At 53.6% G+C, this 48,746-nt stretch carries 36 protein-coding genes; 16 read left to right on the forward strand and 20 right to left on the reverse strand.

Annotation, left to right across the window (positions count from 1 at the left end; translation table 11 throughout):
- Positions 1 to 37 precede the first annotated feature (37 nt).
- From J0A68_RS17665 to J0A68_RS17695, 7 genes are all read right to left on the reverse strand, one after another.
- Positions 38 to 742 (reverse strand): gluconate 2-dehydrogenase subunit 3 family protein, encoded by a 705-nt coding sequence (locus J0A68_RS17665; protein WP_206579554.1) that lies wholly within the window; start codon positions 740 to 742, stop codon positions 38 to 40.
- Positions 743 to 753: 11 nt separating this feature from the next.
- Positions 754 to 2,496, reverse strand: a complete 1,743-nt coding sequence (locus J0A68_RS17670) for a GMC family oxidoreductase (protein ID WP_206579555.1) — start codon at positions 2,494 to 2,496, stop codon at positions 754 to 756.
- A 188-nt stretch (positions 2,497 to 2,684) separates the two neighbouring features.
- Entirely contained in the window at positions 2,685 to 4,046 is a 1,362-nt protein-coding gene (locus J0A68_RS17675) for a Gfo/Idh/MocA family protein (protein ID WP_236025654.1), read from the reverse strand.
- A gap of 107 nt (positions 4,047 to 4,153) precedes the next feature.
- Positions 4,154 to 5,656, reverse strand: coding sequence for a RagB/SusD family nutrient uptake outer membrane protein (locus J0A68_RS17680; protein ID WP_236025658.1), 1,503 nt, complete (start codon positions 5,654 to 5,656; stop codon positions 4,154 to 4,156).
- 81 nt (positions 5,657 to 5,737) lie between these two features.
- A complete protein-coding gene (locus J0A68_RS17685; protein ID WP_236025655.1) occupies positions 5,738 to 9,169 on the reverse strand; it encodes a SusC/RagA family TonB-linked outer membrane protein in 3,432 nt (1,143 codons plus the stop codon).
- A 236-nt stretch (positions 9,170 to 9,405) separates the two neighbouring features.
- The gene (locus J0A68_RS17690; RefSeq protein WP_206579557.1) at positions 9,406 to 10,434 is read right to left on the reverse strand and encodes a FecR family protein; all 1,029 of its coding nucleotides are present in this window, start codon (positions 10,432 to 10,434) and stop codon (positions 9,406 to 9,408) included.
- A 343-nt stretch (positions 10,435 to 10,777) separates the two neighbouring features.
- The gene (locus J0A68_RS17695) at positions 10,778 to 11,383 is read right to left on the reverse strand and encodes an RNA polymerase sigma factor (protein WP_206579558.1); all 606 of its coding nucleotides are present in this window, start codon (positions 11,381 to 11,383) and stop codon (positions 10,778 to 10,780) included.
- Positions 11,384 to 12,335: 952 nt separating this feature from the next.
- Between J0A68_RS17695 and J0A68_RS17700 the strand changes: the two genes are divergently transcribed.
- The 5 genes from J0A68_RS17700 (at position 12,336) to J0A68_RS17720 (ending at position 19,030) form a co-directional block, all read left to right on the forward strand.
- The gene (locus tag J0A68_RS17700) at positions 12,336 to 14,156 is read left to right on the forward strand and encodes an ABC transporter ATP-binding protein (RefSeq protein WP_206579559.1); all 1,821 of its coding nucleotides are present in this window, start codon (positions 12,336 to 12,338) and stop codon (positions 14,154 to 14,156) included.
- Complete coding sequence (locus J0A68_RS17705) at positions 14,153 to 15,100, forward strand: glycosyltransferase family 2 protein (RefSeq protein WP_206579560.1); 948 nt, start codon at positions 14,153 to 14,155, stop codon at positions 15,098 to 15,100. Before J0A68_RS17700 ends, J0A68_RS17705 begins: the two co-directional genes overlap by 4 nt.
- 43 nt (positions 15,101 to 15,143) lie before the next feature.
- Entirely contained in the window at positions 15,144 to 16,133 is a 990-nt protein-coding gene (locus tag J0A68_RS17710) for a glycosyltransferase family 2 protein (RefSeq protein WP_206579561.1), read from the forward strand.
- On the forward strand, positions 16,087 to 16,821 hold the full coding sequence (locus J0A68_RS17715; protein ID WP_206579562.1) for a glycosyltransferase family 2 protein: 735 nt from the start codon (positions 16,087 to 16,089) through the stop codon (positions 16,819 to 16,821). Before J0A68_RS17710 ends, J0A68_RS17715 begins: the two co-directional genes overlap by 47 nt.
- Positions 16,822 to 17,884: 1,063 nt before the next feature.
- Positions 17,885 to 19,030: a lactonase family protein gene (locus J0A68_RS17720; RefSeq protein WP_206579563.1), complete on the forward strand. Its 1,146-nt coding sequence runs from the start codon at positions 17,885 to 17,887 to the stop codon at positions 19,028 to 19,030.
- Between the two features lie 394 nt (positions 19,031 to 19,424).
- On the opposite strand, the gene J0A68_RS17725 is transcribed toward J0A68_RS17720, so the two are convergent.
- Positions 19,425 to 20,507 carry an o-succinylbenzoate synthase gene (locus J0A68_RS17725; RefSeq protein ID WP_206579564.1) on the reverse strand — a complete coding sequence of 361 codons (1,083 nt, stop codon included), beginning with the start codon at positions 20,505 to 20,507 and terminating at the stop codon, positions 19,425 to 19,427.
- Between the two features lie 64 nt (positions 20,508 to 20,571).
- On the opposite strand from J0A68_RS17725, the gene J0A68_RS17730 reads away from it, so the two are divergent.
- The 4 genes from J0A68_RS17730 to J0A68_RS17745 all read left to right on the forward strand — a co-directional run bounded on the left by J0A68_RS17730 (position 20,572) and on the right by J0A68_RS17745 (position 24,392).
- Positions 20,572 to 21,780: an S-adenosylmethionine:tRNA ribosyltransferase-isomerase gene (locus tag J0A68_RS17730; protein WP_206579565.1), complete on the forward strand. Its 1,209-nt coding sequence runs from the start codon at positions 20,572 to 20,574 to the stop codon at positions 21,778 to 21,780.
- Positions 21,781 to 22,203: 423 nt separating this feature from the next.
- Positions 22,204 to 22,497, forward strand: coding sequence for a nucleotidyltransferase family protein (locus J0A68_RS17735; RefSeq protein ID WP_206579566.1), 294 nt, complete (start codon positions 22,204 to 22,206; stop codon positions 22,495 to 22,497).
- Positions 22,487 to 22,831, forward strand: coding sequence for a HepT-like ribonuclease domain-containing protein (locus tag J0A68_RS17740; RefSeq protein ID WP_206579567.1), 345 nt, complete (start codon positions 22,487 to 22,489; stop codon positions 22,829 to 22,831). Before J0A68_RS17735 ends, J0A68_RS17740 begins: the two co-directional genes overlap by 11 nt.
- Positions 22,832 to 22,856: 25 nt before the next feature.
- Positions 22,857 to 24,392, forward strand: a complete 1,536-nt coding sequence (locus J0A68_RS17745) for a hypothetical protein (protein ID WP_206579568.1) — start codon at positions 22,857 to 22,859, stop codon at positions 24,390 to 24,392.
- Here the strand turns inward: J0A68_RS17745 and pgi are convergent.
- The 4 genes from pgi to J0A68_RS17765 form a co-directional block, all read right to left on the reverse strand.
- The gene (gene pgi, locus J0A68_RS17750) at positions 24,389 to 26,038 is read right to left on the reverse strand and encodes a glucose-6-phosphate isomerase (protein WP_206579569.1); all 1,650 of its coding nucleotides are present in this window, start codon (positions 26,036 to 26,038) and stop codon (positions 24,389 to 24,391) included. The two genes, J0A68_RS17745 and pgi, sit on opposite strands and share 4 nt — an antisense overlap.
- Before the next feature lie 200 nt (positions 26,039 to 26,238).
- A complete protein-coding gene (locus J0A68_RS17755) occupies positions 26,239 to 26,475 on the reverse strand; it encodes a hypothetical protein (RefSeq protein WP_206579570.1) in 237 nt (78 codons plus the stop codon).
- A gap of 402 nt (positions 26,476 to 26,877) precedes the next feature.
- Positions 26,878 to 28,143 carry an alpha/beta hydrolase-fold protein gene (locus J0A68_RS17760; protein ID WP_206579571.1) on the reverse strand — a complete coding sequence of 422 codons (1,266 nt, stop codon included), beginning with the start codon at positions 28,141 to 28,143 and terminating at the stop codon, positions 26,878 to 26,880.
- A gap of 228 nt (positions 28,144 to 28,371) precedes the next feature.
- Complete coding sequence (locus J0A68_RS17765) at positions 28,372 to 29,571, reverse strand: HNH endonuclease (RefSeq protein ID WP_206579572.1); 1,200 nt, start codon at positions 29,569 to 29,571, stop codon at positions 28,372 to 28,374.
- A gap of 288 nt (positions 29,572 to 29,859) precedes the next feature.
- Between J0A68_RS17765 and J0A68_RS17770 the strand changes: the two genes are divergently transcribed.
- Positions 29,860 to 30,327, forward strand: a complete 468-nt coding sequence (locus tag J0A68_RS17770) for a hypothetical protein (protein WP_206579573.1) — start codon at positions 29,860 to 29,862, stop codon at positions 30,325 to 30,327.
- A 32-nt stretch (positions 30,328 to 30,359) separates the two neighbouring features.
- Here J0A68_RS17770 and J0A68_RS17775 read toward each other — a convergent pair whose 3' ends face one another.
- A complete protein-coding gene (locus J0A68_RS17775; RefSeq protein WP_206579574.1) occupies positions 30,360 to 32,051 on the reverse strand; it encodes a GMC oxidoreductase in 1,692 nt (563 codons plus the stop codon).
- Between the two features lie 164 nt (positions 32,052 to 32,215).
- On the opposite strand from J0A68_RS17775, the gene J0A68_RS17780 reads away from it, so the two are divergent.
- The 4 genes from J0A68_RS17780 (at position 32,216) to J0A68_RS17795 (ending at position 35,873) form a co-directional block, all read left to right on the forward strand.
- Complete coding sequence (locus J0A68_RS17780; RefSeq protein ID WP_206579575.1) at positions 32,216 to 33,004, forward strand: hypothetical protein; 789 nt, start codon at positions 32,216 to 32,218, stop codon at positions 33,002 to 33,004.
- Positions 33,005 to 33,090: 86 nt separating this feature from the next.
- Complete coding sequence (locus J0A68_RS17785; protein WP_206579576.1) at positions 33,091 to 33,885, forward strand: hypothetical protein; 795 nt, start codon at positions 33,091 to 33,093, stop codon at positions 33,883 to 33,885.
- 52 nt (positions 33,886 to 33,937) lie between these two features.
- Positions 33,938 to 34,735: a hypothetical protein gene (locus J0A68_RS17790; protein WP_206579577.1), complete on the forward strand. Its 798-nt coding sequence runs from the start codon at positions 33,938 to 33,940 to the stop codon at positions 34,733 to 34,735.
- An 85-nt stretch (positions 34,736 to 34,820) separates the two neighbouring features.
- Positions 34,821 to 35,873, forward strand: coding sequence for an endonuclease/exonuclease/phosphatase family protein (locus J0A68_RS17795; protein WP_206579578.1), 1,053 nt, complete (start codon positions 34,821 to 34,823; stop codon positions 35,871 to 35,873).
- A gap of 139 nt (positions 35,874 to 36,012) precedes the next feature.
- Here the strand turns inward: J0A68_RS17795 and J0A68_RS17800 are convergent, their stop codons facing one another.
- The 4 genes from J0A68_RS17800 to J0A68_RS17815 all read right to left on the reverse strand — a co-directional run bounded on the left by J0A68_RS17800 (position 36,013) and on the right by J0A68_RS17815 (position 39,183).
- Positions 36,013 to 36,993: an MlaD family protein gene (locus J0A68_RS17800; RefSeq protein ID WP_206579579.1), complete on the reverse strand. Its 981-nt coding sequence runs from the start codon at positions 36,991 to 36,993 to the stop codon at positions 36,013 to 36,015.
- Complete coding sequence (locus tag J0A68_RS17805) at positions 36,990 to 37,748, reverse strand: ABC transporter ATP-binding protein (RefSeq protein WP_206579580.1); 759 nt, start codon at positions 37,746 to 37,748, stop codon at positions 36,990 to 36,992. Before J0A68_RS17805 ends, J0A68_RS17800 begins: the two co-directional genes overlap by 4 nt.
- A 3-nt stretch (positions 37,749 to 37,751) precedes the next feature.
- Complete coding sequence (locus J0A68_RS17810; protein WP_206579581.1) at positions 37,752 to 38,549, reverse strand: MlaE family ABC transporter permease; 798 nt, start codon at positions 38,547 to 38,549, stop codon at positions 37,752 to 37,754.
- A 274-nt stretch (positions 38,550 to 38,823) separates the two neighbouring features.
- Positions 38,824 to 39,183, reverse strand: coding sequence for a response regulator (locus J0A68_RS17815; protein WP_206579582.1), 360 nt, complete (start codon positions 39,181 to 39,183; stop codon positions 38,824 to 38,826).
- A gap of 376 nt (positions 39,184 to 39,559) precedes the next feature.
- On the opposite strand from J0A68_RS17815, the gene J0A68_RS17820 reads away from it, so the two are divergent.
- Together J0A68_RS17820 and J0A68_RS17825 are read left to right on the forward strand one after the other, a co-directional pair.
- Complete coding sequence (locus J0A68_RS17820; RefSeq protein ID WP_206579583.1) at positions 39,560 to 40,939, forward strand: TIGR00341 family protein; 1,380 nt, start codon at positions 39,560 to 39,562, stop codon at positions 40,937 to 40,939.
- Positions 40,940 to 40,956: 17 nt separating this feature from the next.
- The gene (locus tag J0A68_RS17825; protein ID WP_206579584.1) at positions 40,957 to 41,409 is read left to right on the forward strand and encodes a YciI family protein; all 453 of its coding nucleotides are present in this window, start codon (positions 40,957 to 40,959) and stop codon (positions 41,407 to 41,409) included.
- Positions 41,410 to 41,483: 74 nt separating this feature from the next.
- Here J0A68_RS17825 and J0A68_RS17830 read toward each other — a convergent pair whose 3' ends face one another.
- The 3 genes from J0A68_RS17830 to J0A68_RS17840 all read right to left on the reverse strand — a co-directional run bounded on the left by J0A68_RS17830 (position 41,484) and on the right by J0A68_RS17840 (position 48,111).
- Positions 41,484 to 41,855 (reverse strand): four helix bundle protein, encoded by a 372-nt coding sequence (locus J0A68_RS17830; protein WP_206579585.1) that lies wholly within the window; start codon positions 41,853 to 41,855, stop codon positions 41,484 to 41,486.
- A 161-nt stretch (positions 41,856 to 42,016) separates the two neighbouring features.
- On the reverse strand, positions 42,017 to 44,854 hold the full coding sequence (locus tag J0A68_RS17835) for a PD-(D/E)XK nuclease family protein (protein ID WP_206579586.1): 2,838 nt from the start codon (positions 44,852 to 44,854) through the stop codon (positions 42,017 to 42,019).
- Positions 44,851 to 48,111, reverse strand: a complete 3,261-nt coding sequence (locus tag J0A68_RS17840; protein ID WP_206579587.1) for a UvrD-helicase domain-containing protein — start codon at positions 48,109 to 48,111, stop codon at positions 44,851 to 44,853. The genes J0A68_RS17835 and J0A68_RS17840 overlap by 4 nt, the downstream gene beginning before the upstream one ends.
- Between the last annotated feature and the right edge of the window lie 635 nt (positions 48,112 to 48,746).

The raw sequence follows: 48,746 nt of genomic DNA on the forward strand, positions 1-48,746 counted from the left end.
AGGGCTTTGGACCAAAATCAGGAATATCTGAATCCAATCAGGAAATCAGGTTCCCCTGGTCATCCCAGGTAGCCATGCTGCCTCGGCCCTCGGGGGTCAGGTACACGGACTGGTATTTTTCCTCCAGCGACAGCCCATACTGATCCATCACCTCCTGCGACACCCCATCCCACACGTTTGGGGTATTGCCGACGTAGCCTATGTCTTTGAAGCCCATCTCGGTGGTATAAAATCCCGACACGGTCATGTTTCTGAGCAGGTTGAAAAACTTCACCCCCGGCTCCATCCCCGCGGCGGCCTTGTCCGGCCAGGCGATGTCTTCGATGATCTCCATGCGCTGGCTTTCGCTGAGCTCCGTAAAAGGCTTGGAAAAGCGCTCGTTGGCCTGGAGGTTGACCCACATCAGTCCCCCTCTGAAAGCCGTCTGGTTGCCCGGCTGATCCTTCATCATAAACTCGATGTAGTCTGGGACTTTTGCCTCCGAAGCGCTCCCAGACACCGCGTCCTTGGGAAGCACGATGTCCACCAGGATGGTCACCAAGGCCATCTCCTGCTCGGTGAAAAAGCGGTCAGCCAGCAGGGCATTGTCCCGCTCGATCTCCTCGGGCACACGGCCTCCGGGCGTTCCCCCGATCTTGGGGGAAAGGTCGGCTGCCTTTTCCTCCGGGCTGCAGGCGGTGAGCATCAGGCCGGTTCCCAGTGAGCCTGTGAATAAAAGCTTGAGATTTTCTCTTCTGTTCATGGTCTTGGGGCTTAGAGGTTTTTGCTTTTCATTTCGTTGATGATGAAGTCGGAGGTTCTCCAGGAAAGCGCCAGGATGGTCCAAGTCGGGTTTTTGTCGGCTTGGGAGACAAATGGCCCCGCATCCACCACAAAGAGGTTTTTGCAGTCGTGGGCTTGGCAGTTGGAGTTGAGCACGGAAGTGCCTGGGTCGCTCCCCATGCGGGTGGTACCCACCTCGTGGATGATGCGTCCTGGCGCCAAAAGCCCGTATTGGGTCTCCGGCCCGGGTTTGTTCCCCAGCAGCTTTGCCCCCGAGGCCAAAAGCAGCTCCTCAAAGGTATCCTGCATGTGCTTGGCTTGCTTGATCTCGTTGTCGGTCCACTTGTAGTGGAAGCGCAGGACCGGGATGCCGTACTTGTCCACCACGGTCGGGTCGATTTCGCAATAGTTGTCGTACTGGGGGACACTTTCGCCCCGTCCTGACATGCCCACGGTGGCTCCGTAGAGCGTGCGGATGTCTTTTTTCAGGCCTTCCCCATAGCCGCCGTTTGGACTTGGGCTGCCAAATTCATCGACGATGTGCTTTCTCACCACGTCCATGTTGGAGCCAAACCCATAGGACGGCATGCCCAGTCCCCCACCGAACTCGATGTGGTATCCCCGGGCAAAGTCCAGCTTCTTGTTGTCCAGCCACCAAGGGGTGTACACGTGCATCCCGCCGACACCGTCTTCGTTGTATCGCTTGCGGTCCATCAGCTCCGGAATGATGCCTGATCGGGAGGCTCCCGTGGAGTCGTGCAGATACCTGCCGAGCGTGCCGCTGGAATTTCCGATCCCATCCGGATGGATTTTGGACTTGGAGTTCATCATGATCCGCGCCGACTCGCAGGCCGAAGCCCCCAGGACAACCACCCGTGCTTTCAGCTTGTATTCCTGCATGTCGCGCTTGTCCACATAGGATACGCCGGTGGCTTTGCCGGTGTCATCCGAAGTCACCTTTCTCACCATGCAGTTGGTGTAGAGGTCCACCTGTCCCGACTTCATCGCCGGCTTGACGAGCACGGTACTGGCAGAGAAGTCCGCATAGGCCTGACAGCCCCTGTTACACTGTCGGCAAAAGAAGCATACGCCTCGGTCTTTGTTGATGGGTTTCGTGAGGATAGAAAGTCTCGACGGGATGATGGGGATATTGACTTTTTTGGCCCCCCGAATCAGAAACATCTCATGGAGTCTCGGCTTGGGGGGAGGGAGAAAGTTTCCATCCGGCTCGTTTCTCATGCCTTCCTTCGAACCAAAAACGCCGATGAGCTTGTCCACTTTGTCGTAGTAGGGCCTCACGTCGTCATAGCCTATGGGCCAGTTGTCGCCCAGTCCATCGATGTCTTTCCGCTTGAAGTCATCCGGGCCAAAACGGAGAGAAATCCTCCCCCAGTGGTTGGTCCTTCCTCCCAGCATGCGGGACCGAAACCAGTCAAACTGGGTTCCGTCCTTGTGGGTGTAGGGCTCGCCGTCCATGTCCCAGCCGCCTATGGCCGCGTCAAAGTCGCCAAAGGGCCGGATCTGCGTAGATGCGCCGCGTCGGGGCGACTCCCAGGGGAATCGCAGCTGGGTACGATCTTCCTCCTTTGCAGGATCCCAGTCCCCGCCAGCTTCGACTACGGCTACGGATAGCCCTGCCTCAGCGAGGATCTTGGTGGCCATACCTCCTCCCGCTCCGGAGCCGACGATGATCACGTCGTAGGAGTCCTTGCTTGGTTTTATCTGAAAACTCATGTTGTATGTTTTAAGGTTTGCTATGTGGTTTTCCTGTCTTTGAGCCATTCCTCTTAGAGCAATGGGCTTTCTTCACCTGAGCGAGAGCGATTTCTGTTCAAGCCCTCGCATGGGAAGCGGGATAGTTTTCGGAGGATCTTCCAGTGAAGAATACCCGCCAAAACCCGAAACAGGCTAATTAGAATTACTTAAACTTTCCAGCCTTTGCGGTACTTGCGGCTGAGGTATCGCTCCGCTTCGGGATGGTTTGGTATTTTCATCTTTTTCGAATCCCACTCCAGGGTCTTTCGCGGTTCCCTGATCGCAACCGTGCCCAAGATGATCGCTTCGGTCATGGGGCCGGTTTGCGCAAAATGGCTTTCGGTTTCGGTCTTGCCCAAGCAGGCATCCACAAAATGATGGTAGTGGTCTCTCTCCTCCATCTCGGGATAGGCCACGCCGCTAAACTGGCTCTGGGGAAGCAGCACCGGCATCTTGGTGTGTGGAATAAGCAGTGCGCCGGCTGTCCCCACCAACATGGCGGATTCAGCAGGGTACTCCCCGTCCTGATACATTGCGCGAATCTCCTCCGGGGGATAAAACTCCCCATCAAACCACTCCACGCTCAACTGGTCCGCCTCGGTCATTTCGTTGCCTGGGAAAACCCAGGTGATGTGGTTGCTTTGCGGCCAGGTGTCGGCACGCCGCTCGGGAGAATTCTCCCAAGACTCCTGCACCCTGGCATGGACGGAGATCGGTGCGCTCAGCCCCAGTCCCTTCCATACCGCGTCAAAAATGTGGCAGCCTATATCGCCAGACCAACCGGTACCGAAGTCTTGCCAAGCCCGCCACTTGGAGGGATGGTAGATCGCGGGATGATAAGGCCGGAGCGGCGCGGTGCCGGTCCACAGCTCCCAGTCCAGACTGGCCGGCGGGCTTTCCCCTCCTTCCGGTCGGGGACCGGGAAAGCGGTAGGCTTCCGTCGCGCCGGGCCTGTTGGAGCAGAGGTAGACGTTTTTGATCTTGCCGACTCGGGCTTCCCTGATCCATTGGACGGCGGTGCGGTCACCTTTGCCGGAAGCATGCTGGGTGCCCAGCTGGCTCACTATTCCAGCCTTCACGGCAGCTTCGGTCAGCTTTCTGATTTCCTCCACGTCGTGGCACATGGGTTTTTGGCAATAGACATGCTTGCCCATTTTGATCGCGCTGTATGCTACCGCAAAGTGGTTGTGGTCGGGCACGCTGACGTTAAGGGAGTCAAAGTTTTTGGCTTCTTTTTTCAAAAGCTCGCGCCAATCTTGATAGCGACGGGCATTGGGAACCAGTTCGGCGGCTTTTTCTAGCCTTTCCCCATCCACGTCACAGATTGCCACGATCTCGACATCCGGATGGGCGATGAAGCGCTGCAAATCATGGCCGCCCATTCCTCCTACTCCTATACAGACATGCCTGAGCTTCGTAGCCGCAGGTGCGGCAAAAGCGGGAATATCCAGCAATAGGGGCGCAGCCATCAGGGATGCGGCAGTCGCCAGAAATTTCCTTCTGGAGCTACCCTGAGAGTTGTTTTCCAAATCAAAAGAGTTAGTGGGTTTATTGAAAACAAAACCCCGGTCCCCGGTCGAATACTCCAACCGGGGATAGGGTCTTGGTCTAGATGATGCCCGAAGGCAGTTCCAACTTAATAGCCGGGGTTTTGTGGCTGTAGGTTGGGGTTGTTTTGCATCTCAGGAAGTGGATACGGCATCAGCAAGTGCTTGGACTGCAGGGGCTCGTTGGAGCTGAGGTTGACGTGGCCGACAAACTCGTCAAAGCCGTTGGTCAGCTCATTGTACACTTTGCGCAGGCGCAGCATGTCAAACCAGGTGATCTGCTCGTAGCAGAGCTCATGCCAACGCTCTCTCCATACCGCCTCACGGAAGGTATCCTTGGTGTAGGTTCCCATGGCGGGGGTGTTGAGTTTGGCTCTGTCACGGATGCGCTTCAGACCATCGTAGGCCAGTGCATTCGGCCCGCCGACCTCATTTTGCGCTTCCGCATAGATCAGCAGCACCTCCGCAAAGCGGATCAAAGGCACGTTCAGGTTGTTGTTTCTCGAACCCGGCACTCCCTCCTTGCCCAACGCGGTCTGGTTGAAGTGCTTGAAAATGTAGGGGGCTCCCAGATCAAAAGGCGCGCCGCTGCCATTGGTGTAGTAGCTGGTGTAGAAGAAACCCTCCTGGTTTTTCGCCCTCAAATCACCCGGCTCATAGGACTCGTAAAACTCCGTCGTAGGCACTGTGCTTCCCGTCCCGGACGGACCGGCAAAAGTCACCGGCTTGAAGTTCGGGAACATGTTGTTCATCGGGTTACCGGCTACCACCACATTGTACTGTACCATGAAGATGTGCTCCAGTCGGTTGTCAAACTTCTCGTCGTGCAGGCTCAGGTAGTCAGGAAACAGGTTTAGTGTCAGCGGATTGGCCAGAGAGTAGTTGATCACCTCCTGGGATTTCTCCGCAGCCAACTGATAGTGGGAAGCCCCCTTGCTGAGCGGGAAGCCTGCCATGGTCAGGTAGACTTGGGCCATGAGTGACTTGGTGGCGGCAAGGCTGGCTCGGCCGCTCACGTCCGTCCAAGGCAAGCCGGCAGCTTCCGCGGTCTTCAGGTCCTCGAGGATCAGCTCATAGACGGTTTCCTTGGAGCTGGGAGCGGGTCTGAAGTCTTCCGAAGCCGCTGTCTGCGGCATGGTGATCAGGGGCACATCCCCCCAGAGTCTTACCAAGTAGAAGTAGGCCCATGCCCGCAGAAACTTCGCTTCGCCGAGCACTTTTTTCTTTTGTCCCTCATCCATGGGAGTGATCGCAGGCACCTTGTCCAGCACCAGGTTGGCATTGGCAATCACGCGATACAGGCCGTTCCAGTAGTTGATCAGGTGCTGGGTTCTTCCGTCGTACACCAAGCCGTAGAGGTTGTTGAGGTCGGAGTTTTGAGCAGTCTCGGTCGTGGAAGTACCGGTAGGAGCTTCCAGCAGCTGCCAGGTGGAGGAGAAAATCCCCCCGTCGTTGCCGATGAATCGGGTATCCGCATAGACCGCGGCCAAGGCAGCCTCGGCGTGGTCAGGGATGGTATAGTAGCTATCCGGGGTCAAGTTGGACGGATCCTGCTCATCGAGAAAATCCGAACAACCCGTGATTCCGGCCATGAGGGTTCCCGCGAGGAGCAGACTGAGTGCTTTATTAAATCTGGTATATTTCATTTTTAGATCTCTTTAAGTAAAACAGGATTACAGGGTTACTTGAAGGCCAAGCAGGAAGGTGGTCGGCTTGGGATATCCATGCCAGATCATCCCTTGGGAAAACACGTTGTTTCCATCACCACCTCGGATAGGTGTCTGCTCGGGGTCTCCGTTTACATCATCCCCTACCAACAGGAAGAAATTCTGAACGGTAGAGTATGCCCTTAATCTGGAAAGCTTGATCTTATTGGCCACCTCGCTTGGGAAAGTGTAGCCCAAGAGCAGGTTTCGGCCTCTGAGGAAGGATCCGTCTTTTACCCAGTGGGAGTCCACGTTGGTCACGTAGCCCGCTCTGGTGTCGCGGATCTCAGCTATCGGGGAGTTTTGGTTGTCAGGCGTCCAGGCAGTCAGCACAGACTTGTAGCTGTTTGCCAAAGCCTGGCGGTCTTCGCTTGGGTGCAGGGTCATGTCCAGGATGTCGTTGCCCACAGAGTAGGCCAAATCCACGGTCAAGTCCCAGTTTTTGAAGCGGAAGTTGTTGATGAACGAACCCCAATAGTCGGGAGAACCATTGCCGATGATCATCCGGTCGGAGTCGTTGATCGCTTTGTCACCGTTAACGTCCAGGTATTTGATATCACCCGGCAGCATGGTCAGACCGTTTCTGTAGCTGACAAACTCCGCGGCTTCGGCTCTTTCGGCCTCGCTCCAAGTGCCCTCACGCACCAGACCCCAGAAGGACCCCACCGGCTCACCCACGCGGATAATGTTGGTCTGGTTGGTGAAGTTTGGCCCACCCACACCGAAGATATCCGCCGGAGTAGCCAGAGACAGCACCTTGTTTCTGTTGGCTGAGAGCATCAGGGTGGTATTCCACAGGAAGTGTTCCTTCTCCACGTTGACCGTGTTTAGGCTGAATTCAATCCCCTTGTTTTCCATAGAACCAACGTTGCTTCGGATCACGGAGTAGCCGCTGGAGCGTGGCACTGGCGCATCGAGGAGCATATCGGTGGTCTTTCTGTAATATACGTCCAGCTCCAGTGCGATGCGGTTTTGGAACAATCCCAGTTCGATACCCATGTCAGACTGGGCTGTTTTCTCCCATCTCAGATCCGGGTTGGCGAGTCTGTTGAGACCGGTACCACCTACGCGGGTTTCGTTGTAGATCGCGGCGTAGTTGGAGCTCAGCAGGGACAGGGAGGAATAGGGCGGGATTTCGGAGTTACCGGTGAGGCCGTAGCTCGCTCTCAGCTTCAGATTGGAGATCGTGGAGTTGGAGCTCATGAAGTTTTCCTCGGAAATCTTCCAAGCCACCGCAGCGGATGGGAAGAAGGCGTACTTGTTGTTTTCACCAAACTTGGACGAACCGTCCGCTCTGCCGGTGAAGGTGAAGAGGTACTTGTCATCCAGGATGTAGTTGACGCGCGCGAAGTAGGAGCTCATCGCAAAGCTGGATGCGCTGGATCCCACGGAAGGCAGCTGGCTACCGGCGCCAAGGTTGTTGAAGGTGAAGTAGTCCGTGGAGAAGTTTTGGACGCTGGCCACCATGGAGGTGAAGTCCGTCTCCTGCCAGGAAATACCCAGCATCGCGGTCAGGCCATGGCGCTCGGCAAAGGTCTTGCTGTAGGTCAGGTAGTTTTCCAAAGACCAGAAGGTCTCTTTTCTCATTGCCTTGGAAGCGGTACCGTTTTGGGAAATCGCCAGCGTTCTGGTCTGAGACTGGTTTCTCTCTTGGGTCATCACGTTGACACCCAGGATGGTTTTCATTTCCAGGCCTTCGGCAAACTTGATGTTGGTGTACACGCTACCGATGGTAGTCTGCGTATTGAGGATGTACTTGGTGCCGTAGAGACGGTGCATGGAGCTCATGGTACCCTCAGCATAAGGGTAGTCTCTGTTGTTGGCAAAAGTACCGTCTTCATATCTCACAGGGAGGAAAGGGAAGTCTTCCACGATCTGTCTTGCTACCGCGTCGCCTGTGTCCACCAGGTTTTCGGACTGGTTGTTGTAGTTCAGGGTACCGCCTACCTTGAGCCATTTCTTCACTTGATCATCGATGGTGAATCTGCCGGAATAGCGCTTCATGTAGGAGGTCTTGATCAGGCCCTGATCGTCTCGAAATCCCATGGAGAGGGAGTAGGTCGTGCGTTCGTTACCGCCTTGGAAGCCCAGTTGGTGGTTTTGGGAAAGGCTGTTTTGGGTGGTCTCCTTCAGCCAGTCCGTATCGTATAGCGGCTGCTGGTTGGCATCGAAGATTCTCGGATCAGTCCTTCTCAGGGCTGGGTTAAGGTAGGCCCACTTGCCGGCTGCCCATCCCACTGGATCGTATTTCTCCATGTTGGCCCAGGCCAGGTCTTCCACTGCCAGGTACTCTTTTGCGTTGAGCACCTCGGGTCTGTTTGGCCCGATCACGGGTACGCTCACGTCCACGTTGTAGGTCACGGTACCTTCACCCGACTTGCCTTTTTTGGTGGTCACGAGGATCACACCGTTTGCGCCTCTGGAACCGTAGATCGCGGTAGACGACGCGTCTTTCAGCACCTCCACAGATACGATGTCATTGGGGTTGATGTAGTCGATCGCATTGCTGGCCTGCTCCTGGTTACCCATGGGAAGCATGACCCCATCCACCACGTAGAGTGGATTGTTTGAGGAGTTAATGGAAGAGAAACCCCTGATTCTCACGGTAGTTCTTCCTCCTGGACGGCCTGAATTGGTGTTCACCTGCACACCGGACACACGGCCGGAAAGAGCTTGGTTCAGCGATGGGGAGGGGCGCTCCTGCAGGGATTCTGCACCGACCTGGCCCACCGAGCCGGTCAAGTCCGATTTTTTGACGGTACCGTAGCCGATGACCAGGATCTCCTCCAGCGAGGTGGAGTCCACGTCCAGGCTTACGTTGATCACAGACTGTTGGCCTACCGGTACCCGCTTGGCGGTGTAGCCGATGTAGGAAAAGAGCAGGGTCGCATCATCCGGCACAGTCAGGGAGAAATTGCCCTCGATGTCGGTCACAGTACCCAGTGTGGTACCTTCCACCAAAACGGTGGCACCCGGCAGGGGCTGGTTGTTTTCGTCCAGCACTTTACCGGTCACAGTCCTATCCGCCACTTCGGATACGGTCACACGCTCGGCACCGCTTTTGGCGCTGTCGGACTTCTTGACGTTGATGTTTTGGTTGACTTGCTTAAACTCCAGCTGAGTCTGCTTGGAGATCGTCACCAGGACATCGTACAGACTCTGCTCCTCACCGCTCAGGGTGACTTTGCCCAAATTCTGCACTTCCTTGTTGGTGTAGACAAATTTGAAGTCTGTTGCCTTCTCTATCTCCGAAAAGACATTCAACAAGGACGTCTCTTTGGAATTCAATTTAACACTTACTTCTTCTATAGTCTTGATCTGCGATACACCGTCTCTGGAATAGAGTACAGTCATCGTTAGAAACTGGATCAAAAACGCATAGGTAAAAAGCTTCGTCATTCTAATTACAAATAACAATAAACGGTTTTTCATATCTTTGCATGGTTTACTTTGGCTATTGCACAATGGTTCAATTAAACTTCCCGGACAGGCTTGATTGACGGTCAGCCTATCCGATAATCCCTGAACCGGGGGTGTTGGCGCATCTCCGGTTCTGCTTTTTTGTTGTTTACGCTGTCTTGTGTGGGGTCTATTTTATCATAGGCAATTCTATTTTAGGTTAGCTTTTTATAGGGTTATTTAAAAGTCAGTTCTACTTCATCCTGTCGGATTTTATATTCAAATCTTGCCGAGTAGCTAAGTCCCTCCAGTACATTTTCGAGGATCTCATCCTCATATTCTCCGTAGATCAAAAGGCCCGGTGCGGGTTTGTTTCTCAACTTAAACTTCACCCCGTACCAGTTCTCCAGTACGCGTATCGCTTCCTCCATCTTCACCCGGCGGAAGACGATCCGCTTGTTGGTCCAGGCCAGCACCAGCTCCGGGTCAAAGTGTCCTTTTCTGCTCACTCCGGTAGCCAAGTTGACCTTCAGCTCCTCTCCCATCTCGAGGATTTCGGAAGTATTTTCATCCTGCTCACCTGCTACGGCGACCTTGCCCTCCACCAGGGAGACGCTGAGGTCCTCGGCATCGTAGGCCGAAACGTTGAACACCGTGCCCAGCGCAGTAGTCTTCACCCCTTCAGAGACGACCGTGAAAGGTCTCAGGCTATCCTTTGCTACTTCAAAATAGGCCTCGCCGCTCAGGTAGAGTACCCTTTTGTCGGATTCGAAATTTTTCACATACCGCAGCGAACTCCCCGAGTTCAGCAAAACCTTGGATCCATCGTTAAGGGTCAGACTGGACTTCACACCCGGAGGCGTGACGTGCTCCTCGTACACCAACTCAGCCACCGGCGGAGCGGGCTTTTCCTCCTGATAGACCCAGGCTGCCCCGACGCTCAGCAGCACCGCGAAAACGAGGATTGCAGCAACGCCCAGCCACTGGGAATACCTAAAAAACGGCTTTTTACTCATCTCAAGGCCATCCAAAATGGCCGTTGGCCCCAGAGGGACCACCTCGCACTCACCCGTTTCCGACTCCAGATCCTCCACTTCGGATTCGATCAGCTCCCACAGCCGGGAGACCTCCGTGCCGGACAGGCTTTGCTTCCTGTAGTTTAGGTTTAGCACGATGTCCCTGGCAAGCTTTGCCTTGGAGAGCTGGCCCGGGTTTTCCTTCAGCAGCCTTTCCCACCGGATATTTGTATTTTTCTCCGGAGACAAAACCCAAATTCTAAACTCACGATTCAATACAAAATCTTCTACTGAAAATCCGGAAATATCCACGCTATTATCTTTACAGATGAAAGACAGCAAAGAGGCTTTTCTATCCTCCTGTTTTTAACAATTTTTAAAACTTTCCAGATTCCTCAATTTCAAAGGCAATAGATTGCGGATTAGCCAATAAAACCAGATGATTATTTTGGAATAGACAGAAAAAATAGAAAGAACTTTCAGAAAAAAACCGAATACCAAAACCCTGACCCGAGCGAAGCGGTCAAAAAATACAACCCTGCTCGGGGCCAATTTCGTTATTGGCTCCTTTCCCATCCGAAAGCCCTCTTGCCTAGAGCAAAGGCAGCAAGGCCATCATCACCAAAAGGCTCTTTTTCATCCTGCTGATCGCCTTCCATGCGAGGGTATAGCAAGAATCCACGTTGATACCCAGCACCTCCGAGACCGCTTCATAGCTGAGTTTTTCGAAAAAAAGGAGCTGTATCACTTGCCGCTGCCGCAGGGGAAGCTCCTCCAGCGCATTGGAAAGCCTCTTTTGGAGGGATTCGCTGACTTGGCGGCCTATGAGCTTGTCCTCCTCGGACTCCTCCAGCCCTACGGTCTCAAACTCGGACAGCTCGTAGTCCATAAAAAATCGCTTGTCCCGGGTCACTTCCTTGAGAATCTTGTTGGAAAGGGAGCGTAGAAGATAGTTTTTGACGTTGTCGGTCTGCTTCAGGCCTTCGCGGTACTTCCAAAGGTCAACGAAAAGCTCCTGGATGCAGTCTTTGATAAAACTCCGATTGGGCTTGATCGCCATGCCGTATCTGAACAGCTCTTGGGAGTAAAGAAGATACAGCTGCTCCAAGCCCTGCTTGTCACCGGTCCTCAATTGACTCCAAAGCAAATCCTCGTCAAACAGACAGGGGCTAAGGGTTGTAGTATTTTGGGTTTGCATGTAGAGATCAATGAATAAAAAACCAAACCTTGCCCAATCCACTCAGCGAATCCCCATCAAAAAGGCAATCTCCAGTCCTCAAATTCTCAGTCGGCACCGGGTAGTCCAAATGCCGTATCCAATCTATAAAATTTGCGATAAAGAAAATTTCCTCAAGAAAATTATTGACGAAAGACCAGGCAAAAACTGAAATTCCCGATTACTGACCTAACTTATCCTTTATTTTTTGGACAAGTATCTGTATTTAAAGAAAATAATATTTTCTTAAAGCTGCTAATCGAAAGCTAACGGAGAGTTTCCATTACAGCAACTTCGCCCCTGATTCCTCCCGTTTTCCGCGACTTTTTCCTCCTGCTCGGCCCCTCCTCTTAGGTTACTTTCCTTTTTTGCAAAAAGGCTAGTCTCCAGCCCTCAGAACTAGTTTTTGAAGTTTTCCGGCCAGGTTCGACTTTCCAATTCCTAGGCAAAATGGCGGGCAAAAAAACCAATTTCAAAGCCTATTAATTGATTTACAGGTCATTACAGACTATTTTGAAGAAATAAACCCTCGCTACTGTAGCACATAGCCTAGTTCGAATCGTTTTTTCCAAAAACTAAACCACTACTATTTTGAACTTAGCCTTGACCCAGGCTCTTCCCATTTTTTATGGAAGAGCCCATCCAGTCGCGTTTTTACGCCCCACTTTTCAGCCCTTCGCCCTCCTTCAAAACTCCGTCTGTCCTGGCCATCGGCCTATGTCCCAGACGACTGAGCTGGAGGATCTCGCAAGAAAGACAACCAAAAGTCCTGCAAGACCTGGCCGCCCAAAGGCGCCTGTCCCTCCCCTGACGCAGAGCGCGCCAGGGAGCTATCACTTTTCCGCCCGGTATGACGCCGCATCCCTGGCTCCGGGCGCTCCACCGCTTCTTTCCAACCCCTTCCAGTCTAGCTGGAATTCTTAAACGCCACCGTATGAACACCTATTTTAGACTTTTGGGCTTCGCCAAGCCCATAGAAAAATACGCCGTTCCGTATTTTCTGCTCACCGTATTGGCCACGCTATTCAACACGATGAACCTGGCCCTGCTGGCCCCGCTCTTGGCGGCACTGTTTAAGGATGCGGAGGGCGTCCAGAAAACCGCCCCCGAGTCCGCTACCGACTTCATGGCTTGGATGGAATATTCGACCTACCGGGTTCAGACGGAATTTGGGCAAATGCAGGCCCTCCAGTGGATCTGCGCGGCCATCCTCGTTTCCGTCCTGCTGAGCAACCTGTTCAAATACCTCTCATTCAGGACAATGGAAAGCTTCCGCATCCATACTTTGCTCAACCTCCGCAACGCCCTTTTCGACCATGTCATGGACATGGACTTGGCTTATTTCACCGCCCAGCGCAAAGGCAACATCATGTCCAAGATCACCTCCGACGTGCAGGTAGTCCAGTACTCCGTGACCAGCACGCTGCAGGTACTTTTCAAAGAACCCCTGCAGCTCCTTGCCTACCTCGTGGTATTGTTTACGATCTCGGTCAAGCTGACGCTGTTTGCCGTGCTGGTGATCCCAGCCTCCGCCTGGATCATCGCCAGAATCGTCCGAAAACTGCGCGCGCAGGCCAAAGAAGCCCAAGAGCGCTTTGGGATGATGATCAGCTACCTCGACGAGTCCCTGTCCGGCATCCGGGTGATCAAGGCCTTCAATGCCTCAGACAGGATCAAGGAAAAATTCTCCGGGGAAAACCACGCCTTTTCCGAACTGGGCCGCAAGATGGCCTATCGCCAGCAGCTGGCCTCGCCCACGAGCGAGTTTCTGGGTGTGCTGATGGTCACCATCCTCGTCCTGTATGGGGGGAACTTGGTCTTGCTTGGTGACTCCGGGCTTTCGGCGGCATCCTTCATCACCTACATCGCGATCTTTTCCCAGATCATGAGACCGGCCAAGGCGATGACAGAATCCTTCAGCACCCTCAATTCCGGCCTGGCTGCGGGCGAGCGGGTACTGGAGGTCTTGGACGAAAAGGCAGACCTGGCGGAGAACGCAGACCTGCACGCTATCCGGGACTTCAAAAAAGAGATCCGTTTTCACGAAGTCACCTTTGCCTACGATGCCAAGCCCATCCTAAACCAGGTCAGCTTTGTAATCCCAAAAGGAAAGACCATCGCGCTGGTGGGGCCATCGGGTGGTGGAAAATCCACTTTGATGGACTTCATCCCCATGTTTCACCGGCCGACTTGGGGCAAGGTAAGCATCGACGGACATGACCTGCGGGACGTCTCCGCCAGCTCGGTCCGATCCCTCATCGGCATGGTCAACCAGGAAAGCATCCTCTTCCACGACAGCATCCGAAACAACATCGCCTTCAGCAAACCCGATGCGACGGACGCAGAGATCGAGGCCGCAGCCCGCATCGCCAATGCGCATGACTTCATCCTCGAAACCGAAAATGGCTACGACACGCAGATCGGCGACCGGGGTGCCCGCCTGTCCGGAGGCCAGCGCCAGCGGATCTGCATCGCCAGGGCGGTGCTCCAGAATCCGCCCATCCTCCTCCTGGACGAAGCCACTTCGGCCCTGGACACGGAGTCGGAGTATTTGGTACAGGATGCTTTGCAAAAACTCATGGTCAACCGCACCACACTGGTGATTGCCCACCGGCTCAGCACCATCCAAAAGGCCGACCAAATCCTCGTGATTGAGGACGGAAAAATCATCGAGCAAGGCAACCACTTTGAGCTGCTTTTCCAAGATGGCTTCTACAGCAAGCTGATCGAAAAACAAAGCCTCGAGAAAGCATGAAAGCGCTACCACTTCTATCCATAGGCCTCTGTACCTACAACGGCGGAAAATACCTCCGCCAGCAGCTGGAGTCCCTGGTGAGCCAGACTTACCGACCACTGGAGATCCGCATCCGGGACGACCAGTCCACGGACGACACCTTTGACATCATCCGGGAGTTTCAGGCCGCGCATCCCTTCATCCATGCCATCCAAAACGAAGAAAGGCTTGGGCTTCAGAAGAACTTCGAGGCGGTCTTCCAGGACTGCACCGGCGAGCTGATCGCCCCCTGCGACCAGGACGACATCTGGGCTCCCAACAAGCTCGAAAACCTCCAAAAATCCATGGGCTCGCATGTCATGGTGTACCACGACTCCGAGCTCATCGACGAAGCCGGCGGCCCCATGGGCTATCGGATCTCGGATAGGTTTAGACTGGGAAACTTCACCCTGCAGACCCCCTTCCTGCTGTTCAACTGCGTGTCGGGACACGGCATGCTATTCCAAAGGAAAATCCTGGAGCTGGCCATACCGATTCCCCCGGTGGGCTTCTATGACCATTGGCTCGCCTTGGTCGCCCTGGAGTTTGGCACCATCGGCTACTCTCCCGATGTGCTGGTGAAATACCGGCAACACAGCGACAACCAGACCGACATCCTTGGAAACAAGAAAAAGCTGACGGGGATGGACCGGGTACGAAGCCGGATCTCCAGGGAAAACACCTGGCTGGAAGTCTGCAGCAAATTCCTGGAAACGCGAAATCCCAGCCATCCGGCCATTCAGCTCAACCAGCTGGCAAAAAAGCGGGAAAGCTCCTACTTCACCTTTGGTCTGGGCTGGGAGATCTGGCAGCGCCGCAGGGAAATCCTCGACATCGTGCCCTATTCCACCTTTGCCAAACTGGCCTTTTCCTTCCGCTACAGTCTGGGACTGAAGACCAAGCAGCTCTTCTATGCAATCCGATGAAGGCCAAAGTCCGCATGGTCTTGAACGCCGAAAACGCCAACGCATGAAAGTCTCCATCATCATCCCCTGCTACAACTACGGACGCTACCTGGACGAGTGCTTCTCCAACCTCCAGGGACAAAGCCACCCGGACTGGGAGGCCATCGTGGTGGACGATGGCTCCACGGACCAGACTGCGGAAATCGTGGACGCGTGGCGGTCCAAGGAGCAGCGCATCCGCTACTTCCGCCAAGAGAACTCCGGAGTGTCCGCAGCCAGAAACCTGGGGCTAAAAAAGGCCAGCGGCGAGCTGATCCAATTCCTGGATGCGGATGACCTGCTGAGTCCGGACAAGATCCGGCTTCAGGCCGATTACTTCCTCCGGCATCCGGAAGTCGATCTTTGCTACACCGAAAACCACTACTTCGCAGACGGCGCCCCCGACCTGCGTTTCCCGGACCAGGAATGCCTGGGAAGGGAGTGGATGATCCGGTTTTCCGGCAGGGGTGCTTTTGCGATCGAGCAGCTGATCCGAAACAACCTGGCGGTCGTCAGCAGCCCCATGTTGCGGAAAAGCCTGGTGGACTATGCGGGATTTTTCCCGGAAAAACTCCGGCACAACGAGGACTGGCAGTACTGGCTGCAGTGCGCCCTGGCAGGGGCCAACATCCACTTCCTGCCTGAGCCGGAGGCCTACACCCTGATCCGGGTGCATTCGGGGAGTGTCAGCCAGCAAGTGCAGACGATGCGCTACGGTGAGCTGACGCTCCGCAGCTGGATTCGGGAACAGCTGTCGGAGGCCGCCTCACTGCAAGAGCCCGAAAAAGCCGCGCTCCACAGGCTAAACGAGGAAAGGAAACGCCAGATCTTCAAGCAGATCATGTACCATGGGCCGCTGGCCAACCTTGCCCACCTCAGCCGCCTGGCCACGGTGTACGATTGGCCCACCGTGCTCGCTTTTTACCTCAAAGCACTCAATTTCAGAAGAAAATCAAACCCCAGCCCCCATGCAGGAAATCGACATCATCATCCTGTCCAGCGCCAAGACGCCTGAGCTCCGCAGCATGACCTGCCAGGCGATCGAGACCCTCCTAGCCTCGGAGGACTCCAGCCGGATCCGCTTTTTGGTACAGATCTTCGAGTCCGCCAAGACGGCGCCCTACGAATACCCCAACTGCACCACGGTCTTTCCCAGCATCCCCTTCAACTACAACTGCTACATGAACCTGGGGATCAAACGGGGCCGAGCGCCTTGGGTCTGCCTCTGCAACAACGACCTGCTGTTTCATCCCGGCTGGGCGACCGCGCTGCTGTCGGCCATGCGCAAGTACCCCGACCTCGAAAGCGCCTCCCCACTCTGTGAGATCAACCATCGCGAACGCGGGATTTTCCCCGACACGGGAACCTACATGGGCTACGAGGTGAGAAAGCATGTAGCGGGCTGGTGCCTGTTTTTCAAGCGGAGCATGCTGAAGAAAACCGGCCTGCTGGATGAGCGCTTCAAGTTTTGGTATGCGGACAATGACTACGCGAAGACGCTGGAAAAGCTCAAAGTCCTGCATGCGCTCGTGTCGGACGCCAAGGTAGACCATCTGGAAAGCCAAACCCTCCAGACCAGAACCGCCAAGGAGCAACTCATGCTGACGACCGATGAGCGCTTCCTCTACGAATGCAAATGGGGAGGCAGGAGCTATTTCTCCTACCTCAACTACAGACGAAAGCAGCTTTTCAGAAAGAAATGAAATACTATTTCGACCATCGACGTCACGCCACCGCTAACCATTTACTAGTCACAGCTGGTCTCTAATAGCTTGCGCCATATTCACAAACGAAGCCCACCGAATCCTCCGTGGTAAAAAACCATCCGTGCATCTCTGGCTATTTATTCTACCGCCAAGAGCCCAAAGAAACACGAAGAAAGAAAACCGTAACCTAAGGTCAAAACCCTGGGCTAGCGAGCTGTCGCCCCGATGGGGCTAGCTTTCGCGCCAACCCCTGGCTCATACTCTCTTTTCTCCCTCCCAGCCCTCCGTGGCAAAAAACCATCCGTGCATCTGTGGCTATTTATTCTACCGCCAAGAGCCCAAAGAAACACGAAGAAAAACCGTAACCTAAGGTCAAAACCCTAGGCTACCGAGCTGTCGCCCCGATGGGGCTAGCTTTCGCGCCAAACACTGGCCCCTCCCCTTTCCCCCTCCTAGCCCTCCGTGGTAAAAAAACCATCCGTGCATCTCTGGCTATTTATTCAACCGCCAAGAGCCCAAAGAAACACGAAGAAAAAAACCGTAATCTAGGGCCAAAACCCTGGGCTACCGAGCTGTCGCCCGATGGGGCTAGCTTTCGCGCCAAACACTGGCCCGTCCCCCTTCCCCCTCCTAGCCCTCCGTGGTAAAAAAAACATCCGTGCATCTCTGGCTATTTATTCAACCGCCAAGAGCCCAAAGAAACACGAAGAAAAAAACCGTAACCTAGGGTCAAAACCCTAGGCTACCGAGCTGTCGTCCGATGGGGCTAGCTTTCGCGCCAAACACTGGCCCCTCCCTTCTCTCTCTCTCCTAGCTCTGTGGTGAAAAAACCATCCGTGCATCTCTGGCTATTTTTTCAACCGCCAAGAGCCCAAAGAAACACGAAGAAAAAAAACCGTAACCTAGGGTTGAAACCCTAGGCTACCGAGCTGTCGCCCGATGGGGCTAGCTTTCGCGCCAACCCCTTGACGCCTCCCTTTCTCTCTCTCCTCGCTCTGTGGTAAAAAAACCATCCGTGCTTCTGTGGCAAAAAACCCAGTTTCTCCCTTAATTTAAGGCTATGAAATTCTTTTCCATTCTCGGCGCCGCAGCCCTCCTAGCCGCCTGCAACGCACCCAAACAAGAAGCCCAAGTGAACCCGATCCCCGAAGCCCCTTCCTACGATTTCCTGGTCGGCACCTATACTGACTCCCTAAACCACGGCATCAACTTCCTCTCCTTTTCCCCTGCGGAAAACCTCATGACCGTGGAGACCATCGCAGCCGGTATCGCCAACCCCTCCTTCGTAGTGGCAACCCGGGACGGGAAGACGGTCTATTCCCTGGAAGAAGAGGCTGGCAAAAACGGAGGCAAAGTGCTGACTTTTTCGAGAAACCCCTCCGACAATTCCCTGACGCTTACCGATCAGGATGACTCCATGGGAGACCACCCCTGCCATATTTCCATTTCGCCAGATGAGGATTTCCTGCTTTTGGGTAACTATTCCGGCGGCAGTCTGTCCGTGTTTAAGGTGAGTTCCGAGCAAAAGCTGGATTTTGTCCAGCTCATCCAGCACACTGGGAAAAGCGTGAATCCCGAGCGGCAGGAGAAGCCCCACGTCCACTCCACGACCTTCGACCCGGAGGGAAAGCGCGTGCTGGTCGCCGACCTGGGCACGGACAAAGTTTATGTCTATGATTTTGACGCCAGCAAAGCCGAGCCGCTGGCGCTTTCGGGCGAGTTTCCCATGACTCCCGGAGATGGGCCGCGGCACCTCGCTTTCTCGGCGGATGGCAAGGAAGTCCTGGTTGTAGAGGAGATGACCGCCATGCTGGATGTATTCTCCTACGAAAACGGCAAGCTTGCCCCCAAACAGCGCCTTTCGCTGTTGGATGAGGGCTTTAGCGGTGGTGTGGGAGCGGCGGAGATTCGCCTGTCCCCCGATGGAAAAAATGTGTACGTCTCCAACCGGGGCGATGCCAATACCATCTCGGTCTTTGCTAAAAATGCCGCTGGCGAGTACGAACGCATCCAGAACATCCCCTCCGGTGGCCTCATGCCCCGCAACTTCAACCTCACCGCAGATGGCAAATACCTGCTCTCTGCCCACCAAGCCAGCCACGACATCGTGATCTTCGAAAGAGATCCTGCCACTGGCAAACTCGCCCAAACCCCGTGGAAAGCCGACATCCACAAGCCCGTGTACTTGCATCGATTGGGAAACTAGCGGCAGCTGTGTTTGATTTTCACCACAGAGAGCTCGGAGAAAAATGAGGCAAAAAGTCCCTAATAGCGCTGCACCCCTGCGGCATTTCGAGCGCTGACATTTTCTCGCAAAAGCGGAAAGTCACAAAGACCCAACTTTGAAACCTTGAGAAACACCCGTGAAAACAGGAGCAATTGCCCTCTAAAAAAATCTCCCATTTCTCTGTGGTAAAAAAATCTTATGATTATCCGCTTTTATGCCAGTAGGCAGCAGTGACAATTCGAAAGATCGCTAAAATTCGGGCTTTGCCCTACTTCGGTCTTCGGTCATCGGTCTTCCGACCTGCCTGAGCAGACAGGCCCGATTGAAGAAGCAAATTCGCTTACTGGTAAGATTGCGGATAATCATGAAAAATCTACACCGGTTCCTCCCAGCCAATCTCTGGATTGTAAAAAATCTTCCCGGCCTTGATCTCTAGCGGGGAAGCGAGGTTGTTGTGATAAAGCTTGCCCGTACCGAGTCCCTGTGGAATGCGCGTGTCCAGCGCCGAGGCCAGCTGGGAGATGGCATTGAGGCCGATGTTGCTCTCCAGCGCAGAGGTCATCCACCAACCGATCCCGCGCTCCTCGGCCAGCCTCACCCATTCTTGGGTTTCCAGGATTCCACCCAGCAAGGTCGGCTTGAGAATGATGTGTTGGGGCCGGATGCTGTCCAGTAGCGCCTTCTTTTCCTCCACCCCGATCAGCTCCTCATCCAGGGCGATGGGCAAAGGGGTGGATTTGCAGAGGATATTCATCTCCTTCCACTGTCCAGCCCGGATGGGTTGCTCGATGCTGTGGATATCCAAGGCAGCAAGCCGCTCCAGCTTACCCCTCGCTTCTTGGGGGGTGAAAGCCCCATTGGCATCGACGCGCAGGACGATCTGCTCTTTGGAAAAGCGGCTACGGATGTATTGCAAAAGTGCAATCTCCTGCTGAAAATCAATGGCCCCGATTTTCATCTTGATGCAGTCAAAGCCCTCGGCGAGCTTTTGCTCGATCTGCTCCAGCATAAACTCCCGGTCACCCATCCAGATCAGCCCATTGATGGAAATACCCGCCTGACGGTCAAAAAACGGGTTGGGAAAAAGTCGCTTCTTACCGCCACCTGCCAAGTCGAGCAGCGCCGTCTCCAGCCCAAATCGGATCGAAGGCAGCTCCGGGGGAACCAGCATTTTCACCTCCTCCAAGATCTCCGGCTCCTCCAACACAAAGGACATCCCGCTGAGTGCGTCCAGGATCTTCACCAGCAGCTCCTCAAAATCCTCCCGATGGTCGATGCTGAGCTTGACCAGCGGAGCAGCCTCCCCCCAACCCATCACGGATGGATTTTGGGGATCAAAAGCCTTGATCCAATACACGTCCCGCGTCTTCAGCACCCCGCGTGAGGTGCCCGCGTCAAAGCGGAAGTCGAGGGTTCGGCGGATATGGGAAAAGCGGAGCGTGGCAGAAGCAGGCATGGGAGTTTGGGGAATTTCGGGTAAAAAATGGATGCCTATATTTGCATCCAAATCAGCCCATCCGATGGATAGCCCTCAGATCGACCTTAGAGACTACGAATATACACTCCCCGAGTCACGCATCGCGAAGTTTCCCCTGGAAAAGCGGGACAGTTCCCAAGTCCTGCACTACCGAGACGGGGAGATCCGCCATTTCCACTTTTTTGATATCCCCGAGCTGCTGCCCGCGGACACGCTGCTGGTGTACAACGACACCAAAGTCATCCCTGCCCGGCTGATCTTCCAGCGGGAGACCGGGGCGCGTATCGAGATTTTCCTCCTCGCTCCCACCGCTCCCACCACCGTCATCCCCGAGATCATGCTGGCCAAGCATCCCGTGACCTGGGAGACCATGATCGGCAATGCTAAAAAATGGAAAGACGGGGAGATCCTCCAGGGCAAAGTGCAGGTGGGCGGAACTGAGGTCATTCTCAGCGCCCGACTCGTGGATCGCGACAGCAAGCAGGTGGAATTCAGCTGGAGCGATGGGAAGGTGGCTTTTGTGGACCTGGTGGAAGCCAGCGGGGAAATCCCCCTTCCGCCCTACCTCAATCGCAAGCCCGAGGCCGAGGACCGCGACCGTTACCAAACGGTTTACTCCAAAAAAGAGGGAGCCGTAGCCGCCCCCACCGCGGGACTGCACTTCACCGAGGAGGTCTTTGCGCAGCTCCGCAACAAAGGAATCCGCGAAGCCCAAGTAACCCTCCACGTGAGCGCGGGCACCTTCCAGCCCATCAAAGTGGACAACGTCCTGGAGCATCCCATGCACAGCGAGCAGATCCAGATCAGCCGGGAGACCATCCTCGCGCTTTTGCAAAATCCAGGGAAAACCGTCGCCGTAGGCACCACTTCGGTGCGCACGCTGGAGAGCCTGTACTGGTACGGGGTAAAACTGATCGAGGGAAAGGGCAGTGACTTCTCGATCTCGAAGCTTTTTGCCTATGAAAAGCGGGAGAAAAGCCCTAGCAAAACCGAATCCCTCCAAGCCATTCTCGCCTTCATGGAACTGGAAAAACTGGACTCCATCCTAGGCCAAACGGAGATCTTCATCTTCCCTGGCTACGAGTTTAAGATGATCGAGGGCCTGATCACCAACTTCCACCAGCCGGGCTCCACGCTGATGCTGCTGATCGCGACGATCCTGGGAGAAGATTGGAAAAAAGTTTATCAAGAAGCTTTGGACAGGGACTACCGATTCCTGAGCTATGGGGACAGTAGCTTGCTGTGGCTGTGACTGGAGTAGCAAGTAGCAAGTATCAAGACGATAGACGCTAGACATTAGACACTAGCGCTATAATGACCTTTCGGCTTCGCTCAAGGTGACACCGGATTGTCAGGTCGAGCACTGGAGCTACGAGAGTAGCACATATCGAGACCTTCTTCATACGACAAATAACACTAGATCCAAGAATCAAGATTCAAGAAGGGTAGATTCCCATCGAGGCGATAGCTTGGTAGCCCGGTAGGAAGCGTAGCGGAATGCCCGGCATGACGAAATCGCAAAAGTGTGTGTCGTGGCCGCATAGCCATAAATGCAAGACAGGACAATCCGCCAAAACCTTTGTCGTTAGTTTTTGTAAACAAATAATCGGCATCGATAGAACCAAGATCAGTGGAAGGGGAATTAAAATGCCGCTGAAAACCTTATTTTTACACGATGATCTTGGACAAATCAAAATTGGAAGCTGTCAAAAGATACTTTAAGGCCAAGCCGGTTCTTAGAGCATATCTTTTTGGCTCTCACGCAAGGAATGAAGCGAAGAAGGACAGCGATATTGATATACTCGTCGACTTGGACTATTCGCAGCGGATAGGACTGGGATTTGTCCAGATGCAGATTGATCTCGAAAACATCCTCAATGCGAAAGTGGATCTAGTTTCATCCAATGGACTATCAAAACATATCCAGCCTCAAATAGACCAAGATAAGCAACTCATCTATGCAAGGTAGATTGGGAGACCGTGCCAGATTGGGCCACATGCTTGATGCCATTGCCGAAATCGAATCCTATCTGGCCAACGCAGATCTTGACATTTTTCTATCCAATTCCATGATGCGATTTGCAAGCATCAAACAGCTAGAGATCATCGGAGAGGCCAGTGACCACATCGCACCTGAAACAAAACTCCAATTTTCAGAAATCGAATGGAATCAGGTCAAGGGAATGAGAAACATCCTGGCACACGAATACTTTGGAGTGGATTCCATCTTGGTTTGGGAGATCATTCAAATAGACTTGCCAGACTTGAAGAGAAACCTACAAGCTATCCTTGACTCAATCTAGTTCGATTTTCACTATTAACTCATCCATGCGACAATTTCTTTCCCTCATTTTTCTCTTTTCTATACTCCTTTTTTCCTGCAAAGAAGACGAAAATCCCGACGGACGCATCCCCGTGAGCATCGAGGGTTTTACCCTGAGCTCCTCCTACGATCCTGCCGGCCGCTTGGCAGCCGATAGTGAATGGCAACATACCTTCGGGGATACCGCGCGGGTAGTCTTTTACTCTCAGACCACAGGGGGCGGAATTGCCCTCAACTTCAAGCCAGACTTCAGCGGAGAGCTACCTCAAGTGCTCTTGGCCCCGGACACTTACCACTATCAGGGCCACAACGGGTATTTACATGTGTCCCCCTTTTTGCCGGTCAACATAGAAGGCTACCTGGAAGTGAGCGCTGCGGGCAGCGTGCGACTCCAAGCCAAGACCTCTCACCAACTCCTGAGTTTTCACAAAGACAACCTAAGCGACGAAAGCAGCATCATCCAGCCAGAAAAGACTGCCTTTTTCACCCAAGGAGATTACTATTACGCCTATGTGAGCCCCGACCGCTTATTCAAGGCTGAGCTGAAACTGAAAAACGGAAAGACGCTGAACTGGGGGCTGGATACGCGTGATTTCAGGCATTCCTCCTACTACTTCAAGGCCGCAGGCAGTGGCGCGCAAGTGCCTCCGCTCTTTGACCCCAAGCTAGACCTCCAAAGAACAACCGTCAACCTGGACGCAGAATCCATCCCGGACCAACTGCCACTTTACGCCCAAACCAACCTGGACATCCTGCTGCCAGAGGCCTCCGGGTTGCAGTACGTCGGGCAGAACCTATATGCCATCAACGACGGGGAAAATACCGCCCAGATTTTCGGAGTGAGTACCGGCCATGGAGGGATGATCAGAAGAATAACTGTCTCCAACGCCCAAAACACCGAATGGGAAGACCTCGCCAGCGACGGACAATACCTCTATATCGGTGACTTTGGCAACAACCGAGGCACCAGAACCGACCTCCGCATCCTCAGAATCCCCCTGCTCGAGCTGGAGACAAAAAACACCTTGGAAGCCGAAGTGATCCACTTCAGCTATGACCGACAGACTGGACCTAGCGGCGCAGACCACCGCTTTGACTGCGAGGCCATGGTCGCCCGCAATGGCCAACTCATCCTCTTCACCAAGCCTACCAATGCGCAGGGCAGCGACATCTACACCCTGAGCGCCACACCGGGCACCCAGGTGGCGCGATACGCGGGCAGCATCGAGACCAAGGGGTGGATCACCGGAGCGGACATTACCCAGGACGGGAAGCATCTCCTGCTGCTCGGCTATGAAAACAAGGGCGTCACCTCCCAGGCATTCGTAGGCTTGGTCAAAAACGCCCAGCTTCCCACCTTGGCGGGAAGCCCAGTGAAGACCATCTATCTGGGGTCGCTGGCCACCACCAGCCAGGCTGAAGGCATCAGCATCGACCGCAACGGCATCGTAAAAATAGCTGGGGAACAGATCAACCAAAGCGGCCTCACCATTCCCCAGCGTATGTCAGAGTTGGATCTGACGGGATTACTCCAAGATTAGCCCTTGCGCATCGCCTTGTAGGCGTTAATCAGGCCGTTGGTGGAGCTGTCGTGGGAAGTCACTTCTTCCTCGCCGGCCAGCTCGGGCAGGATGCCGTTGGCGAGCACCTTGCCCAGCTCCACACCCCACTGGTCGAAGCTGAAGATATTCCAGACCACGCCCTGCACAAAGATCTTGTGCTCGTACATCGCGATCAGCTGGCCCAGCGTGTAGGGATTGATCTCTTTCACCAGGATGGAGTTGGTGGGGCGATTACCTTCAAACACGCGATGCGGGGCGATTTTTTCGATTTCCTCCGCTGATTTTCCGGCTTTTTCCATCTCCGCTTTCACCGCTTCCAAAGACTTGCCGTTCATCAGCGCCTCAGTCTGGGCAAAGAAGTTGGACAGCAGCTTCTGGTGATGGTCTCCTATGGGATTGTGGGAGATCGCAGGAGCGATAAAATCGCAAGGAATCAGGTGCGTGCCCTGGTGGATCAGCTGGTAAAAGGCATGCTGCCCGTTGGTGCCGGGCTCGCCCCAGATGATCGGACCGGTGGTATAGTCCACCTTGCCGCCGGAGCGGGTCACGTACTTGCCGTTGCTCTCCATATTTCCCTGCTGGAAATAGGCCGCAAAACGATGCATGTATTGGTCGTAAGGCAAAATGGCCTCGGAGGCGGCGCCCAGGAAGTTGGTATTCCAGATGCCGATCATCGCCAGCACCATCGGGATATTGCGCTCAAAGGCGGTATGCCGGAAGTGCTCATCCATGGAGTGGGCACCGGAAAGGAGTTTTTCGAAATTGTCAAAGCCGACCACGCAGGCGATGGGCAGGCCGATGGCAGACCAGAGGGAATACCTTCCCCCTACCCAATCCCAAAATGCAAACATGTTGGCCGTGTCGATCCCGAAGGCCGAGACTGCCTTGGCGTTGGTGGAGAGGGCCACAAAGTGCTTGGCCACCGCGGCCTCGTCTTTTGCCGTCGCCAAAAACCAGTCCCTAGCCGTATGGGCATTGGTCATGGTCTCCTGGGTGGTAAAGGTCTTGGAAGCGATGAAGAAAAGGGTGGTCTCGGGATCGACTTTCTTCAAGGTCTCCGCGATATGGGTACCGTCCACGTTGGACACGAAAAAGATCTCCAGGTCGGGGCTTTGGTAGGGCTTCAGTGCCTCGGTCACCATCACCGGACCCAGATCGGAACCGCCGATACCGATGTTGACCAGGGACTTGATGGGCTTGCCGGTATAGCCCAGCCACTTGCCTCCGTGGATCTGATCGGCAAAGCCTTTCATCTGTGCCAACACGGCATTGACCTCGGGCATCACGTCCTTGCCGTCCACATAGACGGGATGCCCCTTTCTGTTTCTCAGGGCGGTATGGAGTACGGCACGGTTTTCGGTCTGGTTGATCGCCGCTCCGGCAAACATCTCCTCGATGGCCTCATGCACGCCGGTCTCCCGGGCGAGGTCCATCAGCGCGGCCAGAATGCCGTCGGAAATGCGGTTTTTGGAGAAGTCCACCAGGATATCCTCAAACTTGACGCTGAACTCGTCGAAGCGTCCGGGATACTGGAAATGGGAGGCGATGGAGTGGTCTTTGTGCTTCTGCACCAGCTCCAAAAGTCGTGACCAGGCCGGTGTAGTGGTGGGGTTGATTGCGTTCATAGCTACAGATAGGTAAAATGGGGTAAAAGACAAAAATAAGAGTATTCCCAAGGGAATGAAGGAAAAATGAGGGGGAATGTGAAGCTGCCGAGGGAGAAGGCATCGAGCCGAAAAAAGACATTTATCTTCCTACTGTTGTTGAGTGATCGATTGTGACTTCCGAAGATCCCCAACCGATCTTTTTTGCGGAGGCGACCAAACTACTTTCCTTTTAGCCATTCCTCCATCTCGTCGTTTACCTGCTCGTCGGTAAAAAACTGGCCGTTCCTGACTTGCTCGCGCGCTTCTGTGACGGCTTTCTTCTGTGATTGGCTTAGCTTGAACACTCCCGCTTCGTTGTCTTGGTTCAGCAACCGGTACATCTCCTCCAGCAATTCCTTGTTGCTGGAAAGGTTGATTTCTGCGACGAGTTTCTTTTTCAGTTCAACAGTTCCCATGGGCTCCTCGATTTATCTTCCAAAATACGGGATTTCAAGAATGTCGGTCGTCCACGGATATTCGAGGAGTAGACCAGGTTCAAAAATCCAGCACAGCTCCGCCCTCCTATCCTTACCAATTTTTAATTGGCCTTCTATCCCACTGTTTGGTACACTCAGCTAATTACAATTTTTTTAGAATAGAGAAGGTGTAGTTACTCCCGATGGATACCGCGGACTACACCTAGTCCTACCAATATTTCGATTACGCTCAGTGGGGAACAAGATGCAAAATCCCAAAAAATCCAATCAAAAAAACGGACGCTGTTGCTTTAGAGGTAGATTTCGACGAATTGGAAATTCGAATGGAAAGAAGCCGATTTCCGAATCATCCAGTAAACGTCAAACTATGCTCAGAGGCGTCTAGTTGACAGCCTCGGTTGCCATTTTTTCCAGTTCCTCCATCCTTTTTCTGTAAAACTCGCCTCCATCTATCCCATAGGCCTTCGTCACACATTCGATTGCGCTTGTGAAGTCGCCCTGTGCTTCATAGTAATCGGCCATAGAGTCATAGGCGTTTGCGCTTTCGGGATAATACTCGATGGCGAGTTCAAAGTACATTTTCGCCTTTTCAGGCTGCTCCGTATCCATGTTCATATAGCCGGACACATTCAGAAGCTCCTCCGGGTAAGGCGGCTCCGGATAGCCAAAATGCTCCTTGAGTTTCTGCTCCCTGTGCTTGATTATGCCCAGAAGCTCCTCTTTTGGCGTGTCAAATGAATTGATCTTATCGGTATTCTCCATTTGATACCATTCAAAAAGTGAAATCAAGCCATCCATGAGGGATGGAAACGGAACGGTTCCATGTATATCCCCCGGGTAAAACTTCCAATCAAAAGCCAATCCGCTTCCAGCATGCTGCTTCACCATGTCTGAAAAAGCGATATTCGAACGGGCAAACAGCGTAAAGTCAGTCGTATCCTGCATGACGTTGTCCAGGGTGACTTTCGAATCCTGCATGTGCAGCTGCCCACTCAAGGAAACAAAAAGAGCCTTGTTTCTATAATCCTGATTGGCGATCGCTTCACGGAATTCATCGGACAATTTTTGACCATCCCAATCCAAACTTGGATCGATGGCCAGATAGTTAGCAAACAAATCGGGCTGCTCGACCAGTGCAGAAATGGTGAACAAACCTCCATAGGAGTGTCCAATCAGTGTCCTGTATTGGGTGACGGGGTACTTGCTTTCCACAAAGGGAATGAGCTCTGTCTCGATAAACCTCAGAAAATCAGTCGCTCCTCCACTTTCGCCATTAAATGGCATTCCGTATTTGGAGGAAATGGAAGAAATGGTCAGGTCCCGAACTCTGTGTTTATCATTTGAAATCCCGACCAGCACCATTTCGGGCGTAAAACCCCCACTGTAGTAATTCTGCACCTCACTTACGGTCGGAAGAAACACTTCCCCATCCAATACATAGGCTACGGGGTATTTTTGCTTCTTGCCGGGATCAAAGCTGGCCGGCAACTGCACGTAGATCTTCCTAGACTCTTGTAACACGCTGGAATAGAGACTATCCAAGACCCCTACCTTCTGTAGAAAAACCCGTCCTCCTTGGGCTACTGCATGGTGTTGAAGCAAAACCATAAACCCCACTATCCACACCGTCTTCAATGCTTTGAGCATTTCCTTGTCTTTTACCGTTGTTCTCCTGCACCATTAACCCACACGGCAAACTAACCAGAAACAATGAAGGACTCAAAGATTCTCGCCAAATCCCGACTCAATCCCCATAAGAATCCCCGTACCGATAGCCATCGGCATTGTGCAACCTGGTTTTCATTGTTCGTGCTTCGCACGCAACGAAAACCTAGTTGTTAGCAGTAGGTGCTTTTCTTTCCTGTCGTCCGATATTCATTTTTTTATAATCTCTTTTAGTTCGTCAATTGTCAACGGTGGATTTTGTTTATGTAACATAGAATGGCAGTTTGGGCAAACAGGTCGTAAGTCCTGAATTGGGTCAACTTTATATTCTTGTTTTCTTGTTGCCACTTGTGTCAAATGATGAACGTGAATGAATTTGTAACCTAAACTACCATAAATTTTTTCAAAGTTGAAGGCACAAACTGAACACGAATAGCCATAATGTTTTAAGCATTCGTTTCTTGCAAAAACGTTTCTCTCATATCGTGTCTGTGTTACTTGTGTTGCTGCACCTTCAATGAATGTTTGCTTGGTGTCGGTAATTTCGGAAAACGGATTGTATCTAATTTTTTGTGTTCTTAAAAACTCAAACCATTCTTCTTCAAGTTCGTCAAGTGCTTCGTGTCTTATTGAGATTCCTGAAGATTGCGGTGTCCATTGCTGTTTGGCTAAATTTCCTTTGTCAAGATTGTCAATGGTTAATATTGGGTCCTTCTCTGGGTTAAGTAAAACGTCAAATTCAATTAAAACTTTTGGAACGTCTTTGTCTGCACCACTCCAATGTTGTGACAAAAACGGCTCGGAAACTACTTTGCCTGAACCAAAAATACCCCTTGGTGTCGAACCGACCTTTGCTAAAAATGCTCTGTCGCCTGGCCTGATGATTTTGTGACTTCTACAACTCCACATTAAAGTTATTTTGCCGGTATTTTTTAATTCTTCAATATTTTTTTCAATGTATGGTTCGTTGTTCGGGTCAGTCCATTGGCTCCACTTGTTCGGCTTCCAAACAAATAAGTATGCGTTTTGAAGTGAAATTGGTTTGATGTTTTCAGTCAGCCCGCATTCTTCTAATGCTTCTTTTAATTCAGGTTTGAGTTGATAAATGAAAAATGTCCCTTTATAATAGCCCGAAAAAAAGAAATCCCAAAGAGCTTTTGTTCCATCTACTCTTTCTCTTTGTTTGATGTCATACTTCTTTAAAATCCGTTTTCCAAGTCCAACTATTTTTCCAACAACACCGTTTTTGTCCGACCAACCAATAATTCTTGCAAGGTCTGTCGCTGATGCTTCTTGTTTGTCAAGTGAATAAATGGTCTGAAAAATGAGCAAGTCGTCAGGTTGCACCAAGTCCTTGTCTTGCAGAATTTCTACAAAAGTGTCTTTAGTTATATGTGGTACTGTCGTCATTTACACTTGCCGCTAACTCATGTATCTATGCACCTCCAACACACCAATCCCTCCGCTTTTGGGTCGATACGTGCACCTTGGGTAGCGGTTATTAGCTTCACGGCGTCCAAAAACGCTCCCAGCCAAAGCAAAAAGCTGTCCCCCTACCGCCTAGCCAAAATATCGAAAATCACAAACTAAAAAAATAACGGAAAGCTGATTTCGGAATATTTCCAGAAAATCTCCTTGCGGTAGAAGCAGACGGGGATTTCTTCCCGTCAGGATAGAGACATTCCCTATCTTGCCGCCATGACTTTACGCCTGGTTTTTCGCCTTTTCTTTTTCCTGCTTTTTGCATCGGCTCTTTTTTCCTGTACTACCTGCGGCAATGCGGACATCCCTATATCCAAGTTTGATTTTGAGTTTGCCGTGGTGGATGCCGAGACGGGCGAGAATCTGATCTCAGGGGATTCGCCCCAGCTCGATCCCCAGGGCTTTGCGCTCTACAGCATGCGGGGGACGGAGCGGATACCCCACGAGCTGTATGTGTACCCACCGGAGTCTTTCTCGGGAGACCAAGTCATCCGGGCGGATATCCGCGGCGTCCACGTGGACCTCTACCTGGCCTATCCCGATGGCAAAGTGGATACCTTGCAGGCATTTTTCTCCGCTCACGAAACCGAATGCTGGGGCAGGGTGGACACCCTGCTGGAGCTCGTCCGCAACGGGTCGGAGTCCTTTACAGATATGTATTCCGTGCTGCGGTTTCGCTACTAGCCTATCCGAAGGCGCCCCGCTTCCCCCCTCGATCAGCTGATATTCCCCTTCTTCAGTTCTTTTACCGCATAGTCCACCGCCCGCGCGGTTAGGGCCATGTAGGTGATGGAGGGGTTTTGCGTGCCGGTGGAGGTCATGGCCGCCCCGTCGGTCACAAATACGTTGGGTGCATAGTGCATCTGGTTGTAGCCGTTGAGCAGAGAGGTTTGGGGATCCCGCCCCATGCGCACGCCGCCCATCTCGTGGATGTCCAGACCGGGGGCCTGGCCACTGTCCGACTTGCGGATACGAGTGCAGCCAGCCTTGGTGAGCATCTCCTCCCCTTGCTGGAGAAAGTCCTGGAGCAGCTTTTCGTCGTTGTCATCGTAGCCTACCTGGATATCGAGCAGGGGCACGCCCCACTCGTCCTTGCGGTCTGGGCTTAGGGAAACCCGGTTGGACTCCTTGGGGATGGTCTCCCCCTGCATCATCATGTACACCGACCAAGGGCCAAGCTCGCTGTTGGCTTCCTTGAAGTCCGCACCCAAGGGCATGTCCCGCTGGCTTCCCCAGCCTGCCCTTCCCGCGGTGTAAAAGGACATGTATCCCCGGAGAAAATCCGTCTCCTGCCGCTTCACGTTGCGGAAGTTGGGAAGCATGACCGCCGTGGGGCGGCGTCCAAAATAGGTCTTGTCTTCGAAGCCCTCGAATCCCGCACTGAGCGAACCCCGATAGTTGTGAAAGGCGATGTACTTGCCCAAAATGCCATGCTCGTTTCCCATGCCCTCCGGAAATCGCCTGGAGGTGGAGTTGAGCAGGATGAGGTTGGTATTGAGGCAGGCTGCGTTGAGGAAGATCAGCGGGGCAAAGTACTCCTTGGCCTCTTTGGTCAGTCTATCCACCACGCGGACACCGGTGGCTTTCCCCTTCTCCTCGTCCCAAATCAGGGAATGGACCACCGAGTCGGGACGGAGCGTGAGATTGCCGGTGAGGGCGGCGGTAGGCAGCGTGGACGAGTTGGAGCTGAAGTATCCCCCAAACGGGCAGCCGCGATAGCACTGGTTTCGCGCCATGCACTTCCCCCGGCCCTGCGCCAGATGCTGGGCTTGGGGCTCGGTGAGGTGGGCGCAGCGCCCGATGATAAAGCGCCGATCCCCATAGGCATCGAGGATGCGTTTTTGGATTTCCTTTTCCACACAGTTCATCTCCCAAGCCGGCAAAAACTCCCCATCGGGCAGGGTATCCAGGCCCTCATAGCTTCCGGAGATCCCGACGAAGCGCTCCACATGGCTGTACCAAGGGGCGATATCCTCGTATCGGATCGGCCAGTCCACCGCAAAACCGTCCCTTGCAGGCCCCTCGAAATCATACCTGGACCAGCGCTGCGTCTGCCGCGCCCAGATCAGGGACTTGCCCCCGACCTGATAGCCCCGGATCCAGTCAAAAGGCTTGGACTGGATGTAGGGATGCTCCGAATCCTTGACAAAAAAATGTGCGGTATCCTCCTGGTAGGCGTAACAGCGGTTGGCGATGGGATTGGCCTGGCGGTCCGCCAGCGTGCGCTGGTTTCGGTGGGGCATCTCCCAAGCCGGGCTGGTCATGGTCGGATAGTCTTTCAGGTGCTCCACCTGCCTGCCCCGCTCTAGCACAAGGGTTTTGAGGCCTTTTTCACAGAGCTCCTTGGCGGCCCAACCTCCCGAGATACCCGATCCCACCACGATGGCGTCAAACTGGTTTGATTTCATGGGAGGAAAATAGAAAGTGAAAACCGGACTTCCACGGCTTTTGGCCGATTGAGCTGACAATTTCTATCAGCGGCTTTTTTGAACCAAGACCTATTTCTCGGAAACCAGCTTGGAGAAAAGCCCGAATCAAAACTATCTTATCCCAAATCCGATTAAATTTCTAGATGCGCTGGATTCTGATCGTAATACTCACTTTTTTACTAGGCCAAAGCTTCGCCCAGGAAGCACCCGAAACGCTTGTCCGCCTCAACCGACACTATTTCGAGATCGCTCCCGAGGACACCATCAATCATGTCTATAATAAACTGGTGTCGCCGCTGGGCAATTCGGCGAGGCTGGAGCGGATCTACACCCTCGACCAGCGCCTCCGCCGAGTCATCCTGACCAAGCATACGAGATATGAAGACCTAGACCGCGTGACCGAGCAATTTGACGACTACGGCAACTTGGAATGGAGAAGGGCCGAAAGCCTCCTCGTTCCAAAATTCTCCACTCAATACTTCTTCGATGGGCAAGTAGTTGCACAGGTGCTTTCTGACAACAGACATCTCTTTCATATCACCAGAAACGGGGAGAATAAAGCCACTGCGAAGCCTGTCAACGACTTTGACCCGCAATTCAACGGCCTTAAAAAAGACTGGTATGAGTTTGTATCCAAAAACATCAAGCTTAGCACAAAGCTCTATCCAGAAAAGGCTGAGGACTATTGGATTGCGGTATTGGTCAGTGAACATGGCCTCGTAGAAAAGATCGAGTGGGCCAATCCAATGGACGGAAATCCCAAGGTCGCCAAGCAATATCTCCGGGTCGTTGAACTATGGGGCAACAACTTTTCCCCTGCCCTAGACCACTACGGCCGTCCCCTCACCAAGTGGCTGTTGATCCCCTTTACCGTAAAGGGAAGAACCAGATACCCGGTCCAGGTTTTTGACCCGGAATTCTACTACCCTTAGGCCCATGAAGCTAGTTTTTCCGAGTACCGGATTTGAGTTTCCGAAAGCCCATCCTATATTTTGACAAATTAGTTTGACTAGTCCCTATGCGTCTTTTTTTGTTTTTGCTTTGCTGTCCTGTCGCTATCCCCATTTTTGCGCAACAACCCTCCGAGTCCGAAACGCGGATACGTCTGAACCGTCACTTTTTCGAGATCGCGGCCGAAGACACGGCCAGCCATGTGTATGACAAGCTGGTTTCCTTTTCGGCGGACTCGACCAAGCTGGAGCGGATATTCACCCGGGAGGGACAAGTTCAGCGTGTCGTGATGACCCAGCCGCCCAGGGAAGAATACTACGAACGGGTCACCGACCAATACAATGAATACCATGAGCTGGAATGGAGAAAAACCGAAAACCTCCACAACGGAAAGTTCCTGACCGTGTACTATTTTGACGGCAAGGTCGTCGGCCAAGTACTGTCGGATTCCACTACGCTGTATCACGTCGCCAGAAACGGGGAATCCGAGCCCACACAGCAAAACTTCAACGATTTTGAGCCGCAGATCGCAGTCCCTACGGCCGAGTGGCATGAGTTTCTCTTTGACAACCTCCGACTTAGCACCGGCATCCGCACGGACCAGCCGCAGATCTTTTGGATCGCCATCCTGGTCGATGAGCATGGAATGGCGGAACAGATCGAGTGGGCCAACCCGCTGGGTGGAAACCCCAAGGTCGCCAAGCAATATCTCCGGGTGGTCAGGCTCTGGGGCAACAACTACACGCCGGCGCTGGATTCATTTGGAAATCCCGTCGCCAAGTGGCTGATGATTCCCTTTCGGGTGGAAAGGGCCATGAGAGGTACCACCAAACCCATTATGATCTACAGCGATTTTAACTGATGGGCAAACGCAGACTATCAGCAAACCCGGACATTCCCATCGACTTCCAACTATGAATTGGCCTTTCTTTTTTCTCCTTTTTACCCTAGCTATCCCTAGCGCCTTTTCCCAAGAAACCCCAGCCAGGGAAGTCCCGATCCCCCTCAACCGCCATTACTTCAAGGTTGCCCCCGGGGACTCCGCCCAGCATGTGTACGACCTACTGGTGTCCTATGCCGCGGACTCGGCCAAGCTGGAGCGGATCTTGACGCGGGATGGGCGAGTGCACCGCGTCGTGATGACCCAGCCGCCCAGGGAAGAATACCACGAACGGGTCACCGACCAATACAACGAATACCAGGAGCTGGAATGGAGAAAAACCGAAAACCTGCACAACGGGAAGTTTTTGACCCTCTATTATTTTGACAACGAGGCGGTCGGGCAGGTGCTGGCAGACTCCGACAGCAGCTTCCAGATCGCCAGAAATGGCACAAAAGATCCCATCGCGCAAGGCTTCAACGACTTCGAGCCCCGAATCGTGGGCGACACGGAGCAATGGCAGCAGTTTGCCTTCAAAAACTTCCGCCTGAGCGCCAAGCTCTATCCCAAAGAACCCGTCCTATTCTGGGTGGCCGTCTTGGTCAACTCCCATGGGATGGTGGAAAAGGTCGAATGGGCCAATCCCAGCGAGGAAAACCGCAAAGCGGCGGCGCAGTTTGTGCGGGTGGTGCAGCTCTGGGGCAACAACTTCCACCCGGCCTTGGACTCCTTTGGACAGCCTGTTTCAAAATGGCTGATGATCCCCTTCGTGTTCGGTGGAGGTGTAGAGCTGATGATCAAAGCCGAAGCCATTGGTTTCTTCCGGCTTTGAAAAAAAATGGAGACTAGGGGTAAAAAAACAGCACAATCCTTGATCGAAATGGTTTAATTTCCAACACCATCCAACTTCAAGAACCTTGCTGACCGGTCTGAGTGCCTTCTTTTTTCTCTCCTCCTACATCCCCCTGATCAAGCTGGACTACTGGTGGATCAGGATTTTTGACTATCCCCGCTTCCAAAAGCTGATCATCCATCTCTTGCTGATCGCTGCCTGGTGGCTCTTTGGCGAGGACCGCACGGAAAACCTCCTCTGGACGGGACTGCTGGGGCTGGGCGCGCTGTACCTGTTTTTCCAGGTGGTGCCCTATACTTTCCTGGGGAAAAAGATGATCACCCGCGTGCCCTACGATCCCCAAAGAGGCATTCACCTGATGATAGGCAATGTGTACCAGTACAACCGGCACTTCGAAAAAGCGCTGAGCCTCATCCGCCAGCGAGATCCGGACCTGGTCTTTCTGGTCGAGACAGACCAAGCCTGGGCCGATGCCCTGGTCCCACTGCACGAGGTCTACCCCAACCGGATCTTGGCACCGCTGGAAAACACCTACGGCCTGGTGCTCTACTCCAAGCTGCCCATCGTGAAGCACAGCATCAACCATCTCGTGGACGAGGATATCCCCTCCGTGGAGCTGGATCTGAAGCTTAGAAACGGACAGATCATCACCGTCTACGCCATCCATCCCACGCCGCCGGTCCCTGGCGAGAATCCGACCAGCACCGACCGCGACGCGGAGATCCTGATCGTGGGCAAAAAGTCCAAGGAAAACCCCAAGCCCTCTCTGGTCATAGGCGACCTCAACGACGTGGCTTGGAGCTATACCACCTCCCTGTTCCTCAAAATATCGGAAACCGCCGATCCCCGCCGAGGAAGGGGCTTCTTCAGCACCTTTCATGCGAAGGTGCCGCTTTTCCGCTGGCCTCTGGACCATGTCTTTCTTAGCAAGCACTTTGGCCTCTCCTCCATCAAAGTTCTCCGGGGCATAGGCTCCGACCACTTTCCCATCGAGCTCAGAGCCACGCTGACCGCCGAAGACACGGCAGATACAGAGGATGCCAGCCCAGAGGAAGAGGTGGAGGCCAGGGCCAAGATCATCAAAGGCCACGAAAACCAAAGAGCCGATCAGGATTGATCGGCTCTTTGGTTTTTCCGGCGATTCCTCCAGCAAAGCATGGCGAAAAGCCCGGGATTGATGATTGGGTAGGCAGCGCCAGCTTTCATGCTTCAGCTTTCATACTCCAGCTTTCTCACTTCTTACTTCAGCTTTCCCTTTAGTTTCCCGCGGCTTTCTCTTCCGCTTTGGCTTTGCGCTTGAAGCCCTTCTTGAATGGCCAGGTGTACTCCAGCGCTTCCATGCCTTTGTTGAGGTTGTAGGTCGCGGAGTCGGTGTTTTCCAGCGTGCTCTTCAGCGTCTCCGCAAACTCGGGATCGTTGAGCAGCATACCCACCGAATTGTCGGTAGAATTCAGCTTATCCGCCACGCCTTGAAGCTGTATGGTCAGTTGCTCGGCATTGGCAGAGGTGGCGCTGAGGCTGGCCATGCTGGCCTTGAGCTCCTTCACGATCGTGGTATCGGTCACGAGGTCGTTGAAGAGGTAGCCTTTTTGGTTGAGCTTGGTGGTAAACTTACCCAGGTCGGCGACGACTTTGTTGGAGTTGGCAGCCGCACGGTCGAGGTTGGCCATGATGGCTTTGAAATTTTCCGCCAGCAGGGAGTCGGTCATTGCAGCTCCTACGATGCCCTTGCCTTCGGCTATCTTGCCGGTGAGCACCTTGAGGTTTTCGGTGATTTCCACCAGGTTTTCATTGTTGACCTGCAGGGTCTCCATCATCTGGTCAGTATCCAGCGGCATCACGCCTTCCAGCCTATCCCCGTCTTCCACTTGGGGCACTTCGGTGCTGCCTCCGTAGATGACGATGATCTTGTTTCCGATGAGTCCGTCGGAGCTGATGGTGGCCTTGGAGTCTTTGCGGATAAATTCGACCACGGCCTCTTCCACGTTCATCTCCACCTCGACTTGGGCGTCGCCGTAGAAGTTGATCTTTTTCACCGTTCCGATTTTCACACCCGAAAACCAGATGTTGTTGCCGATCTGCAGACCTCCGATGTCATCGAATACAGTTTTGAGCTGGATAGCCTTGACGAATTTCTTCTGCTGGCCACCCAGGGTCAGCACGCCGGTCACGAGGATCGCGATGCCGACAAACACAAAGATGCCAACTATGACAGATCTCTTATTTTCCCCTCTCATGAGTTTATAAAATTATAGTCGTAGAATGATTTGATTCGCTCGTCTGTAGCCTCCGGAAACACCTCCTCGAAGGTTCCCACAGCCTTGAACTGGCCATCAAGCAATACGGCCATCCGGTCCCCGGTCTGCTTGGCGCAGGCCAGGTCGTGGGTGATGACAATGGAGGAAGTCTTGTACCGCTCCCTCACTTCCAGAATGAGGCTGTTGATATCCCGGCAGGTGATGGGATCCAGACCCGCCGTGGGCTCGTCATAGAGCATGATTTCGGGTTTGAGGATGAGGGTTCGCGCGACGCCGATCCGCTTCTTTTGCCCGCCGGAAAGCTCGGAAGGCATCTGATTGATCGTCTGGGGCAGGCCCACGCTGTCCAGCAGCTCCTCGATCCGCATATTGATTTCCTTGCGGGAAAGGTTTTTTTCGTTTCTTACCAGGGGAAACTCCATATTCTCCTTCACCGTCATACTGTCGTAGAGGGCGGAGTTTTGGAAGGAAAAGCCAATCTTCAACCGCAGCTCATTGAGCTCCTTTTTGCCAAGCTTGGCCACTTCCTGCCCAAAGACCTTCATGCTGCCGGAATCCTGCTTGAGCAGGCCCACCATGATCTTGATCAAAACCGATTTGCCCGAACCCGACTTGCCCAGTACCACGAGGTTTTCCTCGCGAAACAAGTCCAAGTCCACGCCCTTCAACACATCGAGGTCTCCAAAGGACTTTTCCAGGTTGCGAATCTCAACTACTTTTTCTCTTGATTCCATAGCTTATATTCCCCGGATTGCGTTGACGATTTGCAGGACGAGCAGCTCCTCGATAAAAATCAGGAACATGGCCATGACGACCGCGGCATTGGCGGCACGGCCCACGCCTTCGGTTCCCTTGGAGGAATTGTATCCCTTGTAGCAGCCGACTACCCCGATGGTGAAGCCAAAGAGCACCGACTTGAGCACTGAGGAGATGATATCCAAAAAGGTGATGGCCTCAAAGACCTGCACAAAGAAGGTGGTCATGCTGACTTTCTCATTGGCATTGACGCTGAGAAAGGAGCCCATGAGCGCCACAAAGTCCGTGTACATCACCAGCAGCGGGATCATCAGCGTGGTGGCCAATACCCGGGAAACGACGAGAAACTTAAACGGATTGGTCGCGGAGACCTCCATCGCATCGATCTGCTCGGTCACCTTCATAGATCCGATCTCGGCACCGATGCTGGAGCCCACCTTTCCGGCGGCGATCAGCGCAGTGACCAGCGGCCCCATAGCCCGTACCACGGCGATGGAGATCAGCGACGGCAACCAAGACGCCGCTCCAAACTCGCTCAGCGAAGGACGGGATTGGTTGGTAAACACGATCCCCACGATAAACCCCGTGAGCGATATCAAGGGCAGCGACTCCACCCCTATCCGATAGCATTGGTGGATGACTTCCTTAAACTCGTATGGCGGCATAAACACTTCCTGAAAGAAGCGTCGGACAAAATTCCAGGCGTCCGCCAAACCCGTAAAAAACTTATCTATTTTTTTTGAAAGCAAGGGCTTTCTATCTCCCGATCCTTCGGCCATAATTCTTTCAATCTATTCGATCAGCATGTTGTACTCGGCAAGTGCTACAAAGAAAACAAAATTAAAACCAACCCTTTCCTTCGCTGGTTTATTTTTTAGAAGCGGGAAAAACCCTCCTTAAGGCGTCCTCCTCACCCTGTCAAGGGTCGGAAAGCTAACAGGCCGGCAAGTCCGGAAGTTCGCAGCTGTGGCAATTTGCCCCATCGGGAAAAAACAACGAGGCCAAAAAGCCCCACAAAGAAAGTCACTGCGGATGCAGGGAAGGCCCGCCCGACTAGCCGATCAGCGCCTCCAGCATCTTCCAGTTTTCCTCCGAGATGGGCTTCTCGATGACCGCTTTTACCTGGTCGAAATTGGCTGCTTTGCGGCGGTCTTCCGGCGAGCAGCTGGCAGTGACAAAGACGATGGGTGAGGACGATTTCGCCGCGAAACTTTCCACCCAATCCCATCCCGAGGAAGTCTCAAAATTGAGGTCCGAAAGGATCAGGTCGGGCTGGTGGTCCGCCAGCCAAGCGTCCAGAGCCTCGGGCTCACTGAAGACTTCGACAGAGCAGCCGGGGAGATAAATCTTGATCAACTTCTTCATCAGCAAATGCTGAATCCGATCATCGTCCAGGTACACGAGTTGGGCCATTGGGTTGAATCAGGTTTGTCCGGACTTTTCCTCTGCAAAAAATGGGAATCGCCCTGAATGAATGTTAAAACTATCGCTATTTCCCCAAAAACGGGATCAAATTTTAAACCAGTGAACATTTAGATGGATCTAAATTTTTTAGCCCCGTTAAATTATGGTTCTGCTAAATCAGCTTTAATACAATAAAGATCAGTACATTAAAACCGACACTTTCAAGCCAAAGATCAAATAGAATACGCGCTTTATTTTTTCGAAAGTTCTCTTGGCTTGGCTTTGAAAGTCCGTCCGGACTGTCCGCTTCGTTTCCCGTTTTTTCCGGCTGTGCCCATAGATTTTGGCTATAATCCGTATTTTCACAGTCATTTTTACCCCAGATATGGCAATAGCTCCCCCCTCCCCCACACCCAAAAGACGAAGCAAACTGCTCCGCTTTTTTGTCTATATGGCCAACAGGTTTGACCTGGAGGAAGGCAAGGAAGATGAGCTGGAGACCATCGAGTACATCTCCAAAAACGTAGAATTTAAGGGAGCCAATCTCTGGATCCTGATCTTTGCGATATTCGTCGCCTCGGTGGGGCTCAATGTCAACTCCACCGCGGTCATCATCGGCGCCATGCTGATCTCTCCCCTGATGGGTCCGATCATGGGTATCGGGATGGCCGCAGGCATCAATGATTTCGACCTGCTGAAGCGCTCCTTCCGCAACCTTGGCGTGGCGGTGTTCATCGCGATTTTGACCTCCACGATCTACTTTGCCGTGACCCCTATCAGCAGCGCGCAGTCCGAGCTTTTGGCCCGCACGGAGCCGACCGTCTGGGACGTGCTGATCGCCCTCTTTGGTGGCCTGGCCGGGATCATCGCCGGCTCGCGAAAAGAGAAAAGCAACGCCATCCCCGGGGTGGCCATCGCCACGGCCCTGATGCCCCCGCTCTGCACCGCGGGCTACGGACTGGCCACCGGCAACTTCCTCTACTTCGTCGGAGCTTTCTACCTTTTCTTCATCAATTCGGTTTTCATCAGCCTGTCGACCTACCTCATCGTGCGCTTTATGAGGTATCCCAAAAAACACTTTCTCGATCCCAAGCGCGAAAACCAGGTCCGCACCTACATCACCGTCATCACCCTGATGACCATCATACCCAGTGTGTATCTGGCCTATGGCATCGTCAAAAAATCCCTATGGAACGAGCAGGCGCGGCGCTTCGTGGAGCTGGAGATCCAATACCCGAATACCCAGGTGCTCAACTCGGAATACCACTACCTCCAGCCCCGTCGGACCATCGAGGTGAGCCTCATCGGCGACAAGCTTTCAGACCAGGAGATGGCGAAGCTCAGCGCAAAGCTGCCCGCCTTTGGTCTGGATGAGACCAGCCTGACCTTTCGCCAAAGCGGAGCCGGCACCGACCTCAACCTGCTGCGAAACGACATCCTCAAAGATCTCTACGAACGAAATGAAGCCCTGATCCGGGACAAGGACGAAAAGATCGCCCTGCTGGAAAGCGAGATCCTCGCGGATGCCAACACCCGGCAACTCAGCCTGGAAATCGCCGAGGAAGCCAAGATCAACCATCCCAACCTGAAGAAGTTTACCATCGGGCGATCCATGGTGACAGACCTGGAAAAAGACCTCGTGGACACGCTGCTGGTCGCCTATGCGGAGTTTTCCCCCAAGGCCTCCCGTACCGAGTCCAAGCGGCTTTCGGACTGGATAAAAGTCCGCACCAAAGCCGACACCATCGCCCTTATCCTTCGCTAACCCAAGCCCAACACCCCATGAAAAAAACACTCGCCCTCTTGCTGTTTAGTCTCTGCTTTGCCACGCTCGGTCTGGCCCAGAGCGAATACGACGAAGCCCTCGCCGCCAAAGTCGGCGCCGACGAGTACGGAATGAAGAAGTATGTCATGGCCTTCCTCCTTCGCGGGGATCGTGTCGCTGAGTATTCTCCTGAGAAGCGCCAGGAAATCCAAGGCGCCCACATGGCCAACATCGGCAAGATGGCCGAAATGGGCAAGCTGGTCGTCGCTGGGCCTTTCTTTGGCAATGAAGACCTGCGCGGTATCTACATCTTCGACGTGCAGACCATCGAGGAAGCCAAAGCACTCACCGAAACCGACCCCGCTATCCAGGCCGGAGTGCTCAAGATGGACTTGAAAGAATGGTACGGCTCCGCCGCCTTGGTATTGCTAAGCGACCTATATCCCAAGGTGACGAAGAAGAGTTTTTAGCAGTAGGCAGATTTAAGTAGGCAGAAAACAGTGAGCCGTGGGCAAGCTGTAGATCGCAGATAGCAGGAGGCTGTCTATTTTGAAACGGCCCCAAATTTCTCCGGATGGGCGAGCATATAACCGATCAGTTTGCCTATTTCAGAGACCTCAGATTGCAAGTCATCGTAAGAGACTCTCTCCAGATATCCGCAAGAGAGCGCAAAATCAAGCCAGATCTGTGTTTCGGAGTTTTCCATGTCAGCGTCGGAAATCTTTGAAATAAAGTGGGCAGGATACCTTCGTTTTCTATAGCCTTCCCCAATATTCACACAGACTGACCTGCTGGATCTACGGATTTGATCTATTAGCGAATACTTCTCTTCGGTAGGAAACCCTTTTGAGATCTCAAAAATTTTCATCGAAAGAGCAAAGGCCTTCTGATAGGCTAGGAGATCACGGAAATCCATGGCGGAAAAAAATGAAATATAGCTTAATCAAAACTAAAGACAATTGTCTTTACCACTATCCTATTCACCAAAGCCCCAAAACGGTCAACTCTATTTAGGACGATACAAACTGCCTACTGCAACTGCCCACTGCTAACTGCCACTGCTCCCTGCCTACTGAACTACCTTCCACAAATCTCCCTGTACGCACAGTAGGTACATTTCTCCAGCTTCTCCGTCTGGTCAAAAGGCACCTTTGGATCAAAGATCTCCCCCAGCAAGCCACTCAGACCAGCGCGAAACTCCTCGGCAAAGCGTCGGTAGTCGACCATCTCCTCCTTGTCCAGCTGTAGAAAGGGGTTGAACTGGGGATTGTAGATTTCCTTGATGTTGAAGATACCCGGCTTGAGCGGGAGTTGGTTTTCGGGGTGTGCGGTCTCGTAGAAGTGCGCGTAGAGCATGGTTTGCATCGCGGCCTTGTTGCGACCGCTGTCGTCCCGGTCAAAGAGCGAGGCGACGGATTTCACTTTCTTGGTGTCCTTGCCGGTCTTGTAGTCGATCAGCCGTACCACGCCATCCTTGACGTCCATGCGGTCGATCACCCCACCGAGTGCCACTTCGGCTTTGCCCTCGGGCGTATCAACGAGGATTCCCGACGGATAGTCCTTTTCCAGCCCGATGATCTCAAAGTCCCCGTTTTTCTGGTCGTAGTCCAAGATGGCTTGGAGGTATTTGATAAAAATCTCCCGGGCGATCTGCAGTTGCCCAGACAGCTCCATTTCCTCGTTTTCGGGCTTTTTGTAGAAAAGCCGAATCGCACGATCCACCGCCGTCGGCACCTGTGGCTTCATGCGCTCGATGCCATGCGTGTCGATTTTGCGCGAGCTTTTCCCTTCCCCGATCTCGTACAGCAGCTCCATCGCGCTGTGCAGAATCGTCCCAAAAGTCGAGGGGTCGATACCGGTGATCACCTCCTCTTTTTCCTTCAATCCCGCCACATAGCGGAAGTAAAAGCGCAACCTACAGTCCAAGTAGCTGTTGATCGCGGAGGCGGAAAAAGCCTTGACAAAAGCCTCCGGATCGCCTTTCCGCAGGTAAAGCTTCAGCGACTCCATCACGGCGGGACTTTTCTCCACCGTGATCGGCTCCGCTGGAGTCAAGTCCACGGGCACCATCGCCACTTCCGGCTTGGCCACACCCAGCTCGGCCTGCATCTGCTGGATAAATCGGCTCATCTCCCCCGCCTTGCCCTGGTCGGAGGAAGTAGTGTAGATCAGATGAACCTCCTCCGAGCGATGCAAGAGGCGGTAGAAGGTGTAGGCGTAGATCGCGTCGTTTTGCTCCTGCACGGGCAGGCGGAAGGCACGGCGCAGGTTAAAGGGGATCATGGAATTGATCCCGCCGCCGGGGGGGAAACTCCCCTCGTTGACGTCGCAGATGATCACGCGGCGAAAGTCCAGGTTACGCGACTCCAGCACGCCCATGAGCTGCAGGCCTTGGAGCGGTTCGCCCTCGAAGGGCAGCTTGAGCTCTCGGAAGATCTGGCGGAAAAGCTTGAGCAGGAAGTCCAGCTTCATCCCTTTGGAACCGTTGCCCTGGAAGACATCCCGAATCCGGTTCAGCTGCTTGAAGGCCTGGAAAAGGTAACTCCGCTGCACCTCGTCGTCCTGATAGGTTTTCGCCAAGTGCTGGATCAAGGTACCGAGGTAGTCAAAGATCTCCTCCGGCTCGATCTTGCGGAAGATCAAGGCGAAAAGCGAGCCTTCTTTCGTGAGCATTTCTTGGGGCACATCCAGGAGGTTGTTGGTCTGGATCTGTTCCAAAAGCTCCTGTGCGAATGTCGGATCTTCCCCTTTCAGATAGGGAAAAGAGAGCAGATCCGTCACGGGCTTGTGGTAGAAAGTGACGGTACCCTCCCGGTACTTCACGTAGCGCTGCAAGTCCAGCACCCCGTCCAAGAAGGCATAGATCGGGGCGTTGCGGATGGGATAGCCCATGGTCACGTTCAGCTTGTCGATCTGAGGCGGCAAGGCATGCAGCACGGGAAAGAGCAACTGTTCGTCTGGCAGCACGATCACCGTCTCCTCCAGTCTTTCGTCATTTCCCACGTTTTCCAAGAGCTTCCCGACCAGATTGGCTTGGTTGGTCTTCAGCGGGATGGCATGGGTGGTGATTTGGGCGGACTTTCTACGGACTTGGTCAGGGATTTCCTTCGGAAAAGTCTCCCCCAGCACCGGATCTCTTTGGTAGTCCCGGAAGAAAAGCCCAGCCTCCTGCAGCTTGTCTTCGAGATAAAAAGCATCCACATCCCAAAACACCTCCGCCCCAAATTCCTTCACGAAGTGCTTGATCAGATTCTCCTCGGCCAGCGTAAACGCGTTGAAGCCGACAAACAAATAATGCTTTTTAGGCCGCTCGATCTGGGCTAGGTTTTCCGCCACTTGGCGGTAAAGTTGGCCTCCATAGGCCAAACCGGCGGTTTTCAGTCGATGCTGGAAGTCGGTGTATAGGCGTCCGAGGATTTGCCAGAAGCGCAAGAATTTCTCTTTCTCCTGCTCATTTTGTCTCGCAAAAGCCAACCAAAACTGGGAGATCAGCTCTTTTTGATCTTCGGTCAAAAAACTCAAATCCGACTCAAACTCCTTGATCTCGGCCAGGTTTTGATAGACGGTCTTCGCCGGAGCGAGGAACTGGTCAAGGTCATTGAAGTCCTTCAGGATCAACTCTCCCCAGAAATAAAAACGGTCGAAATCCTCCGGTTCCTCCTGGATCTGTCGGTAGAGCTCATACAGCTCAAAGATCAGCGTAAGCTCGTCGGCGGGCGTATTTCCCGCCAAGCCATAAAACACCTGCTCAATGGTCCGCACCTCCGGCATCCAGATGGGCTCCTCAATCAGCTCGCCGAGGTAGCGGGTGAAAAAGAGACCCGCCCGTCGGTTGGGCAAAACGATAGTGAGTTCGTCGAGATTTCTCCCCGAGTCCAGGATCTGCTTGGCGGTACCTTTCAGAAAAGGGATCATACTTCCAGGATTTCGGTGGGTTCGAGATAGCAGAGGTAGCCCTTCACGGGCTTTTGGCTGAGGCTGGCGACGAGGGCCATGTATTCTTTCACTTGGCTTAGGTGCGAGGGGTATTTTTCTCCGGTTTTGAAGTCCACGACCAGGACTTCGCTCTCCCCGATCAGGATGCGGTCGGGACGCTTTTGGCTGCCTCCGGGCAGGAGAATGCCCTGCTCGGCAAGGCTTTGGTAGCTGGGATCAAACCAGCGCTGAAACTCCGGCAAGGCAAACAAGGCGGCAAGTTGCTCGCCCACCAAAGTAGCCGTCTCCGCATCGAGCCTCCCCTCAAATTCATATTGCTGGAGCAAAAGAGCGGCTTCTTCCCGGTTTCGCGAAGCGGCCAATAGTTCGTGGACGATCACGCCGAGCTTGCGCTGAGATCTAGCCTGCAGGCCAGACTCGGAAAAGTCCCAAGCCATCTTTTTCGTCTTCAGCTTGGATCGCCAGTCGAGAGATTCCCAGCGCAGCAGGGCATCTGGAGCCCTTTTTTGCTCCTTTTCAGCAGTGGCAATCCCCCACTTTCCCGCCTCGTAGCAGAGCTGCTCGGCATCCCATGTCTGATTTTCTCCCAACTCGGGCACTTTGAATCCGGAGGAAAAAAGGGAGTACAGCAGGTTGCCGGTGGTATTCAGGCTGATCTTTCCATCCTTAGCCTGGGAAAAATCCGAAAAGCCCCAGATCACCTCTTCGGCTCGGGTGAAGGCCACGTAGAGCATGTTCAGTGAGTCGAGGTAAGCCAAGCGGATCTCGTCCTCGTAGACCACGGCAAAGGCGGAATTCTGCAAGGCCGTGCCATGCGTGAGCGGCATCACCGTCCGCAAACCTTCCTCGGTGGCAAAGGGTGACCAGATGACCGGTGCCTGCTGACCGGAAGCCACGATTTTCCAATCCAAAAAGGGCATCAAAACCACCTTGTACTGCAAGCCCTTGGACTTGTGGATGGTCAGGATGCGCATCGCATCGTGATCCTCGGGGATCTTGACGGTGCGCTTTTTCTTGTTGAGCTCCCACCAGTCCAGGAAGCCCACCAGATCGGCGCGGTTCTTTTTCACAAAATCAAACACCGCCTCCTTGAATCCGGAGACGTAGGCCAGGTCGGCCTGTTTTTCCACCAACCCCATCAGCGCCACGCACTCCTCCAGCAACTCCAAGAGCGGCAGCTGGGTCAGGTCATTGAGTCTTGAGAGGAGCTCATCCTGCTTGGCGCGCAACTCCTCGGGAAGGCTATTTTTGTGGAAAAGGGCGTGGCTGTAGGGGATCTCGTGGATCAACGCGTTGTAGAGCCAGATGGTCTTCAGGGCGACCTTGTCGGCGGGATTGACGAGGAAAGTCAGGAGAGCCACGAGGCACTTCACCGCGGCGGACTTGTCCAGAAAAAGTGATTCCTCCGACAGCACGTCAAAGCGATAGCCGGAGTCGGGGTTTTCCCTCGCAAAGGCCATGAGTTGGTCGGCGATCTCGGCTCCTTGGGAGTTTTTTCGCACCAAAAAGGCGATGTCCCGCAGCGCATAGCCCCGGTCTTGCAGCTCCATGACGATGCCCGGGAGCTTTTCCAAAACCTCCTCTTCGGACTCTTCTTCCTCTTCCTCGTTTTCCTCGGCGGAGTAGCGGGAAGCCGCGACCTTCTGTCGAAAGCTGAGCTTTATTTTTCCCTGAAAGTCCAAGGCAAGCTTCTTCTCGGGGATGCTTTGGCCCACGCCTTTGAAAGCGTCCACCAGCAGATTTCCCGCTTCCAGGCTGTATTGCGTAGCCATCCCTTCCTGCATCAGGGCAGGCAAGGAGGCGAAAATGGCGTTGTTGAACTGGATGATGCCGGGCAGGCTGCGGAAGTTGGTCGCGAGGTTTTTCTCCTCGATCACATCGGGGTGAAACTGGCTTTGAACCTCATTCAGCAGCAGCTCCAGCTTGCCTCCCCGCCAGCGGTAGATGGACTGCTTCACGTCGCCCACGAGCAAGTTGGTATTCCCCGAGGCGAGGGAGTTTTCCAGCAGGGGCTTGAAGCTCGTCCACTGGAAGTCCGAGGTGTCCTGAAACTCGTCGATCAGGAAGTTGCGGTACTGGTTGCCGATCTTCTCGTAGACAAAAGGCGCGTCGTTGTCCTGGGTGATCTGCTGGAGAAACTCGTTGACATCCGAGATCAGCAGGATGCTTTCCTCGTCCTTGAGGACGCGCAGCTCCAAGATCAGGTCGCGGAATACGCCAAAGGCGTTGAGGTTCTTTTGTAAGGCCGAGACGGTGTTCCAAAGGGTTGCTTTCTCAGGCAGACTGAGCAGCATATCTCTCAGGCCAGCGTCGGCTGCGTTGATGATGGCATTGGCGTTGGGATTTTTTTTGCCTGTGAACCAAGTGTCCACTCCATTGATTTTCTCCCATTGCTTTTCGGTTGGCTGGGTAAAGGGTTCGCAGGCTTTCCCAAGTTTGGCGAGACGGACTACGAAATTGGAAGTCCCGCCACCGCCCGAGAAGTCGCTCCACTCCAGCCCATGGTTTGCGCGGATGGCTTCGGCCTTTTCGCGCATCGCTTCGGCATCTGCGATAAGCCGGCGCTTTTCCTCCCGGATGTATTTTCTGAAATCTGCCAAAAAACCCGGCTGGGCCACGCTCTCGTGAAAGAGGCTTCGATAAGCTTTAAACCGCTCTTGGAAAATCTCACGCCCCAGTCCCTTGATGCCGGAGCGAATGTCCCAAGTCTTCTCGTTTTCGATCTGCTCGCTGGCGTAGTCTATGAGCCAGGTGCGGAGGTTTTTGTCGGTGGTGATCTTTTCCACCACCCGATCCACGAGGCGATCCAGCACCGCGTCGGTATCCATCTCCAGGTCAAACTTCGCCTGCAAGTCCATCTCCCGCGCAAAGGATCGGATCACCCGCTGAAAAAAAGAGTCGATCGTGCTCACCGCAAAGTATCCATACCCGTGCAGGATGTGCAGCAGGGTCTCCCGAGCCCGAGCCTGGAGCTGAGCAGGAGTCAGATCCAAAGCCTTCATCAGCTCCCCGTCGAGAAACTCGCCCGGACGCACTTCCTTGCCCAGTCGCTCCAGCACCTGGAGGATACGCTCCTTCATCTCCTGCGTGGCCTTGTTGGTAAAGGTCACGGCCAGGATCTGCTTGTAGGCCGAGCGGGGGCTTTGCAGGGCCAGCTTGAGGTACTCCAGGGTCAGGGTATAGGTCTTGCCCGAGCCTGCGGAGGATTTGTAGAGGATAAAGGGTCTTTGGTCCATGAGGAAAATGCGAAGCTCCAAGATAGGAAAGCCCCACGGCAAGTCCGGTCAAAAAACAGAAAGGCGACGAAAAATGTCGGGGATCGGGTTTGGGAAGTTGATTGGAAGAAGTTCGACACCCTTCGGGGTCGTTTTGACTTATTTGTCGTTTCTCATCCATGGGTTACACCCATGGTTAATGAAAAGTTTGACCCCTATCGGGGTCGCAGGTTCGACGACGTGGGAGTTTTGGTCATCAGGAAATGAAAGACCACGAAGTGGTCAAACCTTTCAATAGCCACCTGTGCAACCAGGGCGACAAGTGATCCGAAGGCCAACCCCAAGCCTTATGGTTAATGAGAAGTCCGCCCCCTTTCGGGGTCGCAAGCGGTGATATCATAAGCCGAAGATATCGCGATGTCGTAAATTGTCTTTCTTCGCCAAGGCGAACCTCTTTTACGGCGGACTACAAAAAGACCACAAAGTGGTCAAACCTTTCAATAGCCTCCGGTGCAACCGCGGGCACTAGGTGATCCCAAGGCCAACCCCAAACCTAATGGTTAATGAGAAGTCCGACCCCTTTCGGAGTCGTAAGCGGTGATATCATAAGCCAAAGATATCGCGATGGCGTAGATTGTCTTTCTTCGCCAAGGCGA

It is taken from the genome of Algoriphagus oliviformis (assembly GCF_017254915.1).
Lineage (GTDB): Bacteria > Bacteroidota > Bacteroidia > Cytophagales > Cyclobacteriaceae > Algoriphagus > Algoriphagus oliviformis.

Bases quoted from the DNA above. Each gene is read 5' to 3' on its own strand.
- J0A68_RS17665 (WP_206579554.1), bottom strand. From the start codon at position 742: ATGAACAGAAGAGAAAATCTCAAGCTTTTATTCACAGGCTCACTGGGA.
- J0A68_RS17670 (WP_206579555.1), bottom strand. From the start codon at position 2,496: ATGAGTTTTCAGATAAAACCAAGCAAGGACTCCTACGACGTGATCATC.
- J0A68_RS17680 (WP_236025658.1), bottom strand. From the start codon at position 5,656: ATGGCCGGAATCACGGGTTGTTCGGATTTTCTCGATGAGCAGGATCCG.
- J0A68_RS17685 (WP_236025655.1), bottom strand. From the start codon at position 9,169: ATGACGAAGCTTTTTACCTATGCGTTTTTGATCCAGTTTCTAACGATG.
- J0A68_RS17695 (WP_206579558.1), bottom strand. From the start codon at position 11,383: ATGCAAACCCAAAATACTACAACCCTTAGCCCCTGTCTGTTTGACGAG.
- J0A68_RS17700 (WP_206579559.1), top strand. From the start codon at position 12,336: ATGAACACCTATTTTAGACTTTTGGGCTTCGCCAAGCCCATAGAAAAA.
- J0A68_RS17705 (WP_206579560.1), top strand. From the start codon at position 14,153: ATGAAAGCGCTACCACTTCTATCCATAGGCCTCTGTACCTACAACGGC.
- J0A68_RS17710 (WP_206579561.1), top strand. From the start codon at position 15,144: ATGAAAGTCTCCATCATCATCCCCTGCTACAACTACGGACGCTACCTG.
- J0A68_RS17715 (WP_206579562.1), top strand. From the start codon at position 16,087: ATGCAGGAAATCGACATCATCATCCTGTCCAGCGCCAAGACGCCTGAG.
- J0A68_RS17720 (WP_206579563.1), top strand. From the start codon at position 17,885: ATGAAATTCTTTTCCATTCTCGGCGCCGCAGCCCTCCTAGCCGCCTGC.
- J0A68_RS17725 (WP_206579564.1), bottom strand. From the start codon at position 20,507: ATGCCTGCTTCTGCCACGCTCCGCTTTTCCCATATCCGCCGAACCCTC.
- J0A68_RS17730 (WP_206579565.1), top strand. From the start codon at position 20,572: ATGGATAGCCCTCAGATCGACCTTAGAGACTACGAATATACACTCCCC.
- J0A68_RS17735 (WP_206579566.1), top strand. From the start codon at position 22,204: ATGATCTTGGACAAATCAAAATTGGAAGCTGTCAAAAGATACTTTAAG.
- J0A68_RS17740 (WP_206579567.1), top strand. From the start codon at position 22,487: ATGCAAGGTAGATTGGGAGACCGTGCCAGATTGGGCCACATGCTTGAT.
- J0A68_RS17745 (WP_206579568.1), top strand. From the start codon at position 22,857: ATGCGACAATTTCTTTCCCTCATTTTTCTCTTTTCTATACTCCTTTTT.
- pgi (WP_206579569.1), bottom strand. From the start codon at position 26,038: ATGAACGCAATCAACCCCACCACTACACCGGCCTGGTCACGACTTTTG.
- J0A68_RS17755 (WP_206579570.1), bottom strand. From the start codon at position 26,475: ATGGGAACTGTTGAACTGAAAAAGAAACTCGTCGCAGAAATCAACCTT.
- J0A68_RS17760 (WP_206579571.1), bottom strand. From the start codon at position 28,143: ATGCTCAAAGCATTGAAGACGGTGTGGATAGTGGGGTTTATGGTTTTG.
- J0A68_RS17765 (WP_206579572.1), bottom strand. From the start codon at position 29,571: ATGACGACAGTACCACATATAACTAAAGACACTTTTGTAGAAATTCTG.
- J0A68_RS17770 (WP_206579573.1), top strand. From the start codon at position 29,860: ATGACTTTACGCCTGGTTTTTCGCCTTTTCTTTTTCCTGCTTTTTGCA.
- J0A68_RS17775 (WP_206579574.1), bottom strand. From the start codon at position 32,051: ATGAAATCAAACCAGTTTGACGCCATCGTGGTGGGATCGGGTATCTCG.
- J0A68_RS17780 (WP_206579575.1), top strand. From the start codon at position 32,216: ATGCGCTGGATTCTGATCGTAATACTCACTTTTTTACTAGGCCAAAGC.
- J0A68_RS17785 (WP_206579576.1), top strand. From the start codon at position 33,091: ATGCGTCTTTTTTTGTTTTTGCTTTGCTGTCCTGTCGCTATCCCCATT.
- J0A68_RS17790 (WP_206579577.1), top strand. From the start codon at position 33,938: ATGAATTGGCCTTTCTTTTTTCTCCTTTTTACCCTAGCTATCCCTAGC.
- J0A68_RS17800 (WP_206579579.1), bottom strand. From the start codon at position 36,993: ATGAGAGGGGAAAATAAGAGATCTGTCATAGTTGGCATCTTTGTGTTT.
- J0A68_RS17805 (WP_206579580.1), bottom strand. From the start codon at position 37,748: ATGGAATCAAGAGAAAAAGTAGTTGAGATTCGCAACCTGGAAAAGTCC.
- J0A68_RS17810 (WP_206579581.1), bottom strand. From the start codon at position 38,549: ATGGCCGAAGGATCGGGAGATAGAAAGCCCTTGCTTTCAAAAAAAATA.
- J0A68_RS17815 (WP_206579582.1), bottom strand. From the start codon at position 39,183: ATGGCCCAACTCGTGTACCTGGACGATGATCGGATTCAGCATTTGCTG.
- J0A68_RS17820 (WP_206579583.1), top strand. From the start codon at position 39,560: ATGGCAATAGCTCCCCCCTCCCCCACACCCAAAAGACGAAGCAAACTG.
- J0A68_RS17825 (WP_206579584.1), top strand. From the start codon at position 40,957: ATGAAAAAAACACTCGCCCTCTTGCTGTTTAGTCTCTGCTTTGCCACG.
- J0A68_RS17830 (WP_206579585.1), bottom strand. From the start codon at position 41,855: ATGGATTTCCGTGATCTCCTAGCCTATCAGAAGGCCTTTGCTCTTTCG.
- J0A68_RS17835 (WP_206579586.1), bottom strand. From the start codon at position 44,854: ATGATCCCTTTTCTGAAAGGTACCGCCAAGCAGATCCTGGACTCGGGG.
- J0A68_RS17840 (WP_206579587.1), bottom strand. From the start codon at position 48,111: ATGGACCAAAGACCCTTTATCCTCTACAAATCCTCCGCAGGCTCGGGC.